The sequence below is a fragment of the Autumnicola edwardsiae genome (assembly GCF_031846505.1).
In the GTDB taxonomy this organism is placed as follows: Bacteria; Bacteroidota; Bacteroidia; order Flavobacteriales; family Flavobacteriaceae; genus Autumnicola; species Autumnicola edwardsiae.
Genome location: NZ_JAVRHP010000021.1, coordinates 1 through 45,853, shown reverse-complemented (window position 1 = coordinate 45,853; position 45,853 = coordinate 1). Strand labels below are relative to the sequence as shown.

The 45,853-nt window shown below is 39.5% G+C and carries 39 protein-coding genes and 1 tRNA gene; 18 read left to right on the top strand and 22 right to left on the bottom strand.

The genetic code is table 11. The features are described from left to right. From RM529_RS06120 to RM529_RS06090, 7 genes are all read left to right on the top strand, one after another. On the top strand, positions 1-501 hold a 501-nt coding region (locus RM529_RS06120), incomplete at its 5' end, for a DUF3858 domain-containing protein (RefSeq protein ID WP_489752728.1). 3 nt (positions 502-504) lie between these two features. After that, complete coding sequence (locus RM529_RS06115; RefSeq protein ID WP_311483870.1) at positions 505-831, top strand: nucleotide pyrophosphohydrolase; 327 nt, start codon at positions 505-507, stop codon at positions 829-831. Beyond that, entirely contained in the window at positions 832-1,101 is a 270-nt protein-coding gene (locus RM529_RS06110; protein WP_311483869.1) for a hypothetical protein, read from the top strand. A gap of 5 nt (positions 1,102-1,106) precedes the next feature. Then, complete coding sequence (gene aroA / locus RM529_RS06105) at positions 1,107-2,333, top strand: 3-phosphoshikimate 1-carboxyvinyltransferase (RefSeq protein ID WP_311483868.1); 1,227 nt, start codon at positions 1,107-1,109, stop codon at positions 2,331-2,333. A gap of 377 nt (positions 2,334-2,710) precedes the next feature. Then, positions 2,711-3,760: a tRNA preQ1(34) S-adenosylmethionine ribosyltransferase-isomerase QueA gene (queA, locus tag RM529_RS06100; RefSeq protein ID WP_311483867.1), complete on the top strand. Its 1,050-nt coding sequence runs from the start codon at positions 2,711-2,713 to the stop codon at positions 3,758-3,760. A gap of 76 nt (positions 3,761-3,836) precedes the next feature. Further along, complete coding sequence (rlmN, locus tag RM529_RS06095; RefSeq protein WP_311483866.1) at positions 3,837-4,880, top strand: dual-specificity RNA methyltransferase RlmN; 1,044 nt, start codon at positions 3,837-3,839, stop codon at positions 4,878-4,880. A gap of 60 nt (positions 4,881-4,940) precedes the next feature. Beyond that, positions 4,941-5,918: a polyprenyl synthetase family protein gene (locus tag RM529_RS06090; protein WP_311483865.1), complete on the top strand. Its 978-nt coding sequence runs from the start codon at positions 4,941-4,943 to the stop codon at positions 5,916-5,918. A 27-nt stretch (positions 5,919-5,945) separates the two neighbouring features. On the opposite strand, the gene RM529_RS06085 is transcribed toward RM529_RS06090, so the two are convergent. From RM529_RS06085 to RM529_RS06070, 4 genes are all read right to left on the bottom strand, one after another. Further along, positions 5,946-6,179, bottom strand: a complete 234-nt coding sequence (locus tag RM529_RS06085) for a hypothetical protein (protein ID WP_311483864.1) — start codon at positions 6,177-6,179, stop codon at positions 5,946-5,948. An 81-nt stretch (positions 6,180-6,260) separates the two neighbouring features. Continuing rightward, positions 6,261-6,476, bottom strand: coding sequence for a hypothetical protein (locus RM529_RS06080; RefSeq protein ID WP_311483863.1), 216 nt, complete (start codon positions 6,474-6,476; stop codon positions 6,261-6,263). A 46-nt stretch (positions 6,477-6,522) separates the two neighbouring features. Beyond that, entirely contained in the window at positions 6,523-7,299 is a 777-nt protein-coding gene (locus RM529_RS06075; RefSeq protein ID WP_311483862.1) for a TIGR03915 family putative DNA repair protein, read from the bottom strand. Next, a complete protein-coding gene (locus RM529_RS06070; protein WP_311483861.1) occupies positions 7,296-8,561 on the bottom strand; it encodes a putative DNA modification/repair radical SAM protein in 1,266 nt (421 codons plus the stop codon). The genes RM529_RS06075 and RM529_RS06070 overlap by 4 nt, the downstream gene beginning before the upstream one ends. A gap of 274 nt (positions 8,562-8,835) precedes the next feature. On the opposite strand from RM529_RS06070, the gene RM529_RS06065 reads away from it, so the two are divergent. The 3 genes from RM529_RS06065 to RM529_RS06055 all read left to right on the top strand — a co-directional run bounded on the left by RM529_RS06065 (position 8,836) and on the right by RM529_RS06055 (position 11,474). Continuing rightward, the gene (locus tag RM529_RS06065; protein ID WP_311483860.1) at positions 8,836-9,288 is read left to right on the top strand and encodes a GatB/YqeY domain-containing protein; all 453 of its coding nucleotides are present in this window, start codon (positions 8,836-8,838) and stop codon (positions 9,286-9,288) included. Between the two features lie 47 nt (positions 9,289-9,335). After that, positions 9,336-9,409, top strand: a tRNA-Arg gene (locus RM529_RS06060). A gap of 436 nt (positions 9,410-9,845) precedes the next feature. Further along, on the top strand, positions 9,846-11,474 hold the full coding sequence (locus tag RM529_RS06055) for a GH35 family beta-galactosidase (protein WP_311483859.1): 1,629 nt from the start codon (positions 9,846-9,848) through the stop codon (positions 11,472-11,474). A gap of 186 nt (positions 11,475-11,660) precedes the next feature. On the opposite strand, the gene RM529_RS06050 is transcribed toward RM529_RS06055, so the two are convergent. Then, a complete protein-coding gene (locus tag RM529_RS06050) occupies positions 11,661-13,214 on the bottom strand; it encodes a protein adenylyltransferase SelO (protein ID WP_311483858.1) in 1,554 nt (517 codons plus the stop codon). A 347-nt stretch (positions 13,215-13,561) separates the two neighbouring features. Between RM529_RS06050 and RM529_RS06045 the strand changes: the two genes are divergently transcribed. From RM529_RS06045 to RM529_RS06035, 3 genes are all read left to right on the top strand, one after another. After that, positions 13,562-13,930: a hypothetical protein gene (locus RM529_RS06045; RefSeq protein ID WP_311483857.1), complete on the top strand. Its 369-nt coding sequence runs from the start codon at positions 13,562-13,564 to the stop codon at positions 13,928-13,930. Between the two features lie 308 nt (positions 13,931-14,238). Beyond that, positions 14,239-14,598 (top strand): hypothetical protein, encoded by a 360-nt coding sequence (locus RM529_RS06040; RefSeq protein ID WP_311483856.1) that lies wholly within the window; start codon positions 14,239-14,241, stop codon positions 14,596-14,598. Between the two features lie 115 nt (positions 14,599-14,713). After that, positions 14,714-16,177, top strand: coding sequence for an aldehyde dehydrogenase family protein (locus tag RM529_RS06035; RefSeq protein WP_311483855.1), 1,464 nt, complete (start codon positions 14,714-14,716; stop codon positions 16,175-16,177). A 40-nt stretch (positions 16,178-16,217) separates the two neighbouring features. On the opposite strand, the gene RM529_RS06030 is transcribed toward RM529_RS06035, so the two are convergent. From RM529_RS06030 to RM529_RS06020, 3 genes are read right to left on the bottom strand one after another with little or no spacing between them, the layout of a single operon-like run. Further along, on the bottom strand, positions 16,218-17,198 hold the full coding sequence (locus RM529_RS06030) for a YpdA family putative bacillithiol disulfide reductase (protein WP_311483854.1): 981 nt from the start codon (positions 17,196-17,198) through the stop codon (positions 16,218-16,220). Continuing rightward, positions 17,185-17,847 carry a ribulose-phosphate 3-epimerase gene (gene rpe, locus RM529_RS06025; RefSeq protein WP_311483853.1) on the bottom strand — a complete coding sequence of 221 codons (663 nt, stop codon included), beginning with the start codon at positions 17,845-17,847 and terminating at the stop codon, positions 17,185-17,187. The genes RM529_RS06030 and rpe overlap by 14 nt, the downstream gene beginning before the upstream one ends. Before the next feature lie 43 nt (positions 17,848-17,890). Beyond that, positions 17,891-18,301 (bottom strand): BLUF domain-containing protein, encoded by a 411-nt coding sequence (locus tag RM529_RS06020; protein WP_311483852.1) that lies wholly within the window; start codon positions 18,299-18,301, stop codon positions 17,891-17,893. A gap of 358 nt (positions 18,302-18,659) precedes the next feature. Between RM529_RS06020 and RM529_RS06015 the strand changes: the two genes are divergently transcribed. After that, entirely contained in the window at positions 18,660-19,565 is a 906-nt protein-coding gene (locus RM529_RS06015) for an IS982 family transposase (protein ID WP_311483851.1), read from the top strand. A gap of 135 nt (positions 19,566-19,700) precedes the next feature. Here the strand turns inward: RM529_RS06015 and RM529_RS06010 are convergent, their stop codons facing one another. From RM529_RS06010 to tamL, 8 genes are all read right to left on the bottom strand, one after another. Further along, positions 19,701-21,134: a phytoene desaturase family protein gene (locus RM529_RS06010; RefSeq protein WP_311483850.1), complete on the bottom strand. Its 1,434-nt coding sequence runs from the start codon at positions 21,132-21,134 to the stop codon at positions 19,701-19,703. Beyond that, entirely contained in the window at positions 21,134-22,000 is an 867-nt protein-coding gene (locus tag RM529_RS06005; protein ID WP_311483849.1) for an SDR family oxidoreductase, read from the bottom strand. The genes RM529_RS06010 and RM529_RS06005 overlap by 1 nt, the downstream gene beginning before the upstream one ends. 221 nt (positions 22,001-22,221) lie before the next feature. Continuing rightward, positions 22,222-23,085 carry a sigma-70 family RNA polymerase sigma factor gene (locus RM529_RS06000; protein WP_011708302.1) on the bottom strand — a complete coding sequence of 288 codons (864 nt, stop codon included), beginning with the start codon at positions 23,083-23,085 and terminating at the stop codon, positions 22,222-22,224. 825 nt (positions 23,086-23,910) lie between these two features. Next, positions 23,911-26,148 (bottom strand): polyribonucleotide nucleotidyltransferase, encoded by a 2,238-nt coding sequence (locus RM529_RS05995; RefSeq protein WP_311483848.1) that lies wholly within the window; start codon positions 26,146-26,148, stop codon positions 23,911-23,913. A gap of 218 nt (positions 26,149-26,366) precedes the next feature. Then, a complete protein-coding gene (gene rpsO, locus RM529_RS05990; protein WP_311483847.1) occupies positions 26,367-26,636 on the bottom strand; it encodes a 30S ribosomal protein S15 in 270 nt (89 codons plus the stop codon). Positions 26,637-26,738: 102 nt separating this feature from the next. Then, positions 26,739-27,596, bottom strand: a complete 858-nt coding sequence (accD, locus tag RM529_RS05985; RefSeq protein WP_311483846.1) for an acetyl-CoA carboxylase, carboxyltransferase subunit beta — start codon at positions 27,594-27,596, stop codon at positions 26,739-26,741. Between the two features lie 111 nt (positions 27,597-27,707). Then, on the bottom strand, positions 27,708-28,775 hold the full coding sequence (fbaA, locus tag RM529_RS05980) for a class II fructose-bisphosphate aldolase (protein WP_311483845.1): 1,068 nt from the start codon (positions 28,773-28,775) through the stop codon (positions 27,708-27,710). A gap of 44 nt (positions 28,776-28,819) precedes the next feature. Continuing rightward, a complete protein-coding gene (tamL, locus tag RM529_RS05975; protein ID WP_311483844.1) occupies positions 28,820-31,390 on the bottom strand; it encodes a translocation and assembly module lipoprotein TamL in 2,571 nt (856 codons plus the stop codon). A 37-nt stretch (positions 31,391-31,427) separates the two neighbouring features. Here tamL and RM529_RS05970 point away from each other — a divergent pair, with 37 nt between their 5' ends. After that, positions 31,428-32,156 (top strand): RNA methyltransferase, encoded by a 729-nt coding sequence (locus tag RM529_RS05970; protein WP_311483843.1) that lies wholly within the window; start codon positions 31,428-31,430, stop codon positions 32,154-32,156. Between the two features lie 5 nt (positions 32,157-32,161). Here the strand turns inward: RM529_RS05970 and porT are convergent, their stop codons facing one another. After that, entirely contained in the window at positions 32,162-32,866 is a 705-nt protein-coding gene (porT, locus tag RM529_RS05965; protein WP_311483842.1) for a type IX secretion/gliding motility protein PorT/SprT, read from the bottom strand. A 4-nt stretch (positions 32,867-32,870) separates the two neighbouring features. Beyond that, positions 32,871-33,596, bottom strand: a complete 726-nt coding sequence (gene ubiE, locus RM529_RS05960) for a bifunctional demethylmenaquinone methyltransferase/2-methoxy-6-polyprenyl-1,4-benzoquinol methylase UbiE (RefSeq protein ID WP_311483841.1) — start codon at positions 33,594-33,596, stop codon at positions 32,871-32,873. A gap of 137 nt (positions 33,597-33,733) precedes the next feature. On the opposite strand from ubiE, the gene trkA reads away from it, so the two are divergent. Continuing rightward, complete coding sequence (gene trkA, locus RM529_RS05955) at positions 33,734-35,083, top strand: Trk system potassium transporter TrkA (RefSeq protein WP_311483840.1); 1,350 nt, start codon at positions 33,734-33,736, stop codon at positions 35,081-35,083. Beyond that, positions 35,083-36,579 carry a TrkH family potassium uptake protein gene (locus tag RM529_RS05950; protein WP_311483839.1) on the top strand — a complete coding sequence of 499 codons (1,497 nt, stop codon included), beginning with the start codon at positions 35,083-35,085 and terminating at the stop codon, positions 36,577-36,579. Before trkA ends, RM529_RS05950 begins: the two co-directional genes overlap by 1 nt. 180 nt (positions 36,580-36,759) lie before the next feature. On the opposite strand, the gene RM529_RS05945 is transcribed toward RM529_RS05950, so the two are convergent. From RM529_RS05945 to RM529_RS05935, 3 genes are all read right to left on the bottom strand, one after another. After that, a complete protein-coding gene (locus tag RM529_RS05945; protein ID WP_311483838.1) occupies positions 36,760-36,906 on the bottom strand; it encodes a hypothetical protein in 147 nt (48 codons plus the stop codon). A gap of 150 nt (positions 36,907-37,056) precedes the next feature. Further along, positions 37,057-38,250 (bottom strand): pyridoxal phosphate-dependent aminotransferase, encoded by a 1,194-nt coding sequence (locus RM529_RS05940; RefSeq protein WP_311483837.1) that lies wholly within the window; start codon positions 38,248-38,250, stop codon positions 37,057-37,059. 23 nt (positions 38,251-38,273) lie between these two features. Further along, positions 38,274-39,383 (bottom strand): fatty acid desaturase family protein, encoded by a 1,110-nt coding sequence (locus tag RM529_RS05935; RefSeq protein ID WP_311483836.1) that lies wholly within the window; start codon positions 39,381-39,383, stop codon positions 38,274-38,276. Positions 39,384-39,487: 104 nt separating this feature from the next. On the opposite strand from RM529_RS05935, the gene rsmG reads away from it, so the two are divergent. Next, complete coding sequence (gene rsmG, locus RM529_RS05930) at positions 39,488-40,117, top strand: 16S rRNA (guanine(527)-N(7))-methyltransferase RsmG (protein ID WP_311483835.1); 630 nt, start codon at positions 39,488-39,490, stop codon at positions 40,115-40,117. Between the two features lie 65 nt (positions 40,118-40,182). Here rsmG and RM529_RS05925 read toward each other — a convergent pair whose 3' ends face one another. Then, on the bottom strand, positions 40,183-45,819 hold the full coding sequence (locus tag RM529_RS05925) for a DUF8693 domain-containing protein (RefSeq protein ID WP_311483871.1): 5,637 nt from the start codon (positions 45,817-45,819) through the stop codon (positions 40,183-40,185). Positions 45,820-45,853 lie beyond the last annotated feature (34 nt).

The following is a 45,853-nucleotide window of genomic DNA, read 5'->3' as shown; positions in this document are numbered from 1 at the left end:
GAGAAGTATCTTGAAAAACTGGAGAAAGGAGCAGGTGAATATTCTATTTCGGAACTTGTGGTGGAAAACAGGCAGAACGTAAATGATGAGATTAAAGAAACTTATACATTTACCGGAAGAAATCCGGTAGAAGAAATTAACGGTAAAATTTATTTACAGCCGTTCTTGTTTGAGGCCCTGCAAGAAAATCCATTTAAAGCCGATGAGAGAAATTATCCAATTTTCTTCGATTTTCCTTCTTTGCAAAACGAAGCTATTACTTTTGTTGTTCCTGAAGGTTATGTACTGGAATCTTTTCCCGAAAGTGGAATTGCACAGCTTAACGGCGGGGAAGTAAAATATACTTTTCTTGTACAGCAAAGTGGATCTGTTTTAAGTATAAGATCTACTTTGGATTTGCCAAAAACCTATTTTACGCCTGAAGATTATGAAGGATTAAAAAATTTTTATAGCCAGATTATAGAAAAGCAAACCGAAGCAATAGTTCTTTCTAAAGTTTAAATTATGAATTTACAAGACGCTCAAAAAGCAGTAGACGAATGGATTAATGAACATGGAGTGAGATACTTTAACGAGCTCACCAATATGGCACAACTTACCGAAGAGGTGGGGGAAGTAGCCAGGATTATTGCCCGCAGGTACGGTGAACAAAGTGAAAAGGAAAGCGATAAAAATAAAGACCTTGGAGAGGAACTGGCAGATGTTGTTTTTGTAGTTTTATGCCTTGCAAACCAAACTGGTGTGGATCTTCAAAAAGCGTTCGATAAAAAACTGGATTTAAAATCGAAGCGGGATCACGACAGGCACCACAATAATGAAAAGCTGAAATAGATGGGTTTTAAGAGCATTGTCTCACAAAAGAAATACTGGAAATCTGTAGTTATTCTCGGGTTAATATTTGCCGTTCTGTACAACCTTATTTCAATTCTTTTTGAATACGGTGGCTTTGCTTTTGAAGCTTATTATAACGATCATATTGCAGGCGATAAATGGCCAAGATATGTTCTGGCCCAAATTGGAGCGGCACTTTTCTATGGACTTATAGTTTCTTACGGGCAGTTTAGATCCAAAGAAAAACGAGAAGAAAATTCCGATAACTGAATTAAATGGAAATCAAAATATCACATTCTGAAAAAAACCTCTCTGGGGAATTACAAATAACCGGTTCTAAAAGCGAATCGAACAGGCTGCTTATTCTTCAGTCCTTGTTTACTTCACTTCAGGTAAAAAACCTTTCCAATAGTGACGATACGCAGGTGATGAAGAAGGCGCTGCAGTCTAAAGAAGAGGTGGTGGACATCCATCATGCCGGTACTGCCATGCGATTTCTAACTGCATATTTTGCAGCTAAAGAAGGTAGGGAAGTGGTGCTAACGGGTAGTCCGCGTATGCAGGAGCGCCCGGTAAAATTGCTGGTTGAGGCACTAAAAAGTATTGGAGCAGCTATTTCCTATGAAAAAGAAGAAGGTTTCCCGCCGTTAAGGATTAAAGGAAAAAAGTTAACAAAAGATGAGGTTGTGGTACAGGCAAATATCAGCAGCCAGTACATTTCGGCATTAATGTTAATTGCACCTTCGCTCCCTAACGGACTCGAAATTAAGCTGGATGGGCAAATTACCTCGGCACCGTATATTTCCATGACGCTGGAAATGTTGCAGCATGCAGGTATAAAAGGAGAGTTTAAGAATAACAGGATCAAAATTGAGCCTGCGGAAAGCCTGCCTGCAAAAACGATCAATATCGAGTCAGATTGGAGCTCAGCGTCTTATTTTTACAGTATCGCTGCCATTTGTGATGAGGCAGAGCTTAAATTATCTAATTATCGTAAAACCAGTCTCCAGGGAGATTCGTGTTTGGCGAAGATTTATAGTCAGTTGGGAGTGGAAACAGAACATGAGAACGATTCTATTATTCTGAAGAAAAAGCCCTGTAAAAAGCCGAAGAGGATCACTGAAGACCTTCAGAATTCGCCAGATATCGCCCAAACCATTGCCGTAACCTGCCTCGCGCTGGGAATTGAATGTCAGTTAGGTGGTTTGCATACCTTAAAAATCAAAGAAACCGATCGATTAGTTGCTTTAAAGAATGAAATTGAGAAGTTTGGGGGGAAAGTGGATATTACTAATGATAGTTTGAGACTTCATCCGGCAAAGACACTAAATAAAGACGTTTCTGTAGCTACTTATAACGATCACAGGATGGCGATGGCATTTGCGCCGCTGGCATTAAAAGTTCCGTTTAAGGTTGAAGACGCTATGGTAGTTTCAAAATCTTATCCCGATTTTTGGGAAGATTTGGAAAGTCTGGGCTTCGATGTACAAAGAGAAGGTTGAAAATTGGCAATTTTCGACCTGCAGTTTCACCACGTATTCACGAAAAATGTTTAAATGCTTCCGCAGAAAGTCCTTTCAGTGATTCTCCTGATTCTTGTCTCCTGTTTCATGGGTTCAGTTTAAGATGAGCGCTCCAAAATGGCAATTATCGACCTGCAGTTCCCACCACGAATTCACGAATTGATGTCAATTGTTTCCGCAGAAAACTTTTTAGCGAGGATACTGTTTCTTGTTTCAGTTTAAGACAAGTCTCAAAAATGGCGATTTTCGGCATTATGTCCTTCCGTAGAAATCATTTTTTAAATAAACAGCTATTTACTTGACAACCCCTATGTTGAGGTTGTATATTTGCCCCCTTTAAAAATTCAACTATGGGAATGAAACTTTCACACTTCAATTTTGAACTTCCAAAAGAACTTTTGGCTGAATATCCTTCAGAAAACAGGGATGAGGCAAAGCTAATGGTTCTAAACAGGAAGGATCAAACTATTGAACACAGGCAATTTAAGGACCTGATAGATTATTTTGATCCGCAGGATGTAATGGTACTTAACAATACCAAAGTGTTTCCTGCAAGGCTTTTTGGGAACAAGGAAAAAACCGGGGCAAGGATCGAAGTTTTTCTTTTAAGGGAATTAAACCCTGAAACCAAACTTTGGGATGTGTTGGTGGACCCGGCAAGAAAAATCAGGATAGGGAATAAATTATATTTTGGCGAAGACGAAAGTCTTGTTGCAGAAGTTATTGATAATACGACTTCCAGGGGCCGTACACTACGGTTTTTATACGACGGTTCTTATATCGATTTCAGAAAAAAACTTAATGAGCTGGGCGAAACCCCGCTTCCTAAGTATATAAAAAGAGAAGTGGAACCTTCAGACGAAGATCGTTACCAGACCATATATGCTAAGAAAGAAGGAGCTGTGGCTGCGCCTACTGCAGGATTACACTTTTCCAAGCACCTGCTAAAGCGTCTTGAAATAAAAGGAATCGATTTTGCTGAAGTTACGCTTCATGTAGGATTGGGAACTTTTAGTCCGGTGGAAGTGGAAGATCTTTCCAAGCACAAAATGGACAGCGAAGAGGCTTTTATTGAAGGGCCGGCGGTAGATACAATCAACAAAGCAAAAACGGAAAGACGAAAGGTGTGCGCGGTTGGAACAACGGTGATGCGAGCTATGGAGAGTTCGGTTTCTTCAGACCTTACCCTTAACGAATTTGCGGGTTGGACCAATAAGTTTATTTTCCCTCCATACGATTTTAGTATTGCTAATTGTATGATTACCAACTTCCATACTCCAAAATCTACACTTTTAATGATGGTTTCTGCTTTTGCAGGGCACGATTTTATGAAAAAAGCGTATGAAGAGGCGGTAAAGGAAAAGTATAAATTCTATACCTACGGGGATGCTATGTTGATCCTTTAACGGATATTAAAAGATATTTTTTAAATAAGACCTCACAGGTTTCTAAAACCTGTGAGGTCTTTTGTATTTTTGCAGCGTGAAAAATAACAAGAAAGACATACGTGCCTTAACAAAAAAGCAACTTCAGGAATTCTTTGTTTCCCAGGGAGATAAATCTTTTAGGGGAAGCCAGGTTTACGAGTGGCTTTGGAACAAAAGTGCCCATACTTTTGAAGAAATGACCAACATCTCCAAAGAGACCCGTGAGATGCTGAAGGAGAATTTTGTTATTAATCACATTCGTGTGGACCAGATGCAACGCAGCAGTGATGGTACAATTAAAAATGCTGTAAAATTGCATGACAGCCTTACTGTGGAATCTGTTCTTATTCCTACTCCAAAGAGAACTACAGCCTGTGTTTCCTCCCAGGTTGGTTGTAGCTTGGATTGCCAGTTTTGTGCAACGGCCAAGTTGAAACGAATGCGCAATCTTAATCCTGATGAAATCTACGATCAGGTTGTTGCTATAGACAACGAAAGCCGGCTTTACTTTGATAAACCTCTCTCCAACATTGTATTTATGGGGATGGGAGAACCTTTGATGAACTACAACAATGTAATGAAGGCAGTTGAAAAAATCACTTCAAAAGAAGGCCTGGGAATGTCTCCTAAAAGAATTACCATCTCAACTTCTGGTGTTCCCAAGATGATCAAAAAACTTGCCGATGACGAAGCAAAGATAAAGCTTGCCGTTTCCCTACATTCGGCTATAGATGAGGTGAGGACACAAATTATGCCTTTTAATGAGACTTTTCCTTTAAAGGATTTAAAAGAAGCACTGGAATACTGGTATGCTAAAACCCAAAGCAGGATCACATACGAATATATTGTCTGGAAAGGGATTAATGATAATCGAGCAGCGGCACAGGCCCTGGTGGATTTTTGTAAGGCTGTTCCCTGTAAGGTGAATTTAATTGAATATAACCCTATAGATGACGGGCATTTTCAGCAAGCCTCTGCCGAAGCTACAGATATGTACCAGAAGATGCTCGAGAAAAACGGAATTACCGTTACCGTAAGACGTTCCCGGGGAAAAGACATTGATGCAGCCTGCGGACAACTCGCAAATAAATCTGCCTGATCTACCGGGTTTAAAAGCGGCAGGATTTCGGTATAAAAAGTTATCTTTGCTCACTGCTTTATGAAGGTAATTTCCCAAATAAAACTTCCGGTGGAAAAGGAGATGGAACTTTTTGAAAAAAAGTTCTTTGAGTCCATGTCTTCAAAAGTTGCCCTGCTCAACAGGATTACCCATTATATTGTGAACCGCAAAGGGAAGCAGATGCGGCCTATGTTTGTGTTCCTGGTTGCTAAGATGGTATCTGGAGGTACGGTAAATGAGCGTACCTATCGCGGTGCTTCGGTAATAGAATTAATTCACACGGCCACACTTGTTCACGATGATGTTGTGGACGATTCCAATCGCAGGCGCGGTTTCTTCAGTATTAATGCTTTATGGAAAAATAAAATCGCCGTTTTAGTTGGCGATTACCTGCTTTCCAAAGGGCTCCTTTTGTCTATAGATAATAATGATTTTGATCTTCTAAAGATAATTTCTGTTGCGGTAAGGGAAATGAGCGAGGGCGAATTATTGCAGATTGAAAAGGCGCGGCGGCTGGATATTACTGAAGCCGTTTACTACGATATTATAAGGCAGAAAACAGCCACCTTGATTGCTGCATGTTGTAGCCTTGGTGCTGCATCTGTAAAGCCCGATTCTAAAGATATGACCACGATGCGCCGGTTTGGGGAGCTTATAGGAATGGCTTTTCAGATTAAGGATGACCTTTTTGATTATGGAGAGGCCAAAATTGGAAAGCCCACCGGAATAGATATTAAAGAACAAAAGATGACATTACCTCTTATTTATGTCCTTAACAATTGTTCCGGGAAAGAAAAATCGTGGCTAATCAACTCTGTAAAGAGGTACAATAAAGATAAAAAGAGGGTAAAAGAAGTCATTGAATTTGTTAGAACCAAGGGCGGCCTAAAGTATGCCGAGGAAAAAATGACAGAATTCCAGCAGGAAGCTTTGCTGCTTCTCAAAGATTATCCTCAATCCATTTACAGGGACTCTCTTGAGCTAATGGTGAATTATGTAATAGAACGGAAGAAATAGTCCTCAAAAGTTTGTTTAAAATTTATTTTATTCGATTTCTTCGTTGTGATTGGTGCGATCCAGCTCATCCAGCTCTTCTTCCAGTTCATTGTCTATCTCCTCTGCGCCTTCTTTAAGTTCTCTTCCAACTTCACGGGCATTATCTTCAATATCTTCTCCTATGGACTCCACGGCTTCTTCGGTCTTTTCCCGGGTGCTCTCACGGCAGGAATAAAGAAAAGAAGATAGAACAGCGACAACTACTAAAGTTAATTTTTTCATCTTCAATAATGTTAGGTTGAAATAAAAAGCCATTCCGGATTAACGGAATGGCTTTAAAAAGAATATTAGTTATGGTGATAATTACATATCATCAGTTCCTTCTACTTCTGCTTCTACTTCGTTACCAGCTTCTTCAGCAGTTCTTTCGATATCCTCTCCTGCTTCTTCAGCAGATTCTTCGATGTCGTCACCAATTTCTTCCATATCGTTTTCTACATTTTCTTCAGTAGTTTCTCTACAAGAATAGATAGAAAGAGACATTGTTGCTACGGCGAATAATAAAAATAATTTTTTCATTGTAAAAATTGTTTAATTAGTTGAAGTAACAAATTTAAACTATTTTTTAATTATGCAATAGGCTCTTTTCACTTAAATGTTTCCAATACCGTCTTGGCACATGCTGGAGGTGAAGCTTTAGATTCTTTCTGGATGCTATATTAGTACTGGTAAAATATTCTTTCCACAATTGCTGAAATTCTATTTCTTTTTCGCTGAACACTGCAATATTATTAGTGTTATAGTTAAAATGTCGATTAAAATCTATAGCTATTTCTTTAATTTCCTGAAGGTCAAAATATAATCCATAATTTCTTTTAAAATCGTAAATAATCCATTTTTGATTTGAATATCTTTTTCTAAAATGTTCCTGAATGAGAGGTAAAACATTAAAATCTGGTTCAATTGAGGCAAAATATAGTAGATCTTTTGTGAGCTTGAAACGTACGAAAGCTTCCATCCGGTGCTTTTCCCGCGCCACTTTTTTGGCCATTTTTGAAATTTTTAGAACGGCGGAGTGGCTAAAATCAGCATCAACTTTTTGGTTGCTCTCAAAAACGTATTGCAGGTACTTTAGCATAATCAATTCAATTCCTGGTTCTTCACTAAGAAATGCGCGGTAAAGATTCCTTCTTCCGGAAGCCGAACATTTCCTGTTAATTGCTATTGCAACCCGGGCAGCTTTAGCTTCATCTGTAATAATATTTTGTAGGTCGCTAAATAGTAATTTTGATGCTTTTTGTTCTGGTTGAATGTCAACTACTTCTAATTTTTCCTCATAAGTAGCAAAGACACAGGTAAGGAAGCCGGTAAAGCGGCCGTCATAACTTAAAACTGTTTTCATGAGTCGAAAATTGACAATTGAGGACTATAATTTTTTGCGAATTTGCTGCTGGAACTTTTCAGAATTAATCTTTTTATTTTCTCTGAAGTTAGGTCCCTCTTCTCCCATCCTTCGGAATTACATATTATAAAATATCGGGCACGGTTCTTAGCAATTCCAATATTTTTAAGATGTTCCCAGTTTAAGCTGCGATGCTTACGTGCAGCGATAATTTTATGAACAGACTTTAATCCGATTCCCGGAATTCTCGCCAGTAATTGTTTTTCAGCTTTATTTATATCTACCGGAAAGAGGTGCATGTTGCGAAGAGCCCAACTTAACTTTGGGTCAACATCTATATCCAGGTTTTTGTGTTCATCATTAAGTAACTCTCTTATATTAAAGCCATAATAACGAAGCAGCCAGTCGGTCTGGTAAAGGCGGTTTTCCCGTAGCATGGGAACTGCAGAGGTGAGGGCAGGAAGGCGGGGATCGGAAGTTACAGGGACATAGCCGGAGTAATATACCCTTTTCATATTGTATTTCTTATAAAAGTAGGTTGCGGTGTACATGATATCCCTATCTGTTTCTCCTGTGGCACCAATAATCATTTGCGTACTTTGCCCTGCCGGGGCATATTTTGGAGCTGATTTTAATGTTTTACTTTCTTCGCGGTTTCTTATTATTTCGTTTCTGACCTTGCGCATTGGCTTCATGAAATCTTCATGGTTTTTATCTGGAGCGAGAAGTTTAAGTCCGGAAACAGTTGGAATTTCGATATTGACACTCAGCCGGTCTGCATATAAGCCTGCTTCCTGCATAAGTTCATCACTTGCACCCGGAATGGATTTAAGATGAATATATCCGTTAAAATTTTCTTCCAGCCGAAGCTTTTTTGCTACTGCAATTAGTCGTTCCATAGTATAGTCAGGATTTTTAAAAATCCCGGAACTAAGGAAGAGCCCTTCAATATAATTGCGCCTATAGAAGTTCATTGTGAGGTCCACTACCTCCTGAACCTTAAAAGCAGCTCTTTTAATATCATTACTTTTACGGGTGACGCAATAAGCACAATCAAAAATACAGTGATTGGTAAGCAGGATTTTAAGTAGAGAAACACATCTACCATCTTCTGTGTAGCTATGGCAAATACCCATATTAGAAGCATTGCCCAAACCTTTATCCTTGTTTGTGCGGTTGCTGCCGCTACTCGAGCACGAGACGTCGTACTTAGCCGCGTCTGCCAGAATCGAAAGTTTTTCTTTTATCCGTTCGAAATTCATTCTTTAATAATTTTGCCTAAACTAGGAAATAATCCGATATAATGGATATAATCCATTAAAATAAATTTGATTAAATAATTAAAATCATACATAACAAGAAGGGCAATTGAAGTAACAAGTCCGGAAACTAAAATGCTGATAATGTGAAAAATTAGTTATCCTTTGGGATTAAGGCGAATAGAAAATTGATCCTGAAAGGTGTTAATTTTGGTATTGGATTTTAGTGGTGATTTTAAATATAATATTTTATCTTCGCACTCAGAAATAAGGGACTATGAGTTTACAGGATAAGGTAATGGTTGAGATGAAAGCGGCTATGCGGGCTAAAGACAGCACAAAGCTGGAGGCCCTTAGAGCTGTTAAGAGTGCCATTCTTTTGGCTAATACTGATAGTAATTCCAAGGATGGGTTATCAGAAGATGAAGAACTAAAACTTTTACAAAAACTTGTAAAGCAACGCAAAGAAAGTGCTGCTATCTATCGCGAGCAGGGAAGAGAGGATCTGGCTGAACCTGAAGAAAAACAGGCTGAAGTAATTGAGGGCTTCCTGCCAGAGCAAATGAGTGAGTCAGAGATAGAAGCAAAAATTGAAGAGGTAATACAAAAAACCGGAGCCAACGGGATGCAGGATATGGGAAAAGTTATGGGAATGGCATCTAAAGAACTTGCAGGAAGGGCAGACGGTAAGACCATTTCTTCTATTGTAAAAAGCAAATTGAGTAAATAAATTTAATCCTCACAGGCTTATAAAATTGTGAGATTAGAAAAAATAACGGCCCCGTGGCGCAACTGAATAGCGCATCAGATTTCGGCTCTGAGGGTTGCAGGTTTGAATCCTGCCGGGGTCACGAATTAAATAAAAAATCTGCAGCGAAAGCTGCAGATTTTTTATTTTAGCATACGTCATGCTTAAGAGGCGGAACCAATTGTAGTCAAAGCTTATATTAATTGGGAACTCATAAGCATCAGATAACTTCACTGACTGTATTAAAGTGGGGCTTAAATTCATTAGAGGTTTCTCCTAATTAATTTATTCAGATAAATTAACGGTGGAGTCAAAATCTAGTTTGATCCCGCCATCCAGTTCTACTTCTTTTTCTTTTACTCGATTTATGATTTTTGCAATATTGTAATTTTTCTTTCCATTTTTACGCGAAAGATAATGATATGCGGAAAAAGAATTACTTCTGTTCTTCTGATTTCGATTTTGAAGCCCTTCACAGAATTACTCTTATATTAGGTCTCTAATCGTAAAAGAGGAGAATGAACTTTTTTAAAATTAATATGAAAAAAGTACTATTTTTATTAATAGTTTTCCCAATAGTTCAGGTTCAGAATTTGACGGCACAACAAATTCCGCATTTACAGAAAGTAAGGGACGAACATCAACTAGTAGTTAGTGGAAAGCCTTTTTTGATGTTGGGAGGGGAATTGGGTAATTCTACTGCAACCACTATGGAATCTATGGAGGCTGTATGGCCGAGGTTTAAATCATTAAACCTAAACACCATTCTGGTTCCAGTTTATTGGGAACTGTTAGAGCCGCAAGAAGGAGAATTTGATTACGATCTGGTGGAGGATTTAATAATTGAAGCCAGGGAGCATAATTTAAAAATAGTATTTCTTTGGTTTGGTGCATGGAAAAACAGTATGTCCAGCCACGCCCCGGCTTGGGTAAAATTGGACCAGGAACGGTTTCCTCGTGCTAAAGGTGAAACAGGGGAGAGCCAGGAAATTCTTACACCATTTTCTGAAAAAACTTTAAAAGCAGAGATAAATGCATACAGGCATCTTTTACGACATATTAAAGATATAGATGCGGGGCACCAGACTGTTATTTTAATGCAGCCCGAAAATGAAATTGGAATGTTACCATCGGCAAGGGACCATCATTCCATGGCAAACCAAAAATTTAAAGAGGAAGTTCCTGCTGATTTACTTCAATATCTAGTCGAAAATAAATCCGATTTAAATCCTGAATTTCTTGAAATATGGAAGAAGAATGGATTTAAAAACAATGGGAGCTGGGAAGAAGTGTTTGGCGATTTACATACCGATGAAGTTTTTATGGCCTATTACTTTGCCCGGTATACAAACCAGATTTCTGCTGCAGGAAAAGAAGAATATGCCCTGCCTGCTTTTGTAAATGCAGCACTCAACCGTCCTGGAGCAAAACCTGGAGAATATCCAAGTGCCGGTCCATTACCCCACATTCTGGACGTGTGGAAAGCGGCTTCTCCAGATATCGACTTTTATGCTCCCGACTTTTATAATCCGCGGTTTAAATACTGGAACGACCTCTATGTAAGGCAGGATAACCCACTTTTTGTTCCCGAACATAATTTTGATAATACCGTGGCAGCAAAAGCACTTTACGCAATTGGTCATTATGAGGCGCTGGGATTCTCACCTTTTTCTATTGAACAAATACCGGGTCAGCCTTTAAATCATAAAGAAAAAAAGTTAGCCGAAGTTTATGAAGTTGTTCATCAAATTAAGCCAATTTTGGATAAATACAGAGGTCAGGACAAAGTTGAGGGGGTACTATTGGACAAAGAAGTAAATGAAGCAAAATTTGTGCTGGGCGATTATGAATTTACGGCTGAACATACCTTTAATTTAGGTTGGGAGCCGAATGCCGCCTCCGACGAATGGGAACCTGCCGGAGCTATAATTATTCAAACAGGAGAAAATGAGTTTTACTTTGCAGGTTTTGGTGTGTCATTAAAAATGAAAAACCTGAAGGATACCAGTGGCAGGGTAGGTATCTTAAAAACCGATCTTGGCTATTTTGAAGACGGAAAATGGAAGGTTTATCAACATTTAAATGGTGACCAGACGCACCAGGGACGACATATTCGTTCTTTTGTAGATGATGTTTCTATTCAAAGGTTTACGCTGTACAACTATTAGTAAGGTCCGTTTACCTTGAAAAAAAGTTATTACCCTTCCGGGAAGCCTATGCCTTATTTTGGCAATTTTCGACACTCGTTCTAGGGAACTTCAGTGGAAAGAAGGGCCACATAAATTAGAAATCTATAATGTCTTCAGTTGATGTTTTATTGAAACTTGTATGGATAATTCTTCAGAAGAGAAGCTTTATGAGCTGCAGGAGAGCATGGAGCAGCCTGCTTTTTTAGAAGCCCAATCTGGTCTCTTTTTAAAGAATTCGTCATGTTTTTTTGAATATGGATCCTTCAGGGCAACTCTTAATTTTTCAAAAAGTGATGATTCTCCTTTTTCCAATTCCTCAATGGCCTGGTGCAACAGGTAATTCCGAAGGACAAAACGGGGATTTGCTTTTTCCATTTTTTCACGTGATTCTTTTTCTGAAATCGTGTTTTGTTTCAATCTGTTCTGGTAATTATTTATTAATTCCAGCAAGGAGTTCTTTTCACTTTCCTCCGGAAACTCATAAAAGCTATCTTTAAAATAATTCAGGATGGATTCATCCTTAGTAAGATCTTTGGGAAGATGGGTAAGTAACTGATAGAAAATGGTCATATCTGGGTTTACAGTAGAAAGTACTTTTTCAAATTGAGCAATTAACAGTTGATCTTCTTTTTCAACTTTATCCAGTCCCAGTTTATTTGCCATCATTTCGTAATATTTTCTCCAGAAAATTTCCTCATAGAAATTCATAGCTTCTTCAAGTTCATCAGGTTGATCAAAAAGGGGAAGGAGTGCATTTCCTAATTTGCCCAGGTTCCAGTAACCTACTGAAGGCTGATTCCCAAAAGCATAGCGACGCCCGGGAAGATCTGTGGTATTGGGAGTGAACCCCGGGTTGTAATCATCTATAAACGAAAATGGTCCATAATCTATAGTTTGTCCCAGGATGGACATATTATCGGTGTTCATTACCCCGTGCACAAAACCTACTCTTTGCCATTCTACCATAAGACCCGCTGTTTTTTCTATGACTTCTTTATACCAGCGAATAATTTTATTTTCTCCGGTAATGTGGGGGTAAAATCTTTCGATAGTCCAGTCAACTAATTTCTGAAGATTATTTATTTCGTTCCTTGCAGCCAGAATTTCAAAATTTCCGAAGCGCAGGAAAGATGGTGATGTTCTCATAACTATTGCGCCGGGTTCATATTCAGGATTTCCGTTATAGAACATGTCCCTTAAAATTTCCTCTCCCGAAGAAATCAGGCTTAGGGCTCTGGTGGTTGGAACTCCTAAATGATGCATTGCTTCGCTCATCAAATATTCCCTTACCGAAGATCTTAATACCGCCCTGCCATCTGCCCTTCTTGAATAGGGAGTTGGCCCGGCTCCTTTTAGCTGAAGCTCCCATTTTCTTCCTTTATTCTCCCATTCTCCCAGGGTGATAGCTCTGCCATCTCCCAATTGCCCCGCCCAGTTTCCAAACTGGTGGCCGGCATAGCAAGCTGCATAAGGTTGCATAGAGGTAGTCACTTTATTACCTGCAAGTACTGCCACATCTTCATCATCTGGTTCTGAAATTCCCAAATCCTGAGCAAGATTTTCTGTCCAGGCGAGGAGTTTTGGTTTGGGAACAGGAGAAGGATGAGCCTTGCTATAAAGTACTCCCGGGGTTTGCCTGGGGGAAAGATCACCACTTTCGTCTCCTTTAAACTTAGACACAAATTCGTTCTTGTAATTTTTCTTAGTAAGGCGTTGCATATTTTTTCTTTTACGACAAGCAAGAGGAGGTTCTAAACACAAGAACCAATTTTTTCTTTTAAAATACTTATAATATATATAGGCAGCAATTTATACTCGGGAAAATCTGCTTTAAGCATTGATCCATTTAGAACAACTTTTGCCTTGTATGAAGTTACGCTTAGTTAAGAAAAAGTTTCAGTTTTCAAGAGTGTTATTTCGTAAACAACTGAAAATTATATAATTATACTTATTGTTTTCTTTTTTGTTATCATTCTTTTAATGATTGAAGTTAAACCTGACTAAAAAAGTTTTCCAATGGGAGCTTATGGGATATATTTATGTCATTAAACAAAACATAAAGTACTATGGCTTCATATTTAAATAAGAACGAAATTCAGGCTTCTTTGCGAATACTAATAAAGCAGTATTTGCAGGAATGCAAGAACAGTAATAAACTATGTCCGGAATTTACAGAGCTTTTAGAACATAATTTCTTGGCCAAATTTGTTGTATACAACAGGTCTGAGAGGATTATTGAAATTGGTATAGAAGATAAAGGTGATGATTCTGAAACAGTATATCCTACAATTCAGACATATAAATTTAAACTTGATGATGCGGAAGAAAAAATCGTGACTTCCTGTGGAAATGAGGATTCCGATCTTGAGTTTTACGGCCGGCTTATAAGTAGAAATAACCTAACAAAGAATAGTGAGGTTGTTTTGATGCACTAACATCTGGAATTATCTATTATCTTTAAAAAGCGGCTTTAAAAAAAGCCGCTTTTTTCATTTTAACTACTTCCCGTATCCGAAAGTATATTGTGAATTTTATAATGACACTATCTTCAATAAAAGAATATCTTATTTTGGGTTATCTGATTTTAAACTGAATTAAGTAATTGGGAATTAACATTTTATATCTGGATAAATTTAAGAGTTAGTTTACATTTTTACATAAATTAGTGAATGTTATTTTGAGGTTTCAGCTATCATTCTAAGTGTTATTCAATGTTTACTTAATATTTTAACAATTATATTCTATGGTTTCTTATATTAAAACAGAGGAGATTAAAGCCTCACTGCAAGCTTTGGTAGAACAGCGTGTAAAAGATTGCGCTGTTGGAAAGGATCTTTCTCAGGATGTCGTGGAGCTCATTAAACATAATTTTCTTGCGAAATTCGTACACTACAACAAGGAGAAGAGAGTATTGGAAGTGGGGATTAACCGGTCTTCTCCGGCTTCTATCTATCCCAACATTATAGTACACGCTATTCCAGAGGATAAAGTGGCCGAGTGGCTGGAGGATTCTTACACAAGCAGGAAATGCGATCTGGAATTTTACGGTAAAATTTTAAGTAGAGGTAAATCCTCTACCGACTCAGAAGTAGTGCTTATGTAAAATTGATACGGGTCTTCAGAAGAAAAGACTTTTGACAATGTTTCTAAATTCATCCTTTTTTATAGGTTTCTTAACGGCCATTCCCTTCTCATTTCCATAATTTCAGAAAAAAAATATGGAAAAGTACACAAATTTAAATCAGCAATTTATTGGTGGAACCTGGCGGGACGGGAATGATGATTCCACTATCCAAAACATCAACCCTTACGATAATTCTGAAATTAATAAAATTACCGGGGCAAATGCAGAAGATGTAGATGATGCACATGCTGCGGCAAAAAAAGCCGCAGAGGAATGGGGGAAAACCCTTCCGCAGGAAAGGGCAGAAATTATTCAAAAAGCAGTGCAGATCCTTACCCAACGCAAAGAAGAAATTGTAGAATGGCTTATAAAAGAAGCCGGAAGTACACGAATAAAGGCAGAGAGGGAAATCTTAATTACCCTTGGTATCATGAAAGAAGCTGCATCTTTCCCCACAAGGATGCACGGCTTTATTTTCGACTCTATTACTCCGGGAAAAGAAAGTAGGGCGTATAGAAAACCTTTAGGTGTAATAGGGATAATAAGCCCCTGGAATTTTCCTTTAAATCTTTCTATGCGTTCCATAGCGCCTGCTTTGGCCACGGGGAATGCTATTGTTTTAAAGCCATCTTCAGATACACCGGTAACAGGCGCGATCCTGCCGGCTAAAATCTTTGAAGAAGCTGGCCTTCCAAAGGGCGTTTTTAATGTGGTAATTGGGAAAGGCTCTTCAATAGGAGATCATTTTGTTTCACATCCCGATTCTAAACTTATTTCCTTTACCGGGTCTACTCCTGTAGGAAGAAATATAGGGAAACTAGCTGGAGAAGCGGTCAAGAAAACCTCCTTGGAACTTGGAGGTAACAATGTTTTTGTTGTTCTGGATGATGCCCATATAGAGAATGCTGTAGATGCAGCGGTATTTGGCAAATTTATGCATCAGGGGCAGATTTGTATGTCCATAAACCGCATAATTGTAGATGAAAAAGTTGCAGATGAGTTTGTAGAGAAATTTGTAGAGAAGACCAAACAGCTAAAGTTTGGTGATCCTTCAGACAAAGAAACTACTGTGGGTCCTTTAATAGATCACGATCAGGTAGAGAGAATTCTAAAAGATATCAACGACAGTACCAGCGATGGGGCGATCCTCAGGATTGGAGGTAAGGCTAAAGATAATGTGCTGGAGCCTACGATTTTGGATAATGTAAGAGATGAGATGCCAATAGCCGATAATGAGATTTTTGGACCTGTGGCACCTATTATAAGAGTTTCTTCTGAAGAGGAGGCACTTAAAATAGCCAATTCTAAAGAACATGGGCTAAGCGGTGCCGTATTTACGCAAAATGTTGAACGCGGAGTCGCTTTTGCCAGAAAAGTAGAAACCGGAATGATCCATGTGAACGATCAAACGGTAAATGACGAACCAAATGCTCCTTTTGGTGGCGAAAAAGGCTCCGGAATAGGTCGTTTTAATGGTGATTTTGTTTTGGAAGAATTTACAACCCTACAATGGGTGACCGTACAGCACAAACCAAGGGATTTTGGTCCTTTTGCCTGATAATTGCCAAATTTTAGGCATCACCTTTATTGGGTGATGCCTAACTTTTTGAAACAATATTCTCGAGGATCATTTTTGCGTGAACCCTGGAATTTTCAATAAACCACTTGTGGGTGTCTACACCACCGCAAACTACACCGGCCAGATATATGTTGGAAACATTGGTTTCCATAGTATGTGGGTCGTAATTTGGTATTTTTTTACCATCATCAGATAATTTGATGCCCATCTTCTGAAGAAAATCAAAATTAGGACGGTAACCGGTCATTAAAAGAACAAAGTCATTCTCAATAATTTCCGTTCCTTGCGGCGTTTCAATAGCCACTTCATTTTCCATTATTTCAGTTAGTTTAGCGTTAAAATGTGCTTTAATGCTACCTTCATTTATACGATTGTCAATATCTGGTCGCACCCAATATTTTACTCTTCTTCCAATTTCAGGCTTCCTTACGATCATCGTCACGTCCCCACCTTTTCGGTAAATTTCCAGTGCAGCATCTACAGCAGAATTACTGGCTCCCACAACCACGGTTTTTCGGGTAGCGTAGTAGTGTGGATCTCCATAGTAGTGGAAGACTTTGGGCAAATCCTCTCCAGGAATATTTATATAATTCGGAATATCATAAAAGCCCGTAGCCACAATCACATTTCGGGTAAAATAAGAAGCTTTTTCAGTTTCTACAAAAATCTGCTTATCCTCTTTTTTTTCTACGGAAGTTACTTTTTCAAAAAGGTTAATGTTTAATTGATTTGAAGTAGCAATCCTCCGGTAGTATTCCAATGCTTCTGCTTTCCTGGGCTTCGGGTTGTTGCTTATAAAAGGAATATCATCAAGCTCCAGCTTTTCTGAAGTAGAAAAGAAGGTCATGTTTGTTGGATAATTATACAGGGAATTAACCAGACATCCTTTTTCCAGGATCACATAGGAGAGGTTCTTTTTCTCGGCTTCCAGTCCGCAGGCTATACCAATTGGGCCGCCTCCAATAATTACAATGTCGTAAGGTTTATCAGGAATTTGCAAGTTGTCTTAGATTTTGAATGGTTTCAATCTGATTTTCTGCTTTAAAAACAAAACTTCCTGCCACCAATACATCGGCACCGGCCTTGCAAAGTTGAGCAGCATTTTTATCGGAAACACCTCCGTCAATTTCTATAAGTGTATCAGAATTGCTGTTCACAATAAGCTCTTTCAGCTGGCTGATCTTTTTATAGGTGTTTTCGATAAAGCTTTGTCCTCCAAAACCTGGATTTACGCTCATTACAAGAACTAAGTCGATATCGTTTATGACATCTTTTAGTAAGTCTACATTTGTATGTGGATTTATCGCTACACCGGCTTTCATACCTTCCGCTTTTATAACCTGAAGCGTTCTGTGCAGGTGCGTACAAGCTTCAAAGTGCACAGTAAGGTAATCGGCTCCCAGATTGGAAAATTCCTTGATGTACCTATCAGGATCAATGATCATTAGATGCACATCAATAGTTTTTTTAGCATGTTTTTTAATGGCTTCCAGAACCGGCATTCCGTAGGAAATATTCGGAACAAAAACCCCGTCCATGATATCAATATGAAACCAGTCTGCCTCACTCAAATTTACCATTTCTATATCCCGCTGAAGGTTGCCGAAATCGGCAGCAAGAAGAGAGGGGGCAATAAGTTTCTTTGTCATAGGTGTGCTGTTGTAAATGTGCACAAAAATAGCAAGATAAAATTTATTTTATACCTTCTGTAAAGTTTTTTAAGATGTACTTTACAGAACTTTGTATGGCAGGATTTAAATTGTCGATCTGGGTAAGGTAGGAATCCATTTCTGTAAAATTATCCCTATTATCCAATGAAATGAATTCGGCTTCGTAACCGTCAAATTTTACGATGGGTATACTCTTTTGAAAAATAGTTATCACATCTTTATGACGTTCGTCAGCCTTTATTCTGCTAAAAAGACTTTTCAATAATTGTTCGTCGCCCTCCAGGACCTGAAAAAAATTGCCTCGCGAATACAAAAGTATACCAGTAATATTATTGTCGTTATTCCAATTCTTACTGAAATCCAGAGCTTTGTGGATTTCATATTCTAAAAGTGCCGGATTGGCGGTGCTTACATAGCTAATAGCATATCTCATATGACTGAATTGTTAAATCTCACAGGCAGGTTCTTATCCCTCGTCCTCTGGTTGATATATTAATTTTTTACAAGTTCAATTCGGAAACAAAAATATGGAATTTTAAGAATTGTTCAAAGATGTATAATAATTAATGATAATATGGAGTCCATAAATATATCCACATTACTTTTCGTCCTAAACTCTTACATAATAGTTACTCCCTTTGTTCATGGGGAGTCTGGCTTAATGACTAATGTTGGCAAGTTCTTAATAACCTGAGTTCGACGTAAGAAAAGTGCTTTTTTAGCATGAAAAAAGCAGAAATATAGTTATATTTAAGTAGCTGAATACCAAAATATTAACTCAATTTCTGCTTATGATTTCTACGAATAAAATTACTGAAATTTTCTGTTCTATCGATGACTTTTGTAAAGTTTTTGAACCTGCACTGAAACAAAGAACACTTACCAGGGGAGAAAACAAGCGAAATCGAACTTTTAAGATGTCTACAAGTGAAATATTAACTATCACTGTTCTGTTTCACCTGAGTGGTCATCGCACCTTTAAGCATTTCTATTTATATTATGTACAAGAACATTTACAAAAAGAATTTCCGGATACAGTCTCTTATAACCGCTTTGTAGAATTGATGCAGGCCAATATGCTTCCACTTACTCTTTACATGAAAACATGCTGCCTGGGAGAATGCACCGGAATCTCATTTGTAGATTCCACTCCCATACGAGCTTGTAAGAATAAGCGGATAAAGAATAATAAAGTATTCAAAGATATTGCCACCACTGGCAGATCCACCATGGGATGGTTCTATGGGTTTAAGCTCCATATCGCTGTAAATGATAAAGGGGAACTCCTGGATTTCATAATCACCCAGGCCAATGTGGATGACCGAACACCCATCAAACAAGATAATTTTCTAAAGAAAGTTTTTGGTAGCCTGTATGCAGATAAAGGATACCTTTCTAAAGAATTGACTGCACTACTATTCGATCAGGGACTTCATTTAGTGACAGGAATAAGAAATAATATGAAAAATGTGCTGATGACCATGAGAGATAAAATCCTATTACGAAAGCGATCTGTCATAGAAACCATCAACGATCAGCTCAAAAATATCTGCCAAGCTGAACATTCAAGACATAGAAGTTTTGGTAATTTTATAAATAATCTTGTAGCGAGCCTTATAGCATATTCCTTTCAGAAAAAGAAACCAGCTATTAAATTTGAAACTCAAACAACCAATCAAATGACCCTTTTCTACTAATCCTTAGATCGAACTGAGGTTAATAGGTGGAGGGATTATGACGCAAAATTTAAGCCTAGTCATTTAAAAAATCTTTTCTAAACTTAATGTCGGGATGTTATTTAACTGTTTTCTTGACTTCTGAACTCTATTATGTTATTTCAAGTCCTCAAAATGATCCTTTAAAACCTTTTTTGCTGCGCTGTATCCGCACATTCCGTGTACTCCACCGCCAGGAGGGGTTGAGGAAGAACAGATGTAAACCTTGGGATTGGGCGTGGAATAGGGGGAAATTTGTGTTATAGGTCTCGTGAAGAGTTGAGTAATATCTTGTTTTCCGCCATTAATATCACCGCCAATAATATTGGGGTTAAAAACCTCCAGTTGCTGCGTATTCATAGTTGTTTTAGCAAGGATGCAGTCCTTAAATCCCGGAGCTGCCTTTTCAATCTGATCTTCTATTTGCTGCGTAAAATCTGCAGTGCTTCCATTTTGAACGTGGCAATAAGCCCAGGCTGTGTGCTTGTTATCTGGTGCCCGTGTATCGTCAAAAATGGAATGTTGGGCAAGAAGAACATAAGGAGCGTCACTTACTCGGTTGTTATGAATGGAATTTTCAGATTCTTCCATTTCTGCTTTAGAAAAACCAAGATGTACGGTTCCCGACTTCCGGCATTTCTCATTTGTAAAAGGGATTGGTTCACTTAAAGCCCAATCGACTTTAAAGACTCCGGCGCCATACTTGTAATTTCCCATTCTTTTGCGGTACAGCGAAGGGAAATCTGTCCCTTTCAGTTTTAGTAATTGTTTTGGAGTCAGGTCAAAAAGATATGCTTTTGCTTCCGGAAGTTCGTTAACATCTTCCACCTTTCTATTCAGAAAAAGCTCACCTCCTAAAGATTTGTAATAGGAGAGGAGTGCTTCAACAAATTTTCCTGCGCCACCTTTTGGAAATGGCCAGCCGTATTTATGAGCCATGGTGCTTAATACAAGTCCAAAAGAAGCTGAAGCAATCGCCTGTAAAGGTAAAGTGGAATGTGCAGCAGAGCCATAAAAGAAGACCTTGCTTTTTTCTTCTTTAAAATAATGGTTCACCAACATTTTTGCAGATGGCAATGCTTTAAATCCAAACTTCAAAAGTTCTATAGGATGTTCCGGCCAGGACAGCGGACCAAGGAGGTTGTTTTCTATCTGTGACCATTTTTCTACAATTGGTTTAAAAAGTTGCTTATAAGCTTTTTCATCTTTGTATAGTTGTGCTGCTGTCCTGTCTATATCTTCAAAACAGGCAAGCGCCGTACCATCGGCAAAAGGGTGCGAGTACGGAATGTCAGGATAAATCCATTCCAGTCCGTGCTTTTCCAGGGGTAAATTCCTGAAAAATGGAGAGGCGACACCCATTGGTAAAATTGCAGAGCCAATATCGTGTTTAAAGCCAGGTAGTGTGACTTCCTCTGTCCTGGTGGAACCTCCCGGGGAAGATGCTTGTTCAAAAATGGCAGTTTTCAAACCTTTTTGCTGAAGATGAATAGCCGCAGCCAATCCATTAGATCCACTCCCTGTTATTATTGCATCATACTGTTCAGACATTAAGGTAATTGATTTTTATCTAGATTAGCTAAATATTCTTTGAAGGTGATATCTCCGTTTTTTTCGCCGATCATATCAGTGGTAGTAACATATTTAAAGTAGTCCAGTTTCTCATGAATATCTTCGAAAAAATTGGGCAATTTTAAACCTATATCAGCCAGCACTTCCGGTACCTTTACCACCCGTCCACCTATAGTGTCCTGGATCATTTCTGCCATTTCCAGGCGGGTATGGATTTTTGGACCACCTACCTCGATCACTTCAGGCCCTTCATCTGCATAACCGCAAATAACCTTAGCAAGATCTGCATGGTGTATACTGTTTGTTTTGGCGCTTCCATCTCCAATTATAGGTATAACCTTTCTCTTGGCCATTATCATCAAGTCATTAAGGCCGGAAAAGAATCCCACAGGACGTATAATCGTATAATCAAAACCCGAGCCGTGCAGCGCCTGTTCAAGTAATTTATGTGAGCGTGCTACAGCAAAATCTTTCTCTACATCGGCTCCTTTTATAGAAGTATAAACGAACCTTTTTACGCCATTTTTCTCGGCATCACGCAGAATATTTCGGTTGGATTCAAAATCAATCTTATAAAAGGATTTTTCATTGGGAGTAAAGAGGCTTACACTGTTTCCCAAAGCCGAAATCACGGTATCCACACCTTCTGTAATATTAGCAACTTCCTCGCTGTTGCTTGCATCGGCTTTCCAAATATCGTTAGTGTAAGGAATTAGTTTTTCTTTCCCCTCGTCAGATTTTGTGAGGGCGCGAACAGGCCGCCCCTGTGCATTTAAGAGTTTCACTATCTCCAGTCCCAAAGAGCCAGATGCTCCTGCGACCAAAACTTTTTGCTGCTTTTCCACAATATTTTTTTAGATAATTTACGTACAATAAAGTAAATAGTAGAAGCTGGTAGAGTAGATTAACAAAAGTTTAGTTTCTGTAAAAGTATGTGATACGGCTGAACCGGTAGAAACAATAAAACCCCGGTCATCACTCCGGGGTCATTCATCAATCAAAAAACGAACAGTTATTTCTGCTGCGGTCATCACTCCGCAGCTAAACTGTTGTCATCTTAAATATTTTATCCTAAGTAAGTTTTCAAAATCTTACTTCTGGAAGTATGCTTCAATCTTCTAATAGCTTTTTCTTTAATCTGTCTAACTCTCTCACGTGTTAAATCAAAAGTCTCGCCAATTTCTTCAAGCGTCATAGGATGTTGGTCTCCCAATCCAAAATAAAGACGAATTACATCAGCCTCACGCGGAGTCAATGTTTCCAAAGCACGCTCAATTTCAGTTCTAAGCGACTCATGTAGTAATTCTTTGTCAGGATTTGGAGATTCACCAGAACGTAATACATCGTAAAGGTTAGAATCCTCCCCTTCAACCAAAGGCGCATCCATAGAGACGTGACGCCCGGAATTCTTCATGGATTCCTTAACATCATTAATCGTCATGTCCAGTTCCTTGGCGATCTCTTCAGCACTAGGTGGGCGCTCGTGAGACTGCTCCAGGAAAGCAAAGGTTTTGTTGATCTTGTTAATAGATCCAATCTTGTTTAGCGGCAAACGCACAATACGCGACTGCTCGGCCAAAGCCTGTAGAATGGACTGGCGAATCCACCATACAGCGTAGGAAATAAACTTAAAACCACGGGTTTCATCAAAACGTTTAGCAGCTTTAATAAGGCCTAAATTCCCTTCGTTAATTAAATCGGGAAGTGTTAAACCTTGATTTTGATATTGTTTTGCCACCGAAACCACAAAACGTAAATTCGCTTTGGTCAGTTTTTCCAAAGCACGGTCATCACCCGCTTTAATTCGCTGAGCCAATTCTACCTCTTCGTCGGCAGTAATTAAATCAACCTTACCAATTTCTTGCAAATACTTATCCAGCGAAGCAGTTTCACGGTTAGTAACCTGCTTCGTAATCTTAAGTTGTCTCATCTATCTTCTCCTTGGATTTATAATGTGAATAGCTCTTGTATTAGTTTATACGTAAAGAGTAGTCGGAATGTTACAAAAAACCTTAATTATTTTTATTTGGGCGTTGCCCTACGGGCCGGGCTTTCCGCTGCAAGTCCGCGCTCCTTCCAGTCGCTGCGGGCTTTCTGCTGCAATCCCTAACGCAAATTAAAATAAAAATGAAGTCGTATGTTGACCAATAGAAGGTCGATAATTGCCATTTTTCGGCATTGTTAAATTCTGTTTATAGTTTATAGTTGGTGGCAGATTTTGGAATGTGAAGTTGTGAAATTGTGAGTTCAGTTTTCAGAAGCAGGTTGAAAATTGTTATTTTTCAGTCCTCATTAAAATCTGTTTCCTGCAGCACAGCGGTCTTTAATTTTTTTCTGATCAAATAAGTTCGTTTAGGCCGATTATTGCCATTTTAGAGTCACCATTTAGAATTTGAAATTCAACATTCAGAATAATTTTAATTTTATTTTGCTTACTGTTTCCTGTAGCGAAGCGGTCTAGAATCCTTTTTTTGCCAATTAAGATCGTGCAGGTCGATAATTGCCATTTTAGAGCCTCATTCAAACTTCAGAATTCAAAATTCAAAATAATTTTATTTTTATCCTGTTTCTTGTTTCCTGGAGCGTAGCGGTCTTTAGTCTTTTTGAGAAATAATTGTCATTTTATAAGCTCCACTCAAATTCAACCTTGAACATTCAACATTCAACATTCAACATTCAACATTTCACAGGGTTTTAAAATAAAAATGCCCCTGAATTTCTTCAGAGGCATTTATTATATAAGCTTCAGAAGAAATTAATCGTCTTTTCTGCGATCTCTTCCACGGTCGTTTCTTCCACCACCACGGTTGTCTCTTGAGCCTCTGTTGTCACGACCTCTGTCATTGCGGTCGTTATCTCTTGGAGGTCTTGCCTGGTATCCTTCAGGTTTGTCAAGTAAAGCTTTACGCGATACTTTTTCCTTACGGGTCTTAGGATCAACTCCAAAATATTTAACGTCTATCACATCGCCAAGATTTACAACATCTGTTACATTGTCTGTACGTTCCCACGCCAATTCAGAAATATGTAATAATACTTCGTTACCCGGAGCATCAATATATTCTACAACTGCACCAAAATCAAGGACTTTTATCACTTTTACTTCGTAAACGCTTCCTTTTTCAGGCTTAAATAAGATAGAGTCTATTTTTGCAAGTACTTTATCTATTCCTTCCTGGTTGGTACCAAGAATTTCAACAACTCCCTGCTCGTCTACTTCGTTAATCACAATCTCGGTTCCTGTAGATTTCTGAAGTTCCTGAATAACTTTTCCTCCAGGCCCAATAAGTGCTCCAATAAATTCACCAGGTATAGTTCTGGCAATAATTTTTGGGGCATGAGCTTTTACATTCTCGTTTGGTTGAGAAATACTTTCAGATAATTTATTAAGGATATGTAATCTTCCGTCCCTTGCTTGTTTTAAAGCTTTTACCAAAATCTCATAAGAAAGTCCTTTAACTTTAATATCCATCTGGCAGGCGGTAATTCCATCTTCGGTACCCGTTACTTTAAAGTCCATATCGCCTAAAGCATCCTCATCTCCTAAGATATCAGAAAGTACCGCGTAGTCATTTCCCTGGGAAATTAATCCCATTGCGATTCCTGAAACCGGCTTTTTCAGATTGATTCCGGCGTCCATAAGTGCCATTGTACCAGCACAAACAGTTGCCATAGAAGAAGAACCGTTAGATTCTAAAACTTCAGAAACTACTCTTACCGTGTAAGGGCAGTCTGCGGGGATCATGTTTTTAAGCGCACGTTGTGCCAGGTTACCGTGTCCTATTTCCCTTCTTGAAGTTCCTCTTAAAGGATAGGCTTCTCCTGTGGAAAAAGGAGGGAAGTTATAGTGAAGGTAAAAAGTTTCTTCTCCCTGGTGTGTTGGAAGGTCTACCTGGTTTGCTTCTCTTGAAGTTCCCAAAGTTACTGTTGCCAGCGCCTGGGTTTCTCCCCTTGTGAAAATAGCCGAACCATGTGTGGAAGGTAAATAATCTACTTCTGTCCAGATTGGACGAATTTCGTCAGTTTTTCTACCATCTAAACGTATTCCTTCTTTTAAGGTTAAATCCCGGATAGCGGCTTTATGAGTCGCTTTGTAGTATTTAGAAATAAGAGCTCCGTTTTCTTCCTGTTCTTCTTCAGAAAATAGTGCTTTTACTTCTTCTTTTATTTCTGAAAATGCAGCGCTACGGTCGTGTTTAGCCTTAGCTGCTTTGGCAGTATCATAAATTTTCTGGTATGCTGCATCGTGAACTTTCTGCTGAATACTTTCGTCTTCTCTTGCAGTTTCGTATTCACGTGTTGCTTTCTTTCCGAAAGCTTCAGCCAGTTTCACCTGTGCCTCAACCTGAATTTTGATAGCTTCGTGAGCAAATTTAATAGCTTCTGCCATTTCTTCTTCGCTGCACTCCTTCATTTCACCTTCTACCATCATTACGGAATCTGCAGAAGCACCAACAATCATATCGATGTCTGATTCTGCCAATTGTGAGCGGCTTGGGTTAATAACAAATTCGCCGTTGATACGGGCAACTCTTGCTTCAGAAATAGGTGTTTCAAAAGGAATATCAGATAACTGGATAGCGGCAGATGCAGCTAAACCGGCCAAAGCATCTGGCATCACCTCTTCATCATGAGACATTAGCTGAATCATCACCTGGGTCTCAAATTTATAATCTGAAGGGAATAAAGGTCTTAAAACCCTGTCTACTAATCTCATTACCAGAATTTCTTCTGTACTTGGTCGTGCTTCCCTTTTGAAGAAACCACCAGGATAACGTCCTGCGGCTGCGAATTTTTCACGATAATCTAATGTAAGCGGGAAAAAATCCATAGTTGTTGGTGTGTGGGAAGATACGACAGTACAAAGAAGTACTGCATTTCCCATTCTTAGCTCAACCGACCCGTGGGCCTGCTTTGCTAATTTTCCGGTTTCGAGAGAGATGGTCCTGCCGTCTCCTAATTCGATAACCTCTTTAAATGTTTGTGGAATCATAATGTTTTTTGAATTCTAAGCCGGAACAATTCCGGATATTTTGTTAAACAATGGTCTCCGCCATTACCGGACGGCCGGTGTGTGTTGTTGTGTGTGAAGTAAGATAGACCAATGAAAAACTACCTCTCGACAATGTGCGAGGTGACAATTTTTAAATTTAAAAGCAAATCGCTTACCTTTAAAGATATAAAAAAGGGGGCAGAAAGCCCCCTTGAAATTTATTTTCTTAATCCTAATTCTTTAATGATGGCACGGTATCTCATGATATCTTTCTTCATTAAATAATCAAGTAGACTTCTTCTTTTACCCACCAGCATAACCAGTGAACGTTCTGAATTATAATCTTTACGATTTTTCTTCAGGTGCTCAGAAAGGTGAGCAATTCTGTAAGTGAACAATGCAATCTGACCTTCTGCAGAACCCGTGTCATTTTTATTCTGACCGTGTTTTTCGAAGATTTCTTCTTTACTCTCTTTGCTTAAATACATTCCAATATTAATTTTAATGATTTTTATGTATTGGTAGTTTTTCTACCAGGCGGCAAATATACTACTTTCTAAAATAAAACCTACATAGGGTGATATTTTATTTTATGCTCTTACCGGTTGGTTACCAATTAAATCCAGATAAAGGTTTACCTGGTTTTTAAGTTCCGAACGTTTTACTATAAAATCAAGGAAACCATGTTCCTTCAGGAATTCTGCAGTCTGGAAATCTTTTGGAAGATCTTTACCTGTAGTGTCTTTTACCACTCTTGGTCCTGCAAAACCAATTAATGCGCCCGGCTCAGAAATATTAATATCTCCCAACATTGCGAAGGAGGCGGTTGTTCCACCTGTGGTAGGATCGGTCGCAAGGGAGATATACGGGATTTTTGCATCTGCAAGCTGGGCCAGCCTTACAGAAGTTTTGGCCATTTGCATTAAAGATAATGCAGCTTCCATCATCCTGGCCCCTCCCGATTTTGAAATCAACATAAAAGGAATTCTGTTCTTTAAAGAATATTCTGCAGCGCGGGCAATTTTTTCCCCAACCACAGATCCCATTGATCCTCCTATGAATTGAAAGTCCATACAGGCAATCACGAGGTCCTTACCTTTAGATTTCCCTACAGCAGTTCGTATGGCATCTTTAAGACCGGTTTTATCCTGAGCGGCTTTTAACCTGTCAGTATATTTCTTGGTATCTGTAAATTCTAAAGGATCCTTGGAAGTTATGTTCTTGTCCAGTTCTTCATATTCATTGTCATCAAAAAGGATCTTAAAGTATTCGTTGCTTCCAATCCTTACATGATAGCCATCTTCCGGACTCACATAAAAATTGCTTTCCAGTTGCTCTGCATCTACTATTTTTCCAGTAGGTGACTTGTACCATAAACCTTTGGGTACATCTTTCTTCTCTTCTGTGGGGGTTTGAATCCCTTTTTGCGTTCTCTTAAACCAGGCCATAGTAATTAATTAATTTTTAATTCTCCGGAACTGCATCCATCAACCGGAAAAAATTAATAAAAAAATAGCTGAAGCAATAAAAATTACTTCAGCTATTCTATGAAAATTCAGTTACAAAGTATTTACGTTGTTCAGGTCTTCGAAGGCTTTTTTAAGGCGGGCCTTAAAAGTAACCTCTCCTTCGCGAACCCATTTTCTTGGATCATAATGCTTCTTGTTTGGTACATCAGCTCCTTCAGGATTGCCAATTTGTGCAGAAAGATAATCTTTTTTGCTGCCCATATAATCGCGAATTCCTTCAAGATAAGCGTATTGAAGGTCAGTATCTATATTCATCTTAATAACACCATAGCCAATTCCTTCACGAATTTCTTCAACAGTAGAACCACTTCCACCATGGAATACAAAATCGATATGATTTTCTTTCAGGCCGTATTTTTTAGTTACAAATTCCTGGGAATTCTTAAGGATAATTGGGGTAAGTTTTACATTTCCTGGTTTGTAAACACCGTGTACATTTCCAAAAGCGGCTGCAATAGTAAACTGCTCACTTACTTTACTTAATTCTTCGTAGGCATATGCTACTTCTTCAGGTTGCGTGTATAATTTTGAAGAGTCGATATCTGTATTATCCACACCATCTTCTTCGCCTCCGGTTACACCAAGTTCAATTTCCAGGGTCATTCCCATTTTACTCATTCTCTCCAGATACTTTTTACAAAGCTCAATGTTTTCTTCAATCGGCTCTTCAGAAAGATCGATCATGTGAGAGCTGTAAAGAGGTTTTCCGAATTGTTCAAAATGTTTTTCACTGGCATCCAACAATCCATCAATCCATGGAAGAAGTTTTTTGGCACAATGATCTGTATGGAGGATCACCGTTGCCCCATAAGCTTCTGCTAAAGCATGTATATGTTGAGCACCTGCAACGCCGCCGGCAATTGCAGCTTTTTCATTTTCGTTAGAAAGACCTTTACCTGCGTTAAATTGAGCCCCGCCATTTGAGAACTGAATAATTACGGGTGAATTTAACTCTGCCGCTGTTTCCATTACGGCATTGGCGCTACTGGAACCAATCACGTTCACAGCAGGAAGAGCGAAGCCCTTTTCCTTTGCATATTTAAAGATTTCCTGTACTTCTTTTCCTGTGGCTACGCCAGGTTTAATGTTATGACTCATAATTTTAGTTAATTAGGCTTACAAAAATAAGAAAATTTGTTGGCTTAGAAAGGATAATTAATTCCCACATTGTAAACGGCATGGTTGAAATTGTATTCCTGAAACCACCGATCTCCTGTAGACCGGGCTGGGTCGTAGGTTTTAAAGCCAACATCAAACCGTAAAACAAAGAAATTAAAATCATATCTCAGGCCTATCCCGCTTCCCACGGCAATATCTTTTAAATCTGAAAACGAGGTGAATGTAGAAGCTTCATCCTCAACAATATCAAGCACGTTCCAAATATTACCAATATCGACAAAAAAGGCGCTGTTGAGTGCACCAAAAAGGTTGTAGCGATATTCCAGGTTTAATGCGAGTTTCATATTGGCCTCATTAAATTCATTACGGCCACCGCTGCTTCCCGGTCCAAGGTCGTAGGCCTGCCATGCACGGTTATCGTTAGGTCCGCCTGCAAAGAAGCTTCTGGTAAAGGGGATACTGTTAGCGTTTCCATAAGGAATAGCAATTCCACCAAAAGCGCGAAAAGCAAAGATATTACCGCTCCCCAGGTCCCAGTGTTTTATGAAATCCAATTCCGGTTTCACGTATTGGGAATAGGCAACTCCCAAAATCTCGTAGTTTCCAGCGGAGTTTTGCTCAAAGCCCGCGACTTCTGAAATTGCATACAGCATATTTCCAGCAGTTTCTATCTTAAACCGAAACCTCGTGAACTCTTCATCGTAGAGGTTTTCTTTTGTGTTCCATAAATAGGTATAATTTGAAGCCAGGATCAAATTGTTCTCGGTCAATCTGTTTTTGCGTTCCCTTATATTAATTACATTCTGTCGCTGGCCGGCAGTAAGGCCGGTCGTAGTGTTATCAGCATTATTAACAGATTCAATAAAATTTTCGGCACCTTGCGGGATAATTAAGCGGCCATTGTTATTTAAATACTCCGGACTTGTAACCACGTTTGCTGATTGCACAATATTATTTAGCTCGCTGTATGAATTTTGATATACGTTGAAGTAATTATCAATATTCAGATTTCTAACGTATTGAAGGTTTACCAGGTCTAGCCTGTTTGTGAGCAAGCGCGAGGGGGTCCACCTGTAATTGAGAATAGAAGAAAGGTTTTGTTTGTCTAGTCCTATATTGTTCTGAGTACTAACTCCCAGGCTAAGAGAGGTAAACGGAGACATATATTTCGGGATAAATTTTTCTGTATCAAAAGGAAAAACAATCCTTGGGAAGGTAAGCTTAAGGTCTGCACCAATTTCTGAAATGTCAAAAAAGCGGTCATCTTCTTTGCTTGCTGCGGCATCTGTGGAAGAACCTATACTTCCCCGTCCTGAAATCTCAAGGTTCTCAGCACCTCTAAAAATGTTCCTTATCAACAGAGAACCTCCAAATCCTATCCCAAACTTCTGGATATTACTTTGGGAGACATCAAAATCGAACCCAAGTGAATATTTGGGCTGGGGTGTTAAAAAAATATTGGCTATTAAATCTGTGTTGGTCGTATCCCCGGGATCTTGAGTGTATTGAATATTAGGATATTTAAAATTTTGAAGTGAATTCAAGCGGTTGTACGTGCGCGTCCTGGCAATGTCACTAAAGGTTCTCCCGGGCCTTATAAAAATAGCATCAATAATGGCTTCAGGTTTATATTCCATTCTATTAAAGCTGTAAATGGTGAAATTATCAACCTGTGCACTATCTGTTACAGGTTCATATCGGTTGGAGTAGGTATAATCTGTAAAAACATTCACCCTGCTTATTTCGTGAACTCTAAAAGGAACGCGATACGTGGAATCTTCATCGGAGGCCTGCCGGTTCGGGATAATTATGGTTGTATTTAACTTATAATCGGTGTTAATAGTATCTGCGTCAAAAGTGATATATTCCTGATCAAAATTATATACTCCGTTATTCCGGAAAAGGCTGGTGAGCCTGTCCCTTTCCGCATTAAAATCCAGGGTGCGATATTGAGTGCCGGGAATAATAAGAGCTTCATCTTCATGCCTTTTATAGATCGAATCGAGCACCCCGGAATCTATATCTGTATTAACCGAATCTACCTTGTAGGGAGTGTTGGTCTCTACATAATATTCTACTTTAGCTCTTTTGTCTTTTTTTTGTGAAGGAATAATCTGGTAATCTGTTTCTACATTAAACCACCCATTGTTCCAGTACCACGATTCAAGTCGGTTTACAGATTTTTGGGTATCTTCCCGGTTAACGATAACAGGAGCTTCTCCTGTTCTTTTGATCCACTGGTTAAATTCTATTCTGGATTTAATATAACTGTCAAGCTGTTTGCGTGAAAGCAGGCTTTCCAGTCTTTCTCTTTTTTGATTATTCTGAAGGAATTTTTCACTTAGAATGCTGTCAATATTGGGTCTGGCAAGGTTGTAAAAGTGCAGTTGTAAAGGAACTCCTAAAAGGCTGGAATTAGGTTTTTGATAAAGCTGATTGTAAATTCTGTTCTCACTGATTCTTTCTCCATTTAAAAAAATATCATTTTTTGTAAGCAACCATTCTTCCGCCTCCACGCGTTTTACGGCATTACAGGAAACAAACAAAAGGAGAGTTAGTAAAAATAATGATATTTTTGCGAGGATACGTTTCAAATGAAGTTCATTAAAGCTTCAAAAATACGTCTTTTGTATGGTTAGTAAAAACCAAATAAAGTTAATTAAAAGTCTGGCGCAAAAAAAGAACCGCAGCGATAGCGGGCTTTTTGTAGCCGAAGGGAAAAAGACAATTTCAGAATTACTTGCATCGGGGATTGAGCTTCATTTGCTATTTTCGGAAGAGCGTATTTTCAATGCTCCTGAAGAGAGATTTAGAGAAGTGGGATCTAAGGATCTAAAGAAAATAAGCTTTTTAAAAACTCCTCAAACAGCACTTGCCATTTTTAAAATTCCTGAAATATATAATCCAGGTTATAGAGGATTAACTCTCGCCCTTGACGGGGTGCGCGATCCAGGTAATCTAGGAACAATTATTCGGTTATGTGATTGGTTTGGCATAAACAAACTTGTGTGCTCAAAAGATACGGTGGACTGTTATAACCAGAAGGTGGTCCAGGCTACCATGGGATCTATAGCAAGAATAACAGTTTCTTACGTAGATTTAAAAGCTTATCTTTCAGATCGTCCTGAAGATTGTCCTGTTCTGGGTACTTTTATGGAAGGAGAAAATATTTATAAAACTAATCTGGAGCAGAATGGAATTATTGTAATGGGTAATGAAGCTAATGGAATTTCTCCACAGATCGAGAAATTTATAACGCATCGTATAGGCATACCTCAGTTTGGTAAAGCAGCTTCAACAGAGAGTCTTAACGTTGCAACTGCAACGGCAATTATTTTGAGCGAATTTAAAAGAAGGTAATTGATTTACTGAAAAGTGAAATTTATAAATATGGCCCTGGAGGTCATTTTATCTACGTTTCCTGTAAAAATACTATCCGGATCCTCATCTCTAACCAATTCGTCATTAATAGCGAAAACGCCTCTGATACTCGGGCTTAGCTTAAAGTAATACAGGTAAAGATCTATTCCAAAGCCAATCTCATAATAGTAAGTGTTGGTCTTCATACGAAATTGCCCCACACTATTATCGTCAGGATTATTTTCGTTGCTGGAAAGATTAATAGAGGTAGAAAGGCCTCCAACCACAAAGGGCTTAAAATTATTTAGCCTGTCGGTAGAAAATTTTAGTAGCAGAGGTATATGCACATAAGTGGAGCTAATTTCCCTGAATGTGCTGGCATCGGCTTTTAAGGCTTGAAATCCCCTTGTGCTAAAGCTTACTCCCGGCTCAAGCCTTAAGTCGAGGTTGCTTCCCAATTTCAAATTTCCAACCAGCCCCACGTTAAAACCTGTTCTTCTTTCTACTCTAAAGTCCTGTCCTGTTACAGGACTGGGGTTATAATCTTCATAATCAAAATGAAAGTCATAGCTGTTAAAGCCAAGAAAATACCCCCAGGACCAACGTTGGGCATCAAAATTTTCATTGTTCAAAATCTGATCACCAAAAAATTGAGCATTAGAAAATTGTGAGCAAAGCAGAAAAAGGGAAATGGCAAGAATTCTTTTCATAGTGTTATTTTGAAGCCACGTAAATAGTGGCGACCCCAAAGGTTTGTGGTTGGTCTTGTATATTAGTAAACCCAGATTTCTTTAAAATATTGTTGAATGCTTTTCCATAAGGGAAACTGGCAGCACTTTTACTTAAATAAGAGTAGGCATCTTGATCTTTGGAAAAGATTTTTCCCACTAAAGGCAGCACGAGGCTGGAATAGACTTTATAGCCTTGTTTAAAAGGAAATTTAGTGGGAACTGAGGTTTCAAGAACAACAAAGATCCCGCCCGGCTTTAAAACCCTGAAAATTTCCTTTAAACCTTTTTCAAGGTTTTCGAAATTCCTGACTCCAAAAGCTACCGTAACAGCGTCAAAGGAATTATCTTCAAATGGCAGGGCTTCAGAATCACCTTGAATCATTTCTATTTTTCCTTCCAGTTTTTTTTTGCTGATTTTCTTTCGCCCCACATCAAGCATTCCTTCAGAAAGATCTAAACCTACGATTTTATCTGCTCCGGAGTCTCCCATTTTTATGGCAAGGTCTCCTGTGCCTGTCGCTATATCCAGGATGCTTTCCGGATTTTGTGCTTTGACCAGGGCCACCACCTTACGGCGCCACTTTTCGTCTGTTCCAAGAGAAATGATGCGGTTAAGCCCGTCATAGTTGCCAGAGATGTTATCAAACATCTCCTCAACCTGCTTTTTCCTTAGGCGGGATCCTTTGTATGGAGTAACTTTCTTACTCATTTCTGAATTTTTTTCAAAGATACATGTTATGGTATAATAGCCTCCTTTTAGAAGAAGATTTTGTTCTTAACATTCAAAATATTGAATTTCATGATAATAAGTTACCTTTGTTGCTTCTTACAATTTCAAGTTGTTATATGAAAATAGTTATTGCTGGAGCGGGTGAAGTGGGATTCCATTTGGCAAAATTACTCTCGTTTGAGTCTCAAGATATTACGCTTATCGATACCAGCCAGGATCATCTGCAATATGCCGACACTCATCTGGACATTAGGACCATTAAGGGTAATGCGACTTCTATAAGTATATTAAAAGACGCACAGGTAAAACATTCTGATATGGTAATTGCAGTAACTTCCAACGAGGCTACAAATATTACCGTTTGTGTCCTTGCAAAGCAGCTGGGGGCAAAAAGGACCATTGCCAGGATATCGAACACCGAATTTCTTGAAAACAAGGAAGAGATTGGTTTTGTGAAATTTGGTATAGATGAGTTAATCTCACCAGAGGCGCTTGCAGCAAGGGAAATCGAACTTTTGTTAAACCAGTCTGCATTTAACGACAGTTACGAATTTGAAGAGGGTGCACTCACTATGATAGGCCTTAGTCTTTCCAGAAGTGCGCTGTTTGTTGGAAAAACAGTAAAAGAAGCTGCCGAAATTTTTCCTCAGCTTAATTTCGTGCCTATTGCTATACAGAGATATGGTACCCAGTACACTTTAATTCCAAGGGGAGACACCCAGTTTAAGGAAGGTGATCAGGTTTATTTTATTACCGTAGAGAATGGTGTAGAGGAACTTTATAAACTTACCGGAAAAGTAAAGCAGGAGATAAAAAATGTTATGATCCTGGGAGGTAGTAAGATTGGGCGTAAAACTGCCATGGATCTTTGCCGTAACAATTTTCATGTAAAACTGGTAGAGACCAATAAAGATAAGGCTTATGATCTTGCCGATGAGCTTCCAAATACGCTTATTATAAACGGCGATGGCAGGAATGTAGAATTGCTGGAAGAGGAAAATATTCACGATATGGACGCTTTTATTGCTGTCACGGGAAATTCCGAGACTAATATCATGTCCTGTCTTGTCGCTAAATCCAAGAGTGTTAAAAAAACAATTTCCCTTGTGGAGAATATGGATTATTTTCAGCTAAGCCATTCTATTGGAATAGATACCCTTATCAACAAAAAACTTCTGGCTGCAAACAATATCTTCAGGTATATCAGAAAAGGGGAGGTGGTCGCCATGACGAAACTCAACAACATGAACGCCGAATTGCTGGAGTTTATCGTCAAGCCAAATTCCGTGGTATCTGATAAAAAAATCAAGGATATAGAATTTCCCCGTTCAGCAATTATTGGCGGGATAATTAGAAATGGAGAGGGCGTAATAGCATTGGGTGAGTTCCTTATAAAATCTGGTGACCGCATCGTGGTTTGCTGTCTTCCCCGTTCCATAGGTAAGGTCGAAAAATTGTTCTTGTAATGCCAAGGTTGAATTACCAGATTATTATGCACGTGATGGGCCTTTTGCTAATTTGCAATGGTGGCTTTATGTTAACTGCTGTTCTCGTAAGTTGGTTTTACGAAGATGGGGTAACCATGGAAATTTCTACAGCTGCATTGATCACGCTTTTTGTCGGTACACTTTTGATGTTCTCTACCCGTGGGCACGATAAGGATATGAAGAAGCGGGAAGGTTATATTATCGTGACCTTCGGGTGGATTTTTATGGCTTTAAGTGGTACGCTTCCTTATGTCATAAGTGAGTCTATCCCCAGGTTTACCAACGCTTTTTTCGAAACCATGTCTGGATATACCACGACAGGTGCTTCTATTTTAAATGATATTGAAGTAGTGCCGAAGGGAATCCTCTTTTGGCGGAGTCTTACGCACTGGATAGGAGGTATGGGAATTATCGTTTTGGCTATAGCCATTTTACCTTTACTGGGCATTGGGGGAATGCAGCTTTTTGCGGCGGAAGCTCCGGGACCGAGTGCAGATAAGCTAAAACCGAGAATTACCGATACTGCCAAAAGACTGTGGCTTATTTACGTTAGCTATACAATAGCTGAAACTATTCTACTGAAAGTCGCCGGGATGAGCTTTTTTGATGCGGCAAACCATGCTCTTAGTACACTTTCTACAGGAGGATTTTCCACAAAAAATGCCAGTGTCGCCTATTGGAATGACCAGCCTGTAATTCAGTATATCATCATTCTCTTTATGTTCCTGGCGGGAAGTAATTTTGTATTAAGTTACTTTAGTTTTAAAGGAAGGGTTCAGCGGGTCCTGCATGATGATGAATTCAGGTGGTATTTCTATTTTATTACTTCTTTTACATTAATTGCTGCCGTTATAATCTATTTTCAGGCAGATGTAGGTTTGTCATCTATAGATCATCCCATGGTTTGGGGAGAGGCAGAGAGTGCTTTCAGGCATTCTCTTTTTCAGGTTTTAGCTGTGATAACCACAACCGGATTTGTTTCTGCCGATTATACTATGTGGACACCATTTTTAACGATTTTCTTCTTCGGAATGTTCTTTCTGGGAGGCTCTGCAGGTTCTACCGCCGGTGGTGTTAAGGTGATGCGGCATATTATTATGATCAAGAACGGAATGATCGAATTTAAAAGGACCCTTCATCCTAATGCTATTCTTCCGGTGCGTTTCAATAAAAAATCCATTAGCAAAGAAATTGTATTTAATATTCTGGGCTTCTTCATTCTCTACATGCTTTCTTTTATTATTGGTGCGGTTGTTCTGGCTGGGTTAGGATTGGATTTTGAAACATCTATTGGAGGCGCAGCTTCTTCCCTCGGTAATATCGGTCCCGCTTTTGGCGGATTGAGTCCTGTTAATAATTTTGATATGCTGCCCGACTTTGGCAAGTGGTGGTGTGCTTTTTTGATGCTGATAGGTCGACTCGAGCTTTTTACAGTGCTCATTATCCTTACTCCTTTCTTCTGGAGAAACAGGTAAATGTTGAGTTAAAAAGTTAATGAGGAAAAAAGTGAAAAGATATAAAAAGACCTTGCAGGACTAACCGGGACTAACTGGATACTACCAAAGTTCCTTCCCTTTTTTCAAGGGAAGGTGGGTTTGTTAGCCAGAGGCTGATAAAGTCGGAAGGGTAAAGAAACACTATTCTAAAATTAATCATCATCCTATTCCCGAAACGTTTTTAACAAGGTTTTTGATTAGGGCATGCCCTTCGGGCCGGGCTATCCGCGCTACACGGTAGCCGCTCCTATCCCTCACGCGGATATTTTTGTTAGAAGCCGATATTGGCCATTTTTCCGGCATCATCTTAATATCTACAAGGTTTTTAAATTTCCCAAGAGGAGGTGAATTGAATATTTAATTCAATAGCGTTTAATCGGAATAATCAACAATAAAAAACCTCACAGATCCCGGAGAACTGTGAGGTTTTAGTATTAAAATATCAAAATCTTGGTTTTATGCTTCAGAAACAGCAGCTTTTATTCTTTTTAAAGCTTCTTTAATTTGTTCTTCACTGGCGGCATAAGAAATTCTTATACAATCAGCATTTCCAAAAGCGTCTCCTGTAACTGTTGCCACTAAAGCTTCTTCCAGCAGGAACATGGAGAAATCTGTAGCATTTTCAATTTTATGGCCTTTTATGGTTTTTCCGAAGAAAGCCGAAATATTAGGAAATACATAAAAAGCACCTTGTGGTTCGGTGGTTACAAAACCGTCTATTTCATTTAAAAGATCGATAATTAGTTTTCTTCTGGATTTAAATTTATCCACCATATAACTAATCTTGCTAACGGGAGCTTCAAGCGCAGTAATAACCGCACGCTGTGCAATACAATTTGCTCCACTTGTTACCTGGCCCTGTAACTTGTTGCAGGCGCGGGCAATCCATGCAGGAGCACCTATATAGCCTATGCGCCAACCCGTCATAGCAAAAGCCTTGGCCACTCCGTTTACAGTTACCGTGCGTTCGTACATATCTTCAAATTCGGCCATAGAGGCATAACCGTCCCCGTAGTTAATGTGCTCATAAATTTCGTCGCTAACAACAATAATATCGGGATACTTTGCCAATACATCAGCCAAAGCTCTTAGCTCTTCTTTGCTGTACACCATTCCGCTGGGGTTACAGGGAGAGCTGTACCAAATCATCTTTGTTTTTGGGGTAATGGCTTTTTCAAGTTGCTCGGGCGTTACCTTAAAATCGGTCTCTACCGTGGTAGGGATTTCTATGGGCACACCTTCAGCTAACTTTACGATTTCAGCATAACTTACCCAATAAGGACAGGGCAAGAGAACCTCGTCCCCTTCATTTAATAACACCATCGCAACATTGGCAAGCGATTGTTTTGCTCCTGTAGAAACTACTATTTGCGAATGATTATAAGTTAAATTGTTGTCCCTTTTAAATTTAGTAATTATAGCATCTTTCAGCTCTACGTAACCATCTACCGGACTATAAGAGTTATAGTTATCATTAATCGCCTGTATGGCAGCTTCTTTGATAAAATCCGGAGTATTAAAATCGGGTTCCCCCAAGCTTAATCCAATAATGTCCTTTCCTTCAGCTCTTAGTTCACGCGCTTTTGCAGCCATTGCCAGAGTTTGGGACGTTGCTAAATTGTTAATCCTGTTTGATAATTTTTCTTGCATTTGAGTTGATTAAAAAAGTTTGTCTAACTTGAAATTGCAGGTTTTGAACCCATCTCTTTTAAAAACTGAAAATGGGCTTTTATAGCTGCGCGTGTGGTTTTATACTCGTTGTAAGGCAGGTTACATTCCTGTGCCGTTTGCTTTACAATTTTTGAAATATTGGAATAGTGAATATGGCTGATGTTGGGAAAAATATGATGTTCAACCTGGTGGTTTAATCCGCCGGTGAACCAGTTCACAACTTTGTTTTTGGTAGAAAAATTAACTGTAGTGAATAATTGATGGATTGCCCATGTGTTCTTCATGGAGCCTGTATTGTCCGGTAGTGGCATATCGGTTTCCTTTACCACATGAGCAAGCTGAAAAACAATACTCAGGATAAGGCCAGCAGTATAGTGCATTACAAAAAAACCTATTAGGATTTTCCACCAGGCAACAGATAAAATAAGCATAGGCAGTACAATCCAGATGGAAATATAAATTAGTTTTGTAATTGCCACAATACTCCATTGAGTGACAGGATTTGGTAATTTCCCGTAGGATAACTTCTTTTTTAAATATCTTTTGGTTTGCTTAAAATCTGTGGTTATTGCCCAGTTAAATGTGAGCAATCCATATAGAAAAACAGAATAATAATGCTGAAATCTATGGATTTTAAGCCACTTTGCATGTTTGGAAAATCTGATAATACGTCCTGCGTCCAAATCTTCGTCGTGACCATGAATATTCGTGTAGGTATGGTGCAAAACGTTGTGCTGAACCTGCCAGTTGTACACATTTCCCGCAAGGATATAGATCGTACCTCCCATAAAATTATTTACCCATTTCTTCGAAGAATATGAGCCGTGGTTCCCATCATGCATAATATTCATCCCAACACCGGCCATTCCTGCACCCATCACAATTGTCAAAAGGAGCATCCACCATTGGGAAATATCCAGGGTAAGAATTAGGAAATATGGCAACAGGAACAGGGAAAACATTACCAGGGTTTTAAGATGAAGCTTCCAATTGCCCGTTTTTCTTAAGTTGTTGTCTTTAAAATAGGAATTAACCCGCTTGTTTAGTGTTCTGAAGAATTTTGCCGAATCGACCCGGGAGAATCGGATAATATTATCTTGGGGATCTTCCATTTTTTGTGCTTTAATGTTCAAAGGTAAAATATTAAATATTGTGAATGAATTAAAAGTGCAACTTTTAGGCCGCAAATTGCTACTTTTGCCAAAAAGTAAAAAAATTGGAATTAATACTTAAATATTTCCCCGATTTATCTGAAGATCAGCAAACAAAATTCAGAAAACTTGAAGAACTTTATAAGGACTGGAACCTTAAAATAAATGTAGTAAGTCGCAAAGATATTGATGAACTTTATCTAAGGCATGTACTACATTCTTTAGGGATAGCCAAGGTTCAGCAATTTAATGCCAATGCTAAAATCCTGGATGTGGGAACCGGTGGTGGATTTCCGGGGATACCGTTGGCAATACTTTTTCCAGAAACTAATTTCCACCTTGTCGATTCTATCGGAAAAAAAATAAAAGTGGTGGAAGAAGTTTCTGAAGGTTTGCAACTTCAGAATGTAAAGACCACCAATGCAAGGGTAGAAGAGATCAAAGGGCAATTCGATTTCATAGTGAGCAGGGCAGTAGCCGCCATGCCTACTTTTGTGCACTGGACAAAGGGTAAAATAGCTAAAAAAAGCAATCACGAACTCAAAAACGGAATCCTTTACCTTAAAGGCGGCGATCTTTCTGAAGAACTTAAAGAATACAGAACCGCTAAAACTTATAATCTTATAGATTATTTTGAAGAGGATTTCTTTGATACTAAAAAAGTGGTCCACCTTCCGATAAAATATAAAGGCTGAAAATTGCCGTTTTAGAGGCAGCCCCAAAATGCCAATTTTCGGCATCTATTCACTGTGGTGACCGGCTATTTTTCTACAATGATCTTTTTGTTGTAGACTTTTTCAGCAGTATGCACTTTTACTATATAAACAGAGGTACTTACGGGTCGCATCAGGTGGAGATAGATCTCTTTTTGGGTCGTGGCTTCGGTAAAAGTCTCTAATTGCTGTCCGTTAAGGGTGAAAACCCGTACCTCATCAATTTTTTGAGCTCCGGGATTGTAAATTACCAGTTGCTTTCTGTCCATTAAATATTCTACGGAAAGCCCTGCCTGATTTTGGCCATTTTCATCCTCAGGACTTTCTTTTGGATTTTCGGTATCGGAATTTTCATTGCCCTCTTCAGGGTTTTCGTCTTCTCCAGGTGTTTCGTCTTCTCCATCTTCAGGAGATTCACCTTCACCGGGAAGATCATCTTCAGTGTTTTCTTCTTCTTCTTCTTCAGGAATTTCAGGTTTTTGAAATACCAGCTCAAAGCGCTCGTAATAATCTCCCGGCTCAATTTCTAAAGAGAAATCTGAATCTCTGAGGTCATGATAATTTTCTGTAGACTTATCCCTGATGTAGATTTCCACTTCTTCAGAAATATTTTCAAGTTCTTCAATTTGAATTTTAAATTTCCCTGCTTTTTCTATTCGAAGACCAATCGGCAGCACCTGCTCGGGATTAATATGTCCTACTCCCTGGATCACATATTCCCAGCCATCGATTAGCCAGAACATATCTTCAAGATTATAATCATTAAGAAGGGCATCGTAGCCTAAATCAAAATCGTTGGTTGCATTTTGATCTACGCCAAGAAGTATTTGCCTGTGGTACCCTAGTGGAGACTGGAAGTTTAACCTGATTCTGGACCTGTCTTCTTCAGTTTTTGGAGATTTTTCCCTGATTTCCGGCCTAAGGAACTGAGAATTTGATCCTTCTTTTCTAAACCTCCTCTGGCTGTTTTTAAACCTCACGACACCTCCACTTCCCGCAAGTTCCCCTCCTGTGGAAGAATTTATTTCAGTATTAATAAAGAAACCCTGACCTACAGGAATAAAATCCCCTGGTCTCCTCGTACTTCTGTCACCTGTGGCATCAATACGCGCGTCTGTAGCAATTGCGGCGACTGCACCAACCAAATTCAGGACGGCATAACCACCAACATATTCAGATAAAACATGCGTTTTTCCGGAGAAATGATCCCAGAAGTAAAGGGCGCCGTTAAAAGCATTTTTGTCGTTTCTACCGCCGTTTATATCCTTCAGGTTGTCCAGGAAAAATTCGTTTACGCTTAAAGCTGAAGGGTAAGGGTTACCAATAAGGTAATTCTGGTTACTTCCTATAGTCAAAGAAATAGTGCCGTTATTTGGCTTTCCTTTAAAAACATAATTCTGCAAAGTTGTAAGGTTGGCTTCACCTGAAGTTCCCTTCATGGTGAAACCTTCTCCCACCTTTAACTGTGCATTGCTGCCTATTTGCTCCCAGGCACTGTAAGCATCTGCAGTACGGGCGCGAAAGGCATTGATCCAGTAATTGCTGACTTTTCGCGGATTAGTATAAGCGCCATCGGCATGCGTATGTGGATTGCCGAAATTCATTGGTTTTCCAAATTGGCTCGTGGCGGAACCATCCATCATTATTCCGGCGACCGTATAGCGCGAATTGTTGGCTGTTCCCTGCGGAACTACAGGAGAACTCCAATAATTGTAATTGAAACTGCTGGCCGTTCCCTGTTGCTCACGTTCAATATAACCACTGCTGGTTTCTGCAAGAATACTGCCCTCACTTTGGATAAGCTGTGATTCCCCATTAAGATCAATCACACCATTTAATTCCAGGTAGTGGGAAATGGTTAGCCCGTTTCCTGTAGTATTATTTACCGAACCTTCCATGTCCAAGGTGCTGTTTTCCCGCTGTGGTGCTCCTTCTTCGGATATTAATCCTAATAGCGATATATCCTGAAAACCGGAATTTATTCGGTGTGAAATTTCCGCAATATTCCAGTTTATAAATTCACCATTAATTCCTTTGCTGTTTGGTGGGTCCCAAACATCTGGTCGTGCCCAGGTGGCATCAATTCTCCAGGCGCCATCCTGAACAGAGTAATATGGAAGTGGCGCTGAATTTTCCTGTTCTGTAGTAATATTTCTTAGCCGTCCATCTGCGCGGTTCGTAGCCCTGTCTATGGTATAGCCATTTTCGATTTCCTCTACTGCTAAATGATAATATCCGGAAAGTTTGCTCCAGGCAAGTTCACCGGGTACATTAATTGGCAAAACCTGTCCTTTTGTAAAAGTGCCGTTTGTTTCAAGTCGCTGATTCATCATAAACCTGAGCTGTTCTTCAGTAAGAGCCGTGTTCCAGACGCGTACTTCTTCTATGGAACCCTGATAATAGTTGTTCGGGACATCTGGATTATCAGGATTGTACATTGCCCCTATCAGGAAAGGAGCATCTATAGCAGCCGGATTCGTAGCTGAGCGATTTCCTACCGGAATTCCATCAACATAAAGGGTGACTTTTGAGTTCTTATAAATAACAGCAAGGTGATACCAGCGGTCTGTGTTTACCTTGTATGAAGTGGAAACTGCATTTCCAGCCCACCTGAAGGTTGGTGCTCCATTGTTTATAATGAGGTCGAACCCGCCTGCGGAAAAGTTTTTTACATTTCTTTTTGAGAGAATGGTGCGTGTTCCCTGGATGGATTTTGGTAAAACCCACGCTTCCAGCGTGAAAGTGCCTGTACCCAAATCATAATTCTCCCCAAAATCGATATAATCGTCAACACCATCAAAATCCAGGGTGCTACACTCGTTTTCCAGCTTGATTTCTACTTCGTCATATCTTGCGCAGGAACCGTCTTCATGAGCAATAGTCCATCTAAGGATGTAAGTCCCGGCAGTTCCTGAAAACGTTGAGGAGGGATTAGACGGTTCTTCTATTACGCCGCCTTCACCTGAGGCGATACTCCAGCTGCCAACTCCAATTTCCGGATTGTTTGCCGCCAGTTTGGTAGTATCGAATCCACAGCCCATCACCTGATCTTCTCCTGCAAGAGGTTCAGTTAATTCTGAAGGCTGAGAAATAATCACAGTGTCAATAAACTGGCAACCATTCGCGTCAATTACAGTAACCGTATATTCTCCCGGTGCCAGGTTTGTAGCTGAAGATCCTGTTTGTTGTGCACCATCATTCCATACATATTCATAATATGTATTTCCTTCAGCATCTGTAAACGGTGTACCGCCCTCTGGATGTACATATGCAATCGCACTTTCCCCATAACAAACAGGTTCGTTGGTGGTAATTTCGGCGGTTAAAGGAGTGTCTGGCTGGGTGATGGTGACAGGTGCGGTTTCAAATTTTTCTCCTTTACTATCTCTCACCCAAACACTGTATATTCCTGCGGCTAGTCCCGTAAACTGATTTGAAGTCTGAAAAGGTCCATTCCTTCCGTTCAGGCTATAATCGTAAGCCGGAGTTCCGCCCGAAGCTCTTACTTTTATAATACCCTGTGTACCATTGTAACAGGGGATTTCATTTGGTGTTGCTGTGGCGTACAACGGGGTGCTCACGGTCTCCCCGTCGTTTGTAGAAAAACATTTGGGGTCTGGACCCTGGCCACATTTCCACTTCTTATTATTGGTAAAAGTAAGATATACGTTGTCTATGGTTATAAGGTCGCCACATTCCCAGTTGTTTATCGAAATTGTCCGGGCCAGGTCGGGGATGACTTCTTTACAATAAAATTCTCCTCCTTCTTGTATTGTGGTGACAGTTCCGTCGGCCTTTTCGAGAGTATAAATATATTCAATGTAAAGACTGTACCTGCGGGGAGCTGACGATAAGTCGACATAGATATATTTAGAGGTGGCACTTCCACAATTGGCAGAGGTTATCCTGTTTCCGTTTTCATCGCCAACAAAGAAATCCCCGCCGCTAAAGTCATTGGAGCCGCAATCGTCCACATAACATTCTCCCACATATTGAACGTAAGTATTGGTTACACTTTCTCCTGTACTGTCTGTGACGGTTACAGTAATGGTTTTGTTCCCTTTTTCAGGATAGGTTACACGGTGGGAACCAGGCCCTGTTGCAGTTTGAGGACTTGCATCAGCTCCAAAATGCCAATCGTAGGTATAAGGGCCAATACCTCCTCTAGCCTGGCGGTCTTCCACTTCAAAATAAGACGTCCGGATAAGATCTTCATGAGTTTCGCAAACAGAGGTAGGTATAATTGGGGCATGGATAATGTCCAGAATGGTAGCTTGCGCTGTTGCTGTACAGCCATTCCTGTCTGTTACAGTAACTTCATAATCTCCTGCAGGTAAATTCGTCGCCCTTTGTGTATTCTGCAGAACCTGATTTTCTCCAGCACGTCGCCATTCATAAGTATACCCTGTAGCACCACCGGCCGGATTTGCAGAAACTGACCCTGTAGAAGTTTCGTAGGTTGTGGTACGGATAGAAGTTGTCTCCACTGCTAAAGGAGCTTCTGGCTGAAGTACCGCAAAAGAATTACTTAGGATTACGTCGCAGGATGGATAATCCCTATCCCGAATATATACCTTGTAGTTGCCTTCTGTTAGACCTGTAAACGTATTTTCTGCCTGCCAGTTTGTTCCATCCACGCTATATTCGTAATTGCCGTGGCCGCCTGTAGGATTTGAAAAGGTTATTGTGCCATCAGATCCGTTAAAGCAGTTCACATCTGTTTTAGATAAATTTGCTTTTAATTCGGCTGGTTCGGTGACATCTACAATAGTCTGGAACGCGCAATTTTTATCATCTTTTACAAATATGGTATGTGTGCCCGCAGGTAAACCGGTAAAAGTATTAGTTGTGCTGAAGTTGATATTGTCTATAGAATAAAAATATTCCCCTGTTCCTCCTGTAACTGTTCCGGCGGTAACTGTTCCATCACTTCCGCCAAAACAGGAAGCTTCAGTAGAGGTGGGAGCGGTCATATTTAATTCTGAAGGCTCTGTAATCGTAAATTCTGCTTCGGTAACACAGGCGTTTTCGTCTCTTACAGAAATCGTGTAGGAGCCCGGTTCAAGATTAGTAAATGTATTGGTATCCTGATAGCTGGTGCCGGAGATCATATATTGATAAGCGCCGGTCCCGCCTGTAACTTCCCCGGCGGTCACAACACCATCAGATTCGCCGGAGCAGCTGACGGGCTGCACTTCAGGTGGATTCATCAGCAATGGTTCCGGTTCGGTAATAGTGGCAGTTGATTCTGTTTCACATCCTTTAGCATCCCTCACGGTAATCGTATAATTTCCTGCGGAAAGATTGCGGAAATTGTTTGCAGTGCCGAAATTTATTCCGTTAATCGAATATTGGTATCCGGAATTTCCTCCTGAAACATTTCCTGCCGTAATACTTCCGTCGTTCCCACCATTACAGCTTACCGGGATAATTTCGGGATTGGCCATCGTCAGCACGTCCGGCTGGTCAATAATTGCCGTTTTTTGGGCTTCACATCCTTTAGCATCCCTCACGGTAACGGTATAAGTTCCTGCGGAAAGGTTGCTGAAGGTATTTGCAGTGCTGAAATTAGTTCCGTCAATCGAATATTGGTAACCGGAATTCCCTCCTGAAACATTTCCTGCCGTAATAGTTCCATCTGCGCCTCCGTTACAGCTTACCGGGATAATTTCGGGATCTGCCATTGTCAGCACGTCGGGCTGTTCGATAATTGCCGTT

Coding starts and splice junctions, on each gene's coding strand:
- RM529_RS06115 (WP_311483870.1), top strand. CDS start 505: ATGAATTTACAAGACGCTCAAAAAGCAGTAGACGAATGGATTAATGAA.
- RM529_RS06110 (WP_311483869.1), top strand. CDS start 832: ATGGGTTTTAAGAGCATTGTCTCACAAAAGAAATACTGGAAATCTGTA.
- aroA (WP_311483868.1), top strand. CDS start 1,107: ATGGAAATCAAAATATCACATTCTGAAAAAAACCTCTCTGGGGAATTA.
- queA (WP_311483867.1), top strand. CDS start 2,711: ATGAAACTTTCACACTTCAATTTTGAACTTCCAAAAGAACTTTTGGCT.
- RM529_RS06090 (WP_311483865.1), top strand. CDS start 4,941: ATGAAGGTAATTTCCCAAATAAAACTTCCGGTGGAAAAGGAGATGGAA.
- RM529_RS06085 (WP_311483864.1), bottom strand. CDS start 6,179: ATGAAAAAATTAACTTTAGTAGTTGTCGCTGTTCTATCTTCTTTTCTT.
- RM529_RS06080 (WP_311483863.1), bottom strand. CDS start 6,476: ATGAAAAAATTATTTTTATTATTCGCCGTAGCAACAATGTCTCTTTCT.
- RM529_RS06075 (WP_311483862.1), bottom strand. CDS start 7,299: ATGAAAACAGTTTTAAGTTATGACGGCCGCTTTACCGGCTTCCTTACC.
- RM529_RS06070 (WP_311483861.1), bottom strand. CDS start 8,561: ATGAATTTCGAACGGATAAAAGAAAAACTTTCGATTCTGGCAGACGCG.
- RM529_RS06065 (WP_311483860.1), top strand. CDS start 8,836: ATGAGTTTACAGGATAAGGTAATGGTTGAGATGAAAGCGGCTATGCGG.
- RM529_RS06055 (WP_311483859.1), top strand. CDS start 9,846: ATGAAAAAAGTACTATTTTTATTAATAGTTTTCCCAATAGTTCAGGTT.
- RM529_RS06050 (WP_311483858.1), bottom strand. CDS start 13,214: ATGCAACGCCTTACTAAGAAAAATTACAAGAACGAATTTGTGTCTAAG.
- RM529_RS06045 (WP_311483857.1), top strand. CDS start 13,562: ATGGCTTCATATTTAAATAAGAACGAAATTCAGGCTTCTTTGCGAATA.
- RM529_RS06040 (WP_311483856.1), top strand. CDS start 14,239: ATGGTTTCTTATATTAAAACAGAGGAGATTAAAGCCTCACTGCAAGCT.
- RM529_RS06035 (WP_311483855.1), top strand. CDS start 14,714: ATGGAAAAGTACACAAATTTAAATCAGCAATTTATTGGTGGAACCTGG.
- rpe (WP_311483853.1), bottom strand. CDS start 17,847: ATGACAAAGAAACTTATTGCCCCCTCTCTTCTTGCTGCCGATTTCGGC.
- RM529_RS06020 (WP_311483852.1), bottom strand. CDS start 18,301: ATGAGATATGCTATTAGCTATGTAAGCACCGCCAATCCGGCACTTTTA.
- RM529_RS06015 (WP_311483851.1), top strand. CDS start 18,660: ATGATTTCTACGAATAAAATTACTGAAATTTTCTGTTCTATCGATGAC.
- RM529_RS06010 (WP_311483850.1), bottom strand. CDS start 21,134: ATGTCTGAACAGTATGATGCAATAATAACAGGGAGTGGATCTAATGGA.
- RM529_RS06000 (WP_011708302.1), bottom strand. CDS start 23,085: ATGAGACAACTTAAGATTACGAAGCAGGTTACTAACCGTGAAACTGCT.
- RM529_RS05995 (WP_311483848.1), bottom strand. CDS start 26,148: ATGATTCCACAAACATTTAAAGAGGTTATCGAATTAGGAGACGGCAGG.
- rpsO (WP_311483847.1), bottom strand. CDS start 26,636: ATGTATTTAAGCAAAGAGAGTAAAGAAGAAATCTTCGAAAAACACGGT.
- accD (WP_311483846.1), bottom strand. CDS start 27,596: ATGGCCTGGTTTAAGAGAACGCAAAAAGGGATTCAAACCCCCACAGAA.
- fbaA (WP_311483845.1), bottom strand. CDS start 28,775: ATGAGTCATAACATTAAACCTGGCGTAGCCACAGGAAAAGAAGTACAG.
- RM529_RS05970 (WP_311483843.1), top strand. CDS start 31,428: ATGGTTAGTAAAAACCAAATAAAGTTAATTAAAAGTCTGGCGCAAAAA.
- porT (WP_311483842.1), bottom strand. CDS start 32,866: ATGAAAAGAATTCTTGCCATTTCCCTTTTTCTGCTTTGCTCACAATTT.
- ubiE (WP_311483841.1), bottom strand. CDS start 33,596: ATGAGTAAGAAAGTTACTCCATACAAAGGATCCCGCCTAAGGAAAAAG.
- trkA (WP_311483840.1), top strand. CDS start 33,734: ATGAAAATAGTTATTGCTGGAGCGGGTGAAGTGGGATTCCATTTGGCA.
- RM529_RS05950 (WP_311483839.1), top strand. CDS start 35,083: ATGCCAAGGTTGAATTACCAGATTATTATGCACGTGATGGGCCTTTTG.
- RM529_RS05945 (WP_311483838.1), bottom strand. CDS start 36,906: ATGATGCCGGAAAAATGGCCAATATCGGCTTCTAACAAAAATATCCGC.
- RM529_RS05940 (WP_311483837.1), bottom strand. CDS start 38,250: ATGCAAGAAAAATTATCAAACAGGATTAACAATTTAGCAACGTCCCAA.
- RM529_RS05935 (WP_311483836.1), bottom strand. CDS start 39,383: ATGGAAGATCCCCAAGATAATATTATCCGATTCTCCCGGGTCGATTCG.
- RM529_RS05925 (WP_311483871.1), bottom strand. CDS start 45,819: ATGGCAGATCCCGAAATTATCCCGGTAAGCTGTAACGGAGGCGCAGAT.